Origin of the sequence: Nocardia spongicola, assembly GCF_047200775.1 — a bacterium.
Taxonomy (GTDB): domain Bacteria; phylum Actinomycetota; class Actinomycetes; order Mycobacteriales; family Mycobacteriaceae; genus Nocardia.
Map to the genome: position 1 here is coordinate 230,686 of NZ_JBJZOO010000002.1, position 55,900 is coordinate 286,585.

Genomic DNA, 55,900 nt, shown 5'->3' on the forward strand with positions numbered 1-55,900 from the left:
GGTCGAATGTGCGCGCGGACCGTTTCGCCGGGTCGGCTTCGGTGTACACGGTGGCTTGGGCGATAGCGGTGTCGTCGGTGATGCGGATCGCATCGATGCTGTCGACCACCGGAATGTTCTTACGCTCGGCTGACAGCTGGTGCACGCTCGCGAATTGGTCGTCGGGGATCCCTTGATAGAAGTCGTGCAAAGGACCACAGGTGGTTTCGCGCAGTCCGGCCAGATCACCGGTTTCCAATGCGGCGGTGTAGTCGGTGATGGCGGTTCGCACCTGTGCCTCGGGGGAGTTGTCATCGGTGCGTGTGACGAGCACCACCACTATCGTGATCAGAAAGACCAGCAGCGTGGCGGCCGCGCCGACGGCAAGCAGCCATCGTTTGGGGCCGGTGGGAGCGGTAGCTGCCGCCGCGTCGCCGGGCTGTGGGGGGATGTGCTGTGGTTGCGCGATCGGCCGGGGTCGGGGTGGTCGACGTGGTCCGGCCAGTGACTGCGCGGGCACGGTGTGCTTGGTATCCGCGGGCGAGGCAGCCGTAGCGGCCTCATGCGGCCTGCCGGGAGCTGGGTGCGGCGGACGGTTCTGCTTGGCTTGGGGAGCGCGCTGCCGTGCCGCGGCCGGACCTTGCGGGCCGGACCGCTGCGGTCCCGGCGCAGCACGCGGCGTGTTCGGCGGTTTGGTGATCGGCGGCGGGCCCGGCGGTGGCGTGACCACATGATTGCTGCCCGCCCGGCGGTCCGAGGGAGGTTGTGTCGGCAGCGCGACGGTCTGCGCTTCCTGATTCTGGGGTTCTTCCGGCGGGCGCTGCTTGCGTATCTCCACGGTCGCGGCGTCCTGGCCCGGATCGTTCCGCGAGATCGCAGCCGTTTCGGCCTCGGCGCCGGCAGTATCGCCCGGTGAACGCGGCACTGCCTGGGGCGGTGTTGTTCGGGGTGGTGCGGTGTGCGGCGGTATCGGCTGAGGCGGAGTTGTCGGCTTGGGCTTCGAGTCGCGTGCGGGTGTCCCGGAGTTTCCGACCGCGGCAGCCGATCCAGGGGCAGGGGGGCGTGGCGTGCCTTCGGAGGTTTTCGCGGTTGGTCCTTGCGGTGTCGTCGGTTCTCCCGCGGCGGATCCGGGGCCGGGGGCTTTCGGATTACTCGAAGGCCCGGTCGTCGGTTCGGGGGTGGCCGCGGGGGCGTTCTTCTTCGGTGTGGGGGCCGATGAGCCCGTGGGTGCCGAGCCTGCTGTCGGAGCGCTCGCACCAGCGTCGGATTTGTCCGCCTGGTGTGGCGCCGTTCCGGTCGGTCTCCGCGCGTCACCCGAGCGCTGCGCGGTGTGGGCGATCGGCTGGGTAGGGGGCGCCGCTGGCCGCGGCGCGTTTTTCTCGGCGGCGGATGTGCCTTCGGCGGTGGTGTCGGGACCTGTCGCACCATCCGGTTCGGCGGTATCCCGCACCGGATTCTTCTCGTCCTTCTGGTCGGACACGCACACCCCTCACTCAGCGGAACTGTTGAACTCAACGGCCAGCCTATCGAGCAAATCGACCCGCGGTGCACAATGAACCGCATGACCTCGTTCGGTGACCTGCTCGGTCCGCAACCGGTATTGCTACCGGAAATCTCCGACGCCGAGGATGCCCTCGGCGACCTGACCGACCCGGTGCGGGTCGCAGCCGATCATCCAGCCGCCTCGATCGCCTGGGCTCAGCTCGCCGAGGAGGCGCTTTCCCGCGGCGCGACTCAGGACGAGCCGATCAACCACGACGTCGTCGCCGCGTACGCGTTCGCCCGCACCGGCTATCACCGTGGCCTCGACCTGTTGCGCCGGAACGGATGGAAGGGCTTCGGCCCGGTGCCGTGGAGCCACGAGCCCAACCGGGGATTCCTGCGCAGTGTCGGCGCGCTGGCCCGCGCGGCCGAGCTGATCGGTGAGAGCGACGAGTACGCGCGCTGCTTGGACCTGCTGGAAGACTGCGATCCCCGGGCAGCCGCCGAACTCGGCCTCGGCTGACTGACCGAGTAGTTGATCGACCCGAGTTCCCGCGTCGGCACCGCCCGCGCGAGTGGTATGGCCAGGCTACGTACTTCTTGGGAACGGCTGCGCCGGTCGGCATTGCCGATTCTCCAGTGCGCGGTCGCTGCCGCGCTGGCCTGGTTTCTCGCTCATCGTGTGATAGGCCACGAGCTGCCGTTCTTCGCGCCGACCGCTGCCGTGGTTTCGATCGGTATATCCTTCGGCGCCCGGCTGCGGCGCTCGGTCGAATTGGTTGTCGGCGTCGCGGTCGGTATCGGGATCGGCGACGTGTTCATCTCCCACGCCGGTACCGGGGTATGGCAGATCGCGCTGGTGGTCGCGGTCGCCATGGCCGCGGCGGTATTCCTCGACGGCGGTTCGATCATCGCCATGCAGGCGGCGGGTTCCGCGGTGTTGGTCGCTACCTTGCTGCCGCCTTCGGCGGGGGGCGGTTTCTCCAGGGTGATCGACGCCTTGGTCGGTGGTCTGGTCGGTGTGGTCGTGGTCGCCGCGATCCCGTTGCATCCGGTGCGCAGAGCCAAGACACAGGCCGCGGATATCCTCGCGGTGATGGGGACAGCGATCACCGATGCCGCCGCGGGGTTGCTCGAGCAGGATGCCGATAAGCTGCATCGTGCGCTCACCGCGGTTCGCGCCACGCAGTCGCAGATCGATTCATTGCGCGCCACCCTGGAAGGCGGCAGGGAGATCAGCCGGATCTCACCGTTGTACTGGAACTCCCGTTCGCGTCTCGAACGCATCAGAGCGACGGCCGATCCGCTGGACAACGCCGTCCGCAACACCAGGGTGCTGTTGCGCCGCTCGCTGACCCTGGTCCGCGACGACGAGATACTCCATCCCGGATTGATCGATGAGGTGGAACGACTCGGCCAAGCCGTCGACGTAGTGCGCCGGATGATGCTCGCCGATCCTGATGAGCAGCCGGACCAGGCCGAGGCAGCCAGGGTGCTTCGCTCGGTCGCCAAACGAGCGTGCCCGGAACTGGTCGAGGGGGCCGGGCTTTCGGCCCATGTCGTATTCGCGCAGGTGCGCTCGACGCTGGTCGATCTGATGCAGGTGTGCGGTATGCAGCGCATTTCGGCGATGGCTTTGCTGCCACCGACGGTCGAGAATCCTTATGTCCGACCCGAGGTCTGAGCCGTCCGGCAATGCCGTTCCGCGGATCGCGTGCCGATCGCCGATCTTGCCGGGCGGTGTCCGAGGGACTCAGGTCCAGAACCGGGTCAGGTAGTTGCCGTAGCGCGACCAATCCGATGGAACGCCGGACAATTCGAACAGTCCGTATACCGCGTCGAAGAACATCTGATTGATGGCCGGCGTGAATATCAGCGCGAACAGGATCAGCATGCCGAACGGCTTGAACTGCTCGAGTGAGCGCCTGGTGGCGTAACTCAACGACGGCTCGATGATCCCGTAGCCGTCCAGTCCCGGTATCGGGAGCAGATTCAGCAATGTCGCAGTGATCTGCAGGAAGGCAAGGAAGCTCACGCCGAACCAGAACGCGGGATGCGCCTCGGCGCTGCCGAGGGTCCGGACGATGATCAGGAGCAACACCGCGCACAGCGCGTTCACCGCAGGCCCGGCGCCGCTGATGATGCGCTGCGTGCGCGGCCCGACATGGTGGGTATGCACGTAGACGGCGCCGCCGGGCAGACCGATACCACCCAAAGCGATGAACACCATCGGCAAGACGATCGATAACAGCGGATGGCTGTACTTCAGCGGGTTCAGCGTCAGATAGCCGCGCAACTCGACCTCATGGTCGCCGGCCCGCCACGCGGTGTAGGCGTGCGCGAACTCGTGCAGGCACAGCGTGACGACCCAGCCGAACACGACGAAGACGAAGACACCTGCCTTCGCCATGGCCGAGTCCAGTGGAGCGGTCCAGGCCATGGCACCGCCTGCCGCTGTGAGGGCGATCATGAGCAGGAACACCGGGCTCGGCCGGATGGCACGCCGTCGGTGGCCTGCCGGGAACAGCGCACTCATCGCACCAGCAACCAGGGTTCGTGGTAGCGGTAGAAGCTGGAGCGCGGCACGGGGCGCTCGGCTTGGACCCCGTCCCTGGTCACCAGGGCCGCGGGGGTACCGAGCTGTACTGCTCGTCCCTCCAGCCAGCGATGTTTGCGGATGCCCTTCCGTACGGTCGCCCGCACCCCAGGCAGTTCGAGAGACGGTGAGACGAGCATGGCCGTCACCTTTCCGGAGAACAGCCTTGCTTCGTCGACATAGGCCTCGCCCTGTAGTTTCTCCGCGCCGAGACCGGTGATCACCGCGCGGCCGACGAGTACTTTGCCGAGGTCGTCCCGGATCAGCGGGGTTTCGGCGGCACGTCCTTCGATGGCTCGTTTGGCGGCGCTGTTGCCGGTGCCGGTCTGGTAGGCGCGTGCGGCGTAGGTTTTCTCGATCGGGACATAGCCGATCTCCACATGCAGCCGTTCGGTGCGCATCAGATGGGTGAGCACCGCGGCCAATGCCGCGTCATCGCCGAGCACGATCAATCGCGGCAGGCTGTCGGCGGCCAGCACAGGAAGTAGTTCGTCGATATCGGCGGGGTCGGGAATGGCGGTCGTCTGGGTGGTCGGCAGTGCCGCGAGAGCGATAGGTACTGGTGCACCGTCGCAGCGGAGAACGTGGGTACTCAAGCTGCCGTACACCCTCCTCGGTTCGAGCCGCTACCGCCGGCCCCTCGCCACCTCGGGGCGACCCGCCGTGGTTCGCCCCGGCACGCCGCGTTCCTGCCCGGCGTGCCGTGCAACCATAGCCCTGTCCGGGCGGTGGCCACACGGTTGTCGAGCCTACGACGAGATCCGATGCGATGCCGCCTCGGGCGGATCGGCTAGACTGTGCTTCCGGCCACTGCCTCAGTACGGCAGGTAGCTGCAACACGTCACTGTTGCCTGTCGAATCGTAGGAGACACGACCATGCCGGCAATCGTCCTGATCGGCGCTCAATGGGGCGACGAGGGAAAGGGCAAAGCAACTGATCTGCTCGGCGGCCGGGTGCAATGGGTGGTTCGCTATCAGGGCGGGAACAACGCGGGACATACCGTGGTGCTGCCCAATGGCGACAACTTCGCGCTGCATCTGATTCCGTCCGGCATTCTCACTCCAGGGGTGACGAACGTTATCGGCAACGGTGTCGTCATCGACCCCGGTGTGCTGCTCACCGAGCTGGCAGGTCTGGAAGAGCGGGGCGTCGACACCTCGGGCCTGCTGCTGTCGGCCGACGCGCATCTGATCATGCCGTACCACGTGGCCATCGATAAGGTCACCGAACGCTTCCTCGGGAGCAAGAAGATCGGCACCACCGGCCGGGGCATCGGTCCGTGCTATCAGGACAAGGTCGCTCGCGTCGGTGTGCGTGTGGCGGATGTGCTCGATGAGAAGATCCTCACCCAGAAGGTCGAGGCCGCGCTGGAGTTCAAGAATCAGGTGCTGGTCAAGATCTACAACCGCCGTGCGCTGGATCCGCAGCAGGTGGTCGATGAGGTCCTCACCCAGGCCGAGAGCTTCGCGCACCGCATCGCCGACACCAGGTTGCGATTGAATCTGGCGCTGGAACGTGGTGAGACGGTGCTGCTGGAGGGCTCACAGGGCACCCTGCTGGATGTGGATCACGGCACCTATCCGTACGTCACCTCGTCGAACCCGACCTCGGGTGGCGCGGCGGTCGGTGCTGGGATCGGGCCGACCAAGATCAACACGGTGCTCGGCATCCTCAAGTGCTACACCACCAGAGTCGGTTCCGGTCCGTTCCCGACCGAACTGTTCGACGAGTCCGGCGCCTATCTGGCCAAGACCGGCGGCGAGGTGGGCGTCACCACCGGTCGCGCCAGGCGCTGCGGCTGGTTCGACGCGGTGATCGCCCGCTACGCCACCAGGGTCAACGGCATCACCGACTACTTCCTCACCAAGCTGGACGTACTCTCCGGTTTGGATACGGTGCCGATCTGCGTGGCCTACGAGATCGATGGAAAGCGGATCGAGCAGATGCCGACCACGCAGACCGAGTTCCACCATGTGAAGCCGATCTACGAACACCTGCCCGGATGGTGGGAGGACATCTCCGGCGCGCGGACCTACGAAGAATTGCCTGCCAATGCTCGGGCATATGTGGAGCGGCTGGAAGAGCTCTCCGGTGCCCGTATCTCTTGTATCGGCGTCGGCCCCGGCCGGGATGAGACGATCGTCCGGCACGATGTTCTCGCCTAGTACGGTGCGAGTTTCCGCTCGCACAGCGGAGACGCGGCGTGGATCAAGGGCATTCGCGCTATGACCGGGCTCGTTCGGCTTCGGGGCCACCGCGCCGCATCTCGCGGCTCTTTTCGGCGCGCGTTCCGTGGCCGAGCGGTTGGCCGACCTGGCTGCTCAGGTGGCCGGGAAGCTGGTGCGGGTGCATCCAGAGCGGAGATGAGTCCAGAGCGTAGATAGGGTGGCTATGCGATCGAATGTCTTGCTGTGCGTGGTATCGGTCGGTATGGCTCTGGTTGCCGGGTGTTCGGAAGGGCAGCAGGCACCGGTCACCGGTTCGGTGCGGCTTTCGGCGACGATGGTGCCGCCGGAATCGGAAACCACATCGGAACGCGGTGCCAGGATCAGGCGGCAGCTTATCGAGCTCGGCTGCTCGTCGAACTCGTGTATCCAGACCTATTTCGGTTGCGCTGATGGGTATATCACAGGGAAAGCCTGCGATTTCTACCGCGAGCACCCGATCGATTGAGCTGCACCCGCTGCCCGCTGCCCGCTGCCCGCTGCCCGCTGCCCGCTGCCCGCCGGGCGCAGGCGGTGGTGTCGTGGAGCGTGGGTCAGAACAGCGTGGGCTCGCCGAAGCCAGGTGTGCGCTCGATGGTCAAAAGCCGCTGCTTGGTGTTGATTCCGCCGGGGGCGGAGAATCCGTGCAGTGCGTGATCGGCCGCGAGCACCCGGTGGCACGGGATGATGAGCGGAATCGGATTGCGGCCGAGCGCTTGTCCGACTGCCTGGGCGGCGCCCGGCGCGCGCACGCGGTCGGCGACTTGACCGTAGCTGAGGGTATGACCGGGATCGATAGCACGGGTCACGGTGTAGACCGCGCGATGGAATGCCGGAATGCCACCGGTATCCACAGGTATCCAGCGGAGATCGTCGAGCTCTCCCGCGAGATGGGCACGGATGGCTGTGATGGCCTCGGTGAGCACACCGGGGAGTGGTCTTTCGTGCAGCTCGTCATCCGGATACCCGGTGCCGCGGATGAGGTGCGCGCGCGTCGTATCCGGATCGGCCTCCGGAAGCTGGAAACGGATCACCGCTTCTTCCCGCCAGGCGATCGCGCAATGGCCGATCGCGGTGTCGAACAGTGCCGCAGCGGTCCGGGTCGGCACTAGGGGATGGCCATCTGCTCTCGGTGCCGGGGTAGGACCCGTGGCATCGGTGACCGAACAAGCAGCCGTGGTGGCGTCACGCATAGTGCAAGTGTGCACGGTGCGACCGACCTGTTCGACTGTGGCCAGTCCAGTTAAGTCAAACTGGCCTTTAATGCAGCTGTGCTGTGCTGATCAGATGCTCGATCGCATGACTGATCGGGTGTGTGATCGCATGCCACGCTGACTAGGAGCGCCGCGCTCTGGTGCGTACCGCGGTGCCTGTCTGCCGATGGCATACCGAGCGTCGGCGCCGGCCCGGTTCGTGTGGGGGCAGGAGGTTCCGCACTTACCGGTATGGCCGGTTTCCTACGGGGCGCATTCGGATCCGGAACGGTGGCGCGAGCATGGATCGCGGCGAGATCGGAGTACTGGCGTCGGCGGTCGTAGTACGAGTAGGACGGGTCGGGGAGCAGGGCCCCCGGATGGAAGCGTTCGATCCGGAAGGCGCTCGCGGGGCGGTTCGCCATCGTGCGATAGACCGGATAGCCGGAAAGGGCGAGCAGGAACAGCGTGGTGAGGGCGGTCATGCTGTCAGCGTGCGCGTTACTGGCCTTGCCGAGAAATATCCAATCAGCGGATACTGGCCTTTATGGCGATGAGAGTGATCGGCGCGGGCAGCCTGGCCCGTGATTTGGGCCAGTGGCGCCAGCGCGGCGGCGAACCGGATTCCGCGGTCCGGCGGTCCGCTCGGCCGGTATATCAGGCACTGGCCGAAGGCGTCCGGTTGCTGATCCACGATGGCCGGGCGCCGTTGGGCGTCGCCTTGCCGAGTGAACGTGATCTCGCCGCCGTACTCGGTGTCAGCCGCACCACCATCACATCCGCATATGCGCTGTTACGGGAACACGGTTACCTGATCAGTCGTCAGGGTTCACGCAGCACCGTGGCACTACCGCGCGATGTGCAGCACGACGGCAGCAAACCGGCTAGGAGCATTCTGGCCGTTATGCCCCTGCCCGAGCTGCCCACCGTGGATATGACCTACGCCGCCATGGATGCTCCTCCCGAGATGAGCGAGGCGTATTCCACCGCACTGGAAGGGATTCCGGCCTACCTCGGTACGCATGGTATGGACCCGGTCGGCGTGCTCGCACTGCGTCGAGCGATCGCGCACCGCTACACCGAGCGTGGTCTGCCGACAGATCCGGACCAGATCCTGGTGACCCTCGGCGCCCAGCACGGCCTGCGCCTGCTGTTGAATGTGCTCACCGCGCCCGCCTCCCGGGTACTCATAGAGCACCCAACCTACCCCAATGCCATCGAGGCGATTCGTGATGTCGGTGCCCGTCCGGTACCGGTGCCATTGCGTCCGGAAGATCAGGCATGCGGCTGGGACCTCGAAGGTATCCGCAGCGCTGCCAGGCAAACCGCAGCGTCCCTGGCTTATCTGGTGCCGGATTACAACAACCCGACCGGCCTGCTGCTCGACGCCGAGGGCCGGGCCGAGCTGGCCGCCATCGCGAGGGAGACCAGGATGACCGTGGTGGTCGACGAATCCATGGCGGATCTCGGGCTAGACGCGGAAGATCCGCCGCCTCCGGTCGCGGCCTTTGCCAAGGGCGCCGAGATCGTTTCGATCGGCTCGGCCTCGAAATCGTTCTGGGGTGGTCTTCGTGTCGGTTGGATTCGCACCAACCAGGCGCTGATCACCAAGCTGCTCGGTATTCGCTCCACAGTCGATCTCGGCACTCCGGTGATGGACCAGCTGGCCACCGTGTACCTGCTCGAGCATGCCGACCTCATTCTCGAGCCTCGCCGCGAGCGATTGCGTTCGCAGCGGTCCGCGCTACTGGGTGCGCTCGCCGAGGAACTGCCGGAGTGGTGCATCACTCCTGGAGTAGGCGGTATGTCGGTATGGGCGCAGCTTCCTGCTCCGGTTTCCACCGCTTTGGCCGCCACCGCCCCGAATCACGGCGTACTTCTCGCCGCAGGACCGAGATTCGGTGTGCAGGGCGCGTTCGAGCGTTTCCTGCGGTTGCCGTTCTCGCATCGGGAACCCGAATTGCGGTTGGCGGTGAAGGCCATCGCCTCTGCCTATGCGACGCTGACGCCGCGTGCTGTCGCACCGCTGACGCCACTGACCTGTTACTGAACAGCTCGCTGCGGCGGCGTGCCCACGCGGAGTAATGCGGAGGCCTGCGGCGGCACTTCTTCCCCTGCGCCGACGAGTGCGATCGACCGCCCACCCCTCGAGGTCGGTCTCTTCGGGTGCTCGGCGGTGCACGGAAGTGACATACCGTCGAGGCCTCCACCTCGAGCGGCGGTCGATTCGCGGACCGGATGTTCGCCGGTCGATGTGGGCTGTGCGTGCAGCCGCCTGCTCGCGGACAGTATGGCAGGCGAACCACGGAAGTGTCGAACCGGTTGGTTTGTTACTCCGGGGATTACCACATCGATCGTGGATCGCCACGGCGGTGCTCAGGACCGCCGATCGAGTGTTCAGTCGGCCCAGACCGATTCGATGGGGGTGGCGGTGGTCGGCGGTGCGGCGGGAATCTCGTTGGGCGTACGGGAGAATCGCGGCGCCGGAGCATGCTGGGTGATGTCCTCCAGCTCGATCAGCGAACCGCGGGCCACGATATGTTCGTCGTGCGTCGCCTCCGTGAAGGTGAGCACCGGTGAGACACAGGCATCGGTACCTGCGAAGATTTGCGTCCACTCCTCGCGCGTCTTGGCCCGGAAGCGCTCGGTGAACAGCTTCCGCAGGGTGTCCTGCCCCGCTGGGTCGAGCTGATAAGGCAGACCTTCCGGATCGATCTCCAGGCCTGCGAGCAGTTGCGCGTAGAACTGCGGCTCGATCGCGCCGACCGCCATGTACTTACCGTCGGCGGTTTCATAGGTGTCGTAGAACGCCATCCCGGTATCGAGCAGGTTCACGCCACGCTCCTCGGACCAAGCGCCATAGCCGCGCATACCCCAGATCATGTGCGAAAGGGCAAGGGCGCCATCGACCATGGCCGCGTCGACCACCTGGCCTTCGCCGGAGCTCTGTCGTTCGATCAACGCGGCGAGAATGCCGAACACAAGGAACATCGAGCCACCGCCGAAATCGCCGACCATATTCAGCGGCGGGACCGGACGCTCGCCCTTGCGGCCGATGGCATGCAGTACACCGGTGCGCGAGATGTAGTTGATGTCGTGCCCGGCGCGGTCGGCCAGCGGCCCCTCTTGTCCCCACCCGGTCATCCGGCCGTAGACCAGGCGCGGATTGCGGGCGAGCGCGTCGTCCGGTCCGAGGCCCATCCGTTCGGTGACACCGGGACGGAAGCCCTCGATCAGAACATCCGCCCGCTCGATCAGCCGCAGTACCTTCGCGATATCAGCCGGGTCCTTGAGGTCGGCCTCGACGATGGTCCTGCCCCGCAGCTGCGGCCTGCTGAACCCGCCGGGCAACTGCCCTGCGCGCTGTACCCGCACCACGTCGGCGCCCAGATCGGCGAGCAGTAGCGCGGCGTGCGGACCGGGGCCGATACCGGCCAGCTCGATGACCTTGATGCCCGCGAGCGGGCCCTGTGCGGCGGTGGATGGAGTGCTCACGCCTTACCTCGGTTCGTCGTTGATCCCACGCACCGGCGGTCGGTGCGACCCCAGACACAATCGGGGTGTATTGACAGTATGACAATAACGCGAGATGGGGTCGGTAGTTGTGCCTGAAACAGTCTCGGCTACGCCGACCAGCAGGTACTGTGCCAGGCGACACACTTGTGTGCAGGGGGTTGTTTCCAAGATGCGCTTTATCGTTCAGAATGGCCCGATGAGAGCAGATCGACCACGGTCGAAGAAGGGGGGTGAATCATGGCGTTTCCGGTCGATCTGACTTGCGCCCTGACAGGGGCTACGCGAGGGCAGCTTTCCTCATGGCGGAGACCGCGCAATCCGTTGCTTGTGCCCGAGTTGGGCTCCAAGCCTCGAGTGCTGTATTCGTTCCGTGACGTTGTGGCATTGCGGACGGTGGTCTACCTGCGGTCTCAGGTGCCGTTGCAACGGGTCCGAAAAGCGTTCCTGGAGCTCGCTGATATGGATCTGACCGAACATCCGTCCCGCTATCAGCTTGTATCGGATGGTGATTCGATCTTCCTGATCGACGAGCAAGGCGAAGCCACCGACCTCGTGAAGCGGCCACGGCAGCGGGTGATCGCCCAATTGGTGGAGGTGTTCGCGCCGTTCCAGAACTTCCACGGTGACCCAGTGGTCGATTTCCTGCATCCGCGACAGCGTCTGGATGTTCGTGAAGCCCGCCTGGGTGGCTGGCCTACCATCAGCGGCACTCGTGTCCCCTACGATACGATCGCGAGACTGCAACGCGGAGAGAACGGGATATCCGCGCAGGAGGTGCAGCGCTTCTATTCGGCAGTGTCCCCCGAGGCCGCGCTTGACGCCATCAGCTTTGATGAGCAGGTGAGGTCCGCGTGAGATTCTATCTCGATGCCAACGAGACAGACGCGATATTGCCCGTGCTGAGGCTGGTCTTTCCGAATCAGGTATTCCGGACTGCTGCCGAAGAAGAACTCATGGACGAGTTGGATATCCCGCTTTTCACCGAACTGAAAAGACGAGCATTCGATGCGATAATCACTCGCGACAAGAATCAGTTGGCCGACTTGGACGAGAAGAATGCGCTCCGGAACAGTGGATTGCACTGGATCGGGCACAAAGATCCGAACACCGAGGGAATCAGCATCATTACCTCATTGACTGCCGGATACCTGAGCGCCTTTCCGCACATACTCGGACACCTCGACCGTGCAACGAATCCGACGGCATTCCATGTTAAGGCAGTTGAACGAGACCCTCGTCAAAGGGTGCGGATTCGGCCGATCTAACATCCAGTTCGACCATTTGGCTTCAGCATGTCGGTAAGGCGGCCAGCGCAGTCGTGGACCGGAGTCCGGTGGGTCAGGACAGCGCTTGGTCGAGGTCGGCGAGCAAGTCTTCGACGTCCTCCAGGCCTACCGAGAGGCGGACGACGCCGTCGCTGAGGCCGATGGTGGCGCGACCTTCGGGGCCCATGGCGCGGTGGGTGGTGGTGGCCGGGTGGGTGATCAGGGTTTTGGCGTCACCGAGATTGTTGGAGATATCGATGACGCGCAGCCGGTTCAAGGTTTCGAAAGCGCGTTGCTGTGCCGCGTTTCCGGCTGCCTTCAGTTCGAAGGTGACCACGGTGCCGCCCGCGCTCATCTGGCTGGTGGCCAGTTCGTGCTGCGGATGTGATTCCAGGAATGGATATCTCACCCAGTTGACCGCCGGGTGGTTTTCCAGGAAGCGGGCGATCCGCAGTGCGGAGTCTGCCGAATGGCGCACCCGCAGCGGCATGGTTTCCAGACCTTTGAGCAGGGTCCAGGCGTTGAACGGGCTCAATGCCGGGCCGGTATGGCGCATCAGTGTTTTCACCGGCCCGCCGATGTACTCCTCGGAGCCGAGGATGGCGCCACCGAGTACCCGGCCCTGCCCATCGATGTGCTTGGTCCCCGAGTACACCACTACGTCGGCGCCGAGTTCGAAGCCGCGCTGTAGTAATGGTGTGGCGAAGACGTTGTCCAGCACTACTTTCGCGCCTGCGGCATGGGCCAGTTCGCTCACCCGGCGGATGTCGACCAGGGTCTGCATCGGATTGGCGGGGGTTTCGAAGAACACCGCCGCGGTGGGCACCGACAGCGCCTGTTCCCACTGGTCGAGGTCGTCGCCGTCGACGAAGACCGTTTCCACGCCCCAGCGCGGCAGGATCTCCTCGCACACTACGAAGCAGGAACCGAACAGACTGCGCGCGGCCACGAGGCGGTCGCCTGCGCCGAGCAGCGCGCCCAAGGCGGTGAATACCGCCGACATACCGCTCGCGGTGGCGAAACATGCCTCGGCGCCGTCGATGAGCCGCATCCGTTCCTCGAACATGGCGACTGTGGGATTGCCGTAGCGGGAGTAGACGAAGTGTTCGACCTCGCCGGTGAACGCGGCCGCGGCGGCCTCTGCGCTCTGGTAGACGAAGCCGGAGCTCAGATACAGCGCCTCGGAGGTCTCCTCGAAACCGGAACGCCGCAGTCCACCCCGCACCCCGAGCGTCGCGGGGCCGACCCCTTCTGGCAGCGGTTTATCGAATGCGCCGCCGGTGATCACGACTGCCGCCATGGCAGGCCGTCGGCGCGCCAGCCGGAGCCGCCGCGATGGCCGAATGCGTCGAGCGGGCCTTCGAAACCCTCCAGCACGTTGTAGCAGGTGCGGTAACCCGCCGCGGTGGCTGCGCTCGCCGCCCCCATCGAACGTTGGCCGGAACGACACAGGAACAGTATCGGAGCATCCGGGTTGTGGTCACCGAGCGCTTGCTTCAAGTCCTCGACGAATGTCTCGTTGCGGGCGCCGGTGAAATCGACCCACTCGACCAGCAGGGTCGGTCGGTCGATCGAACTGGTGTCGGGTACGCCGACGAACGTCCATTCGGCTGTCGTCCGTACGTCGACCAGGACGGCTTCGGGGTTGTTCAGTAACAGCTCCCAGGTCTGCCGCGGGGTGATGTCACCGGCGTAACTCATGCGCTCCTCCTGCGAATCCGCACTTGCCGTGTCCCAGATGGCGGCACGGCCAGGTCGTCACCCGGAGCACCCCACCGCGGAGGAGGGTTGCCGACCAGCAGTGCCGGGGCTTGACGCTGGTTCTCATGACCTTCGGCTGAGAGTGCACCGACCCGGGCTGCCCTGTCAACCTGTGCTGTCCGGTGCGCTGGCGCTCAGGTGGTGTGCGTGAGCGCTCAGGTGCAGACCAGCCAGGTGCCATCGGATCGGATGAGACTCCATACCGTGGTCTGCTCGGTGCCGTTGGTCTCGGTTGTCACGGTCGTCTTCCCCGTGTCACCCTCCACCACGGTGCCATCGATCTTCGTGATCTGGACAGATTTTCCGCCGCCGAGCTGCCCGGCCAGCGGTACTCGGTCGGCGTCGAAGGTTTGGCATGCGGTGCCGGGCGGGGGCACTTTGCCGGTGCGGTTGGTGCCTTCGATGAAGTTGTGCACGGCCGCGGCGATGCGGTCGGCGTCTGTGACATTTTTCTCAGTAGGCGACAGGATCATGCCGAGCACGATCGCGATGAGCACGACCAGCGCGACTGCCGCGGCCGCGAGGAACGGCGCCACGGAGGGCTTGTCGGTTTGATCGATCCGGATGTTTTCGTCCTCGCCTGCGCTCGGCTGCTGCTCGGTCATTGTTCGATGATCCCTGGTGAGCGGCGGTATCGAATACCCGACCCCGGATCGTGGCGACGGTAGGGGCGCGCGGCGTATCGGACGGCTGCTCTCGGCCTGTGCGCGTGGATACGGCATGATCGTGTCGGCCGGTCGCGCGCAGCGCGATGGTCGATGGTGTGCACCGGATGCGCATACCGGGTCGGGGCGGTAGCTATTTCCCGGATAGAATCGGGAAAAGGAGGTCGGCACAGCAAACCGGCGGCTTATCGCCATATCGAATCCGATCGCCACGGTGAACGGAGCACCGTGCGGCCCCCGGCAGGCATCCGCCCATCCGGATGCGACAGCCAGTGTGTCAACTTAGCCTAAGCTAAGTGGGACGTCATTAATTGTTTTCGACCATTGAGGGTGCGCGTAAGAGATGACCGAACAGAGTGCAGCGACCCGCCCACTCCGCGTCGCGATCGTGGGTGCCGGACCGGCCGGGATCTATGCCGCCGACGCGTTGATGAAGTCCGATGCGGAAGTGAGTATCGACCTGTTCGAGCGCATGCCCGCGCCGTTCGGGCTGATTCGCTACGGTGTGGCCCCGGATCATCCCCGGATCAAGGGCATCATCACCGCTCTGCACAAGGTCCTCGATAAACCGCAGGTGCGGTTGCTCGGCAATATCGACTACGGCACCGATATCACCCTCGACGATCTGCGTGCCTTCTACGATGCGGTGATCTTCTCCACCGGTGCCAACGCGGATCGTGCGCTGGCCATCCCCGGGATCGACCTGGATGGCTCCTTCGGTGCCGCCGACTTCGTGTCCTGGTACGACGGGCACCCGGATGTGTCGCGCACGTGGCCGCTGGAGGCGGAGAAAGTCGCGGTGCTCGGCGTCGGCAATGTCGCCCTCGACGTGGCCAGGGTGCTGGCCAAGACCGGCGACGAACTGTTGCCGACGGAAATCCCGCCGAACGTGTACCAGGGGCTGCGGGCCAATAAGGCCGTCGAGGTGCACGTCTTCGGCCGCCGCGGGCCTGCCCAGGCCAAGTTCACCCCGTTGGAACTGCGCGAGCTGGATCATTCCCCGACCATCGAGGTCATCGTCGATCCTGAGGACATCGACTACGACGAAGGCTCGGAAGCGGCGCGCAGGCATTCCAAGCAGGTCGATATGGTCGCCAATACGCTGGAGCAGTGGGCCATCCGCGATGCCGGTGATCGGCCGCACAAGCTGTTCCTGCATTTCTTCGAGTCGCCTGCCGAGGTGCTCGGGGAGGACGGCAAGGTGGTCGGTCTGCGTACCGAGCGCACGCAGCTGGACGGCACCGGGAACGTCAAGGGCACCGGCGTCTTCACCGACTGGGATGTGCAGGCGGTATACCGCGCTGTCGGTTACCTGTCGCAGAATCTGACCAGCCTGCCCTTCGATGAGCAGGCGGGTACGGTGCCGAACGAGGCGGGCCGCGTACTCGTCGACGAGGATGCCGAGGGCGCCGGGCGCTACCTGTCCGCCACCTATGTCACCGGTTGGATCAAGCGTGGTCCGGTCGGCCTGATCGGCCACACCAAAGGCGATGCCAACGAGACCATCGCCTGCCTGCTCGACGACGCCCCCGGTTTCACCCCGGCCGCGCGGCCCGATCCGGAAGCCGTTGTCGAATTCCTGGAAGGCAAGGGAATTCCCTTCACCACCTGGGCCGGGTGGTATCGCCTCGATGCCCACGAACGCTCCCTCGGCGAGCCGGAAGGGCGGGAGCGGGTCAAGGTTGTCGAGCGCGAGGACATGCTGCGCGCCAGCGAGCCGCACAAGGTCTGAGCACATCACATCGAGCGGATCCGCTGCCGTGCTGCTCTGTCCGCTGTGGCAGCGGAAAGTTCGATAGTGAGGCATTCTGTACACGTGTTCGATGCCCACCTGCACATCTTCGACCCGCGATTCCCGCTGGTCGAGAACGAGGGATATCTGCCGCCACCGTTCACCATCGCCGACTATCGCAAGCGCATGGCGCGTTTCGACATCAGTGGTGGCGCTGTGGTCAGTGGATCGTTCCAGGGCACGGATCAGAGCTATCTCACCGCGGCCCTCGCCGAGCTCGGCGAGGGCTGGGTCGGCGTCACCCGCCTCGATCTGGACGCCACCGATGAGGAGATCCTCGCGCTGGACCGGATCGGGGTGCGCGCCCTTCGGTTCAATCTCAAGCGCGCTGCCACTGATATCACCGGTATGACCTTGCAAGCGTTGCGCGCTTACGAGCTGGCCGGTTGGCATGTCGAGGTCTATATCGACGGTACGATGCTCGCCTCATTGCAACCGGTCATCTCCAAGCTGCCCGCGCTCTCGATCGACCATCTCGGTATGTCCGAGGAGGGGTTGCCGTTCCTGCTCGATCTCGTCGATCGGGGCGCGCGGGTCAAGGCGACCGGTTTCGGCCGGGTCGCGATGAATGTTCCCTACACCTTGCGTCGTATCCACGCGGTGAACCCAGGGGCCCTCATGTTCGGCACCGATCTTCCCGGTGCCAGAGCGGGACGCCCATTCCAGGACTCGGATGTCGATCTGCTCTGTGATGTGGTCGGCACCGATATGCACGCGGTGCTGGAAGACAATGCGCGCGAGTTCTACCGGCTGCCGGCCCGGGTGCGTGCGGCCAGTGCCGACCAGGCTCCGACGCTGCCGTTGTATCTCCCGGCGCGACTCCGAGAAGAGCCGACTCTCCGGTTGCGTCGCGAGGAACTGCCCGGTGCCAGAGCCGGGGATACGATTCCCTTTCCGGCCATCGAGCGATAACGCCTCGGCGGTGCGGGCTCAGGTGAGGACGAGGCCGACGATCCAGACCCCGGTGGCCAGTAGCGCACCGGCGAGTTCGATGAGGATGGACAAACCCACTCCCCGCACCGCGTGCACGGTGGCCTGCCAGGCTCGTCGGCTGATCTGCAGGCGATAGAGTTCCGAAAGATATACGCCGAGAACGAAACCGACGAACAGACCGATCACCGGAACCACGAAGAAACCGATGATTCCGAGGACGGCGCCGAAAAAGATTGCGCGGCGGGAGACGCCCGCGTCTTGCATCCTGCGTCCGGGCCAGGCGTATTTGACCACTCCGGATACGACCAGCAGTGCCGTGCAGATCGCGAAAATCGTCCATGCGCTTGCGCCGCCGGTCAGGAATGCCCACCCGGCGATGGCACCGAATATCAAGAGCACCCCGGGCAGGATCGGGACGACGATCCCGATGAGGCCGATCAGGATGACGAAACCGACGAGTAGAGCGAACCATCCCTGGTGGGCAACCGAATCCACATGCGGCAGCGTATCGCCGGCCGGACGCGCGTGTCACCGAAGCGGCCCATCGGCCTCGGCCTCATGGATCGTTGCGCTGTTCGGGCCGCCTTCGATCGGCATCGCGCTGTTCGGTCGAGGAAGGTGCCGGTGGCCAGAACGGTAGAGCGTCGGGTGACGATATTTGACAGCACACTGTCAAATATGACAGTGTGCTGTCATGGAAAAGAAGATTGTGCACCTGGCTGTCTACGACACGCTCGCCGACTGGGAGGTCGGTGCGGCCACCGCGCACATCAACATGCCGAGCTGGCATCGCGAGCCGGGTATCTGGCAGGTTCGGACGGTCGGTCCGGACCTGGAGCCGATCACGACGATGGGCGGGATGCGCATCGTGCCGGATATGGCCCTCGCCGAACTCTCACCCGCCGACAGTGCGATGTTGCTCCTGCCCGGCGCCCAGACCTGGGAGGGGGAGCAATTGGTTCCGTTCGCACGCAAGGCACGGGAATTCCTCGACGCCGGTGTCCCGGTCGCCGCGATCTGCGGCGCGACCCTCGGCCTGGCAAAGGAAGGTCTGCTCGATATGTGCGGACACACCAGTAATGCCGCGGAATTTCTGCACTACAGCGGATATTCCGGCGGTGCGAACTATATCGACACACCCGCTGTCACCGACGGTGACGTGATTACAGCCAGTGCGAGCGCGCCCTTCGAATTCGCTCGCGAGGTGCTCGGCCGACTCGGTGTATACGAACCGCATGTGCTGGATGCCTGGTACCGGTTGTTCGCGCACGCCGACCCGACAGGATGGGCGGTGCTCGCGGAGTACGAGGCAGTACACGGCGCAGGTGCGGCGGCCGGCTCGGGAGGCGGCAGCGTAGCGTGACCCAGCAGGGGCCCGCAGGCCGGAACGGGCCATAACGTGAGTAGCGATACCGGCATCGGAAGGTGAGCCGTGGCCAGTACCCAAGTCTTATTCGCCACGGCGGCGATCACGTCGTTCCGCGTGAACGGACAGTTCCTCGCGGTGGCCGAGGAACTGGCGCGACCAGCGGGGCTGACCGCCGCCTGGTGGCAAGTACTCGGCGCGGTGCTGCACACGCCGTTGCCGGTCGCGGGGATCGCCAGGGAAATGGGTATTACCAGGCAGAGCGTGCAGCGCATCGCCGATCTACTTGTGGACAAGGGGCTTGCCGAATATCGGCCCAACCCTGCCCACCGGAGGGCGAAACTGGTCGCGGCCACCGAGGAGGGCTCGGCCGCGGTCCGGCGGATCAATCCGCAGCACGCGGTGATGGCCGAACGGCTCGCCGCCGAACTGGGCCCCGAGCAGCTCGAGCGGACGGTGCAGGTGCTCACCGAGCTCTCCGCCGCACTGGACGCGATCACCACGCACGACGACACCTAGAGTCTGTGTCGAAGTCGGTCGAGGGATGGCACCACTGGGAGGAACCGGCGCTGAGCGATGAACAAATCGCCGCCGAACTCACCAGTCAGCTCGGTCGTGCGGTCTTGTCATCCGATCCGGCGGAAGTCGACCTCGAGCCCGGACGGCCGCAACGTCAGATTCTCCTCGACGTCCAGTTCGCCACTACTCGTCAGCTCGAAGTCACGCACCAACGAGGCGATTATCAGCTTCGCCTCGTGCAACGCGAACGCCTGACCGATACATGAACGCGGACCAGTGCCGAACGGCCGGTACATCCATGGTTTGGGCCGGAACCCGTCCTCCAGCCACCGATCCGGCCGAAATTCCGCAGCGTCGGGGCCCCACACGCTGGTGTCGCGGTGTACCGCCAGCAGAAGTACGAATACCCATTCCCCCGCCGCGATATCGTAGCCACCGAGCGTGGTGTCTTGCCGCGCGGCCCGGAAAAATCCGGGTGCGGTGGGCCAGAGTCGCAGTGTTTCGGAGATCACCGCAGCAGTGACCTTCAGCTCGGCCACATCCTCGTATGCGATCCGTCCATCGTCTGTTGTCACCGCAGCGGCCTCGGCGCGAACTCGGGCCGCCAGCTCCGGATTTCGCGCTAGAAAGTGCGTAGCGAACGCGAGCAGATTGCCTGTGGTCTCGTGCCCCGCGACGAAGAGCGTGAGCACCTGATCGGCAATGTTGTCGTCCGGCAGTGCCGATCCGTTCGCGGGGTGCAACATACGGTCCAATAGGTCTGGGCACCGCTCGCCGGTCCGCCGCCGGGCTTCGATGACATCGCACACCGTTCGCTTCATGTATTCGATATCCGCGGCGTACTGGCGGGCACGCTTGCCGCCGAGCAGCTTGCCGAGCACCGGAATCGCCGACTCCTGCACGTACGCGAATACTCGGGTCAGCGCATCGGCGAACGGAGCACGGCCGGTCGTATCGTTTCTGGTGAACGCCCCGACCGAATATCCGAACCCCACCAGACCGATCGTCTCCAGGGCCGCGTCACCCATCATGGCCGCGGTGTCGGTCACGGTCCGGCCGTCGCCGAGCCATTGCGAGGTCAGATCCACCACGCTCAGCATCGCGTCGTGATAGTCCGCCATCGCCGCGGGTACGAACCCATCGATCAGTGCCTCGTGCCCGCGTTTCCACTCCAGAGACTCGTTCGCCGCGGTGAACAGCCCGTCCTCGGTTATCGCGCGCAGCTTTTGGTACGGGCGGCCGAAATGCCTTTGCCAGGTTTTCTCGTCGATGACCTCACGCATCAACTCCGCCGAGCCCGCGAACGTCAGATGCACCCCACCGACGAACGTGCGCCGGTACAACGGGCCGAGCTGCGAAAACTGCCATAGAGTCTTTTGATTCGGGCGTTTGCGGTCCATACCGAGCACATCACCCAGGATCGGAACCCGTTTGGGTGGATGCGGAATACTCTGTGCGACAGGTTTCGTCGTTGTCGTCATAGGGCTGCCTTTCGGGCGTTCGAATCGGCTTCTGCTATGGCCTGGCCTGAGTCGGCACAGGTCAGGGTCAGGGCTTTCCGGCCGAACGGCTTTCCGAGGGGGCTGGTAGGTCCGCGAACGGGGCCTTGGTGCGCCCGACCAGATCGGCGACGGAATCCAGCACCATGGTGGGGAGGTAGGGGTATGCCTCGAAGGCCGTGCGGCTGGTGATACCCGAAGTCACCAGGATGGTCCGCATACCGGCCTCCAGGCCGGAGATGACATCGGTATCCATCCGGTCGCCGATCATCACCGTCGACTGGGAGTGCGCGCCGATCCGGCGCAGCGCCGAGCGCATCATCAGCGGGTTCGGTTTGCCGATGTAGTACGGATCGCGGCCGGTGGCCCTGGTGATCAGGGCAGCGACCGATCCGGTCGCGGGCAGTGAGCCCTCGCGGGACGGGCCGGTCGGGTCCGGATTGGTGGCGATAAAACGTGCGCCCCGCTCGACCAGCCGGATCGCGGTGGTGATCGCCTCGAAGGAATAGGTCCGGGTTTCGCCGAGCACCACGTAGTCCGGGTCGCTGTCGGTCAGCACATAGCCGATGTCGTGCAGTGCGGTGGTGAGCCCGGATTCCCCCACCACGTACGCGGATCCGTGCGGACGCTGTTCATGCAGGAAGGTGGCGGTGGCCAGGGCGGAAGTCCAGATCGCGCCTTCGGGGATATCGAGCCCGATATGCCGCAGCCGGGCCTGCAGGTCTCGTGGTGTGCGGATCGAATTGTTCGTCAGCACCAGGAATGGTGTCCCATTGGCGCCGAGTTCGGCGAGGAACTCGTCGGCACCTGGTACGAGGTGGTTCTCGTGTACCAGGACACCGTCCATATCGGTCAGGTAGGACAGGATCGGTTCGTCATCCGCGCTCACCCGGACGATTATCCGCCTTCGGCTCCGGCCGGATCGCCGGGCGGCAGTCACTGAGCTACCAACGCTGGACTCGGCAGCCGAAGTCCATGTATGCCATCGCACGTATCGCCATGGAGGTTGACTACTGTCGAGGGCAGATGGTGGGGTGGCCGAGATAGGACACGAGGAGCGTGGCAGATGAGCGAACTGAAGCTCGGGTACAAGGCATCGGCGGAGCAGTTCGGCCCGCGTGAGCTCGTCGAGATCGCGGTGCTGGCCGAGGAACACGGTATGGACAGCGCTACGGTGAGCGACCACTTCCAGCCATGGCGGCACAAGGGAGGGCACGCGCCGTTCTCACTGGCTTGGCTGGCCGCGGTCGGCGAGCGCACCACACGCATCCAGCTCGGCACCTCGGTGCTCACCCCGACCTTCCGCTACAACCCGGCCGTGATCGCACAGGCGTTCGCCACCATGGGCTGCTTGTACCCGAATCGGGTCATGCTCGGTATCGGTACCGGGGAGGCGCTCAACGAGATCGCGACCGGGTATACCGGCGAGTGGCCGGAGTTCAAGGAGCGGTTCGCGCGGCTGCGGGAGTCGGTCGAGCTGATGCGGGCACTGTGGACCGGCGATCGGGTCGACTTCGACGGGCAGTACTACCGGACGGTCGGCGCGTCCATCTACGACGTCCCCAAGGGCGGTATCCCGATCTACATCGCCGCGGGTGGCCCGCTGGTGGCCCGCTACGCCGGACGCGCGGGCGATGGCTTCATCTGCACCTCGGGCAAGGGAATGGATCTCTACACCGAGAAACTGATGCCCGCGCTCGCCGAGGGCGCGGGGAAGGCCGATCGGACCGTCGAGCACATCGACCGGATGATCGAGATCAAGATCTCCTACGACACCGACCCCGAGCTGGCGCTGGAGAACACTCGGTTCTGGGCTCCGCTGTCGCTGACCGCGGAGCAGAAGCACAGCATCACCGATCCGATCGAGATGGAAGCCGCTGCCGATGCCCTGCCGATCGAGCAGATCGCCAAGCGCTGGGTGGTGGCCAGTGACCCCGATCAGGCCGTCGAACAGATCAAGCCCTACCTCGACGCCGGACTCAACCACCTGGTCTTCCACGCACCCGGCCATGATCAGCGCCGTTTCCTCGACCTCTTCCAGCGCGACCTGGCTCCGCGCCTGCGCGCCCTGGCCTGAATCCATTCATCCGCACCGCGCACCGAGTGAACCCGGCTCGGTGCGCGGGCCGTACCGGTATGCCACACGCCGGGCGGTCAGGCGCGGCGGAGAGCGAAGATGCGCAGGTCGCGGGTGGTGCGTTCGCGATAGATGGCATACACGCGGGCGATATCGACGAAACGGGCGAAGATGGCGTCTTTATCGGGAGCCGCGACCGGGGTTGCGGTCACGGTGATGCGTTCACCGGCGATGGCGACGATGCCCGTGGGGTTCGCCAGTAGATTGGCCGTCCACGCGGGATGGCCCGCTCGGCCGAAATTACTGCCGATCACGTAGAGCGTATCGCCGTCGTGCACGTAGAGCAGCGGCTGCTTACGTGGCGTACCGGTTTTGTGGCCGATGGTGGTGAGCAGGAGGACCGGCTCACCGGTCGGGCCGAGCAGGGTGTATCTGGCATCGGTGCGTTCCAGGATCGCCCGGTCCAGCGGAGTGAGCGCACGAACGAGCCGAGACCCTGGCACTGTCGCTGCGAATCTGTTCAACGCGCGAGATAGCAGCGTCGCGCGTGACCCCCATTGCCGATCGGGAAAATTCTCAGCCATGCCCGGACTATAGTGCTGACCTGGGCTGGAGGATATGCTCTCGACCAGGTGTCCGGCCGTGCGGTCGAGTCCGATCCGGCGATGTTCACTAAGCTCACGGGCATGATCGACCATGCTCCTCCCGTCGTGTACATCGCCGCGCCGGAAGGCGACACCGGTAAATCCACGGTAGCCCTCGGAGTGTTGCAGATATTGTGCGCGACCACCGCGCGGGTCGGGGTCTTCCGGCCGATCATGCGCTCGGCCGCCGAGCCCGACTACATCCTGGAACTGCTGCTAGAGCACAGCACCGCCGATATCGACTACACCCAGGCGGTCGGCACAACCTACGAACAGGTGCATGCCGACCCGGACGCGGCGATCAGCGAGATCGTTATGCGTTTCCATGAGGTCGCGAAGATGTGCGATGTGGTGGTCGTGGTCGGCAGCGACTACACCGATGTGGCCAGCCCAAGTGAACTGCGTTTCAACGCGCGTATCGCGGTGAACCTCGGTGCCCCGGTGTTGCTGGTGCTGCGTGGTGCCGAGCGCACTCCGGCGGAGGTGCGCCAGCTGGCCGAGCTGTGCGCGGGCGAGCTGGCCCAAGAGCATGCGCAACTGGTCGCCGTCATCGCCAACCGTTGTGATCCGGCACAGCTGGAGCAGGTGTGCGTGGCTTTGCGCGGCTTCGATGTCCCCTGCTGGGCGTTGCCGGAGGTTCCGCTGCTTGTCGCGCCGACGATGGCGGAGTTGTGTACGGCCATCGACGGTGAGATATACAGTGGCGACCCGGAATTGTTGCGCCGCGAGGCATTGCAGATCATGGTCGGTGGGATGACAGCCGAGCACGTTCTGGAACGGCTGGACGAAGGCGTGGTGGTCGTCGTACCAGGTGATCGGTCCGATGTGCTGCTGAGTGTGGTGAATGCCCATGAGGCGGAGGGTTTTCCTTCGCTGTCGGGTGTCATCATGAACGGCGGTCTGCGACCGCATCCCGCGATAGCGCGGCTGATGGCAGGTCTCAAGCCGAAACTGCCCATCCTCACCACCGAACTCGACAGCTACGAAACCGCGGGCGCCGCTCATCGCACTCGGGGACGTGTGGTCGCGGGCAGCCTCCGCAAAGTCGATACCGCGCTCGCGCTGATGGAAGAACATGTCGACGCCGCGGAGCTGTTGCGGCGCATCGAAGTTCCGCTCGCCTCGGTGGTCACCCCGCAGATGTTCGAATACCAGCTCATCGAGCACGCCCGAGCCGATCGTCAACGCATTGTGCTGCCGGAAGGCGACGACGACCGCATCCTGCGCGCGGCGGGCCGGGTACTGCAACGTAAGATCGCCGACCTGGTCATTCTCGGTGTGGAGAGTGTTGTGCGCGCTCGCGCCGCCGAACTCGGTGTGGACATCTCCGCCGCCGAGGTACTGGACCCGAACAACTCCGGCTATTTGGAGGAATTCGCCGCCGAGTACGCCGAACTGCGCAAACACAAGGGGATGACGCTCTCCCGAGCACGCGAGACAGTCTCCGATATCTCCTATTTCGGCACCATGATGGTGTACAAGGGGATCGCCGACGGTATGGTCTCCGGCGCCGCGCACACCACCGCCCATACGATCCGGCCGTCCTTGGAGATCATCAAGACGGTGCCCGGCGTATCCACCGTGTCCAGTGTGTTCCTCATGTGCTTGGCCGACCGGGTGCTGGCGTATGGGGATTGTGCTGTCGTACCGGATCCGACCTCCGAGCAGCTGGCCGATATCGCGATTTCCTCCGCGGCGACTGCAGCCCGTTTCGGCATCGAGCCCAGGGTCGCGATGTTGTCCTACTCGACCGGGGAGTCGGGCAGCGGCGCGCATGTGGACAAGGTCCGCATCGCGACCAAGCTGGCGCGTGAGCGCGCACCCGAACTGCCGGTAGAAGGCCCGATCCAGTACGACGCCGCGATCGAACCGACCGTCGCCGATACCAAACTGCCGGATTCCGAGGTCGCCGGGCGCGCGACAGTGTTCGTGTTCCCCGATCTGAACACCGGCAACAACACCTATAAGGCGGTGCAGCGCAGTGCGGGCGCGATCGCGATCGGACCGGTGTTGCAGGGGTTGCGCAAGCCGGTCAACGACCTGTCCCGTGGTGCGCTGGTTGCCGACATCGTCAATACCGTGGCGATCACCGCCATCCAGGCACAGCAGGGCTGACGCGGGTGTTCCGCAGGATATCGGAGGTGCGATGAGCAAGGCGGCCGAGGATTTGGTGCTGGTGATCAACTCCGGCTCGTCCTCTATCAAGTATCAGCTCATGGACCCGGAATCGGGCATGGTGGCGGTATCGGGGGCGGTGGAGCGGATCGGCGAGGACGAGGGGGGGATCGAGCAGCACGCCGATGGCGAGACCGTCCGGCAGCGCAGCACGATCGCCGACCATCAGGCGGGTCTGCGCCTGGTTTTCGACACACTCACCGCGGCCGGATACGACGTGGTGCGTGGTGGGGTGTGCGCGGTCGGGCACCGGGTGGTGCACGGCGGCGAGGTGTTCTATCGTCCCACCCTGATCGATGACACCGTGATCGCCGCGATCCGTGAGCTCGCTTCACTCGCGCCGCTGCACAATCCGGCCAATCTGGCGGGTATCGAGAGTGTGTGTGAGCTGCTGCCCGGGGTGCCTCAGGTCGCCGTGTTCGATACGGCGTTCTTCCACAGCCTGCCCGCTGCCGCGAAGACCTATGCGATCGACGCCAAAATCGCCGCTGCCTACGGCATTCGGAAGTACGGCTTTCACGGTACATCGCACGAGTACGTGTCCGGCCGGACCGCCGAGCTGCTCGGGCGCGCTCCGGCCGAGCTGAATCAGATCATTTTCCACCTGGGCAACGGCGCGTCGGCCGCCGCGGTGCGTGGCGGGCGGCCGATCGACACCACGATGGGGCTCACTCCACTGGAAGGGCTGGTGATGGGCAGTAGGCCAGGTGATCTCGATCCTGGGATCGTGCCGCATCTGGTCCGGACCGCGCAGCTGGACATCGACCAGATCGATAACCTGCTCAACCGGGATTCCGGCCTCAAGGGCCTGGCAGGCGTGAACGATTTCCGCGAGTTACAGCGGCTCATCGCGGGCGGGGACCAGGCCGCCGAGCTCGCCTACGACGTGTACGTCCACCGGGTGCGGCGTTATCTGGGGGCATATCTGATCGAGCTCGGCGCGGTCGACGCGATCGTCTTCACCGCGGGGGTCGGTGAGAACAATCCACAGCTGCGCGCCGATGTCCTGGCCGGACTCACTCGTTTCGGCATCGATATCGATCCGGCGGCCAATACCGCGAAAGATCGTTCCGCACGGCGTATTTCCCCAGCCGACGCGCCGGTCGCGGTGCTGGTGGTGCCGACAGACGAGGAGCTGGCCATCGCCCGCGCCGCCAGGCAGGTGGTAGCCGAGCGCCCCTAGATCCAGGTCTTCGCGCGAATCGCGTTGGCCAGGTCGACCAGCGCGTAGCGGTGTTCACGACTGGGTGCGCCACGGGCGAGGGTCCGCAGGGCCGCTTCGGTCGCGGCCCGCAGATCGCGTTCCATGAAGGGGACGTCGAACAGAGTTGTATCGGGGCGTTCCGGTGTGTTGCCGGCCTGCAGCCAGGCCAGGGCCGTGCCGAGGACGAGTGCCCGTAGCCGCGGTGCGCGACTTTCCCCGGTCGGCAGGCTCAGTACCCGTGCTGCCGCGTCGTGCAGAGTAGCCTCGTCGAGTTCGGCCACCGGCGTTACGCTCAGCATGAGCAGGACAGTGGTCATGCCGGCGGTGGTGTAATGCCGTGCGGTCGCGGGTACGGCGTCGAGCGTCCGCACGGCCTCGTCCGCTTTTCCGGCGTCCGTTAGTTGTCTCGCCAGCCCGAAGGCGGCACTCACCATGGTGTGGTCGGTGCGCCAAACGGTCCGGTAGGCGCGCTCGGCGTAGGTGCGCCAGCGTTCGGGATCCGGTGGATCCCGGTGCAGGCCGATGAGTTCGGCGGTGCCCGCGAGCGCGAGCCATACAGCGAGCTCACCGGGGAGCATGCGGCAGACCTCCTCGAAGCTCGCCACAGCGCGCTCGTAGTCGTGGTCGAGTAATTCCGCCAGACCGCGATACCAGCCGACCCGCCATTCCGTTTCGGGTAAGTGCGCAAGCAGAGCCAAGGCGGTGGCCGGTTCGTTGAGGTCGATCCGCACCCGCGCTTCGGCAAGCGTGAGCTCCCGTTCCAATGACGGCGGGGCATTGCCTGGATCGGCCTCGGCTTGTTTGCGTGTATGCCGCAGTGCTTCGAGTGCCTGAGCGGAGTCGGTGGCCAGCGCGGTCGCGAGCAGGGGCGTGGCCGGTTCTGCGGGGTCGGGCAGTGGAATCGGTAGTCCAGCGATCACATCGTGGGCCGCCGGTCCGTTGCCGCGCGGATGTCTATCACCGTAGGTATCGAGCCGGCTGATCAGCTCTTCGGTGCCGAAGCTCGCGCGTGGTGACGTGAACACCGTAGACAGCTGGGGGTGCTCGGTACCGGTCTCCAATGCGAGTATCGCGCGCAGCGTTCCCGCCAGCTGGGTGGACATCATGTGGACGGTGGGAAAGCGACGTTCCGGGACGAGGTCGGTGGCGCACTGTAGGAGGCGGTGGAAGCACTCGTAACGTGCCAGTACCGGTTCATCATCCGGATCGGGGAGGCCGTCTCGATAGTGGCCGCGCTCCGTGGGCAGGTTCAGTGTGAGCACGGCCAGCGTGCGGCCGACGGTGTAGATATCCGAGGCCACAGTTGGTCCGGTGCGCGCGATTTCCGGGGCCTGGAAACCCTGGGTGCCGTAGAGGTTTCCGTACGCTTCGATGGTGGTGACCGCGCCGAGATCGATCAGCTCGATCGCATCCTCGGTGACCATGATGTTGTCCGGCTTGAGGTCGTTGTACGCGAGTCCGATCGAGTGCAGGTAGTCCAGCGCGGGCAGGATCTCCAGCAGATAGGCGATCGCCTCGGTGACCGGCATGCGCTGCCCGGGTTGATAGGTACCGAGAATATCGCGCAACGACCGGCCGCCCACGTACTCCATGACGATGTAGCCGACCGGCGTTCCCGTACTGTCGGGGTGCTCGACGAAATTGTAGATCTCCACGATGCTGGGATGCGCTACCTCGGCCAGGAATCGGCGCTCGGCCACGGCCACGGCCTGTGCTTGCGCGTCACCGGTGTGCAGCAGGCCCTTCAGCACCACCCAGCGATCGCTGACATTGCGGTCGATCGCCAGGTAGATCCAGCCGAGTCCGCCATGGGCGAGGCAGCCCTTGACCTCGTACTGTCCTGCCACCAGCTCGCCTGCGTGGAGCGTCGGCCGAAAATCGAAGGGCGCGGCGCAGCTCGCGCATTCCCCGACTGTGGTCGCGGGTCTGGTTGCCGTCGCCCGGCCGACCGGTGCGCCGCAGCGCAGGCAGAACCTCCTGCTCTCGGATACCACCGGAGTGCTGCGTACGGTTGCCCGCGGATCAGTGGCAGGCACCGGGGGAATCGGCACCAAGCCCGCGCCGAGCTTGCGTACCGTCGGAGCTGTTCGCGTGGTTCGAGCACCTCGTCCTGAGGTGCTCGCCGGTGCTTGCGCGCTCGGTCCGGAATCCGTTCTCGCCGTGTCGTTCCTGCCCGCTACCGTGGCTCCCATCGTCGCGGTCCACGCCGAGTTCTCCGGCGCGTCGGCCGTCTGCTGGGTGACCGGACCCGATTCGTTTTCTGTTTCTGTGCCGGTACGTACGGTGTGGCCGGTGGGAGGAAGGTCGGCGCGCTCATGGCCGGAAGGAGATGATGGATGTCCGCCCGGCCGGGTGAGCCAACCGGTGTTGATCTCGGCCGAACCAGGCTGTCCCGAAGCGGTTTCGCCTGGTTCGGGTGTCGAGGCCGACGGTAGGCTCACTGCCGGTCAATCCCGATAGGTGGCCGCGGGTGGTACGGGTACCGGGCCGAGTACGGAGAGATATTCCTGGTACAACCGGCGCCAGGTGCCATCGGTGCGGATGCGTTCCAGTGTGCCGTTGACGAAGCGGACGAGATCGTCTTTCCCTTTGGGGATACCGATGCCGTACGGTTCCCGGCTGATGCTGTCGCCGACCACCTCGGTGTACGGGTCCTGGGCGGCCAGCCCGGCGAGAATGACATCGTCGGTGCTGACCGCGTCGACTTGGCGTTGTTGCAGGACGACAAGACAGTCGGCCCAGGTCGGTACGGTGAGGATGGCCGCGGTGGGCTGGTAGCGGCGGAGATTGTCCAGCGATGTGGTACCGCGAACCACACACACTCGCCGTCCCGCCAGATCGGCCAGACCGTTGATACCGGAGTCCTTCACCGCGAGCACACGCTGCTCGGCCTGGAGATAGACGCTGGAGAAGGCGACCTTCTCCCGCCGCTCGCAGTTGATCGTCATAGTCTTCGCGACCAGGTCGACGGTGTGGTTCTGCAGGGCGGCCGCCCGTTCGGCCGAGCCGAGATTGCGGAACTCGATCAAGTCAGGGCTGCCGAGCAGATCGCGGGCGATCTCTCTGGCGATATCGGCGTCGAAGCCGATGATGGTGCCGGAGATCGGGTCACGGAAGCTGAAAAGGTTGCTGCCCGCGTCCAGTCCGACCAGCAATCTGCCCCGCGCCCGGATCGCATCGATGGTCGGCCCGTGTGCGGCGGCACCTGCGCCGGTAGGTCGCAGACTGGCGGTCGGATCACCGCATTCCGTTGTGTTCTGCGGCGGTACCGGCGAATCTGTCTGCAGAGAAACAGCTTTGGCTGGTAGTGGGGGCTCGGTGTAATCGGGAGTGATGTTCGGCGTCGGTGCTGGGAAATCGGTCGCGCAGGCACTGGCCAGTGTCAGCACGATGAGCACGGTCATCAGAATGCCGCGCGCGGATCTCATCGATACTCCCGAAGCCGGGGCCAGATGCCCAGTCCGACATAGCCTGCCGCCAGGATACCGAGCACCATGGCTCCGGCGCTGAGAAAGTTCAAGACACCGGAAGCGTAGGCGATTCTGTCACGCAGTGTGTTCCGTGTCTGGGCGAGGCCATGTTCCAGTGCACGATTCAGCTCTTCCACATACGCGCTGGCATCGGTGGCGCCGGGCCCGATCGCCACCTCGGCCGCGCGGTTGAAATCCCCGGTATCCAGCGCCTCGTTCATTCGCTGGTGCGCCGCTCGCCAACCGGCCAACGCTGCGACGGCACCACGCACTTCGGCTGCCGTCGGCGCGGAATCCGGGTAGTGGCCGATCACATCGGCCAACCGTTCGATATGCGCGTCGTAGGTGCGGTCGTAGTCTCCAGCCGTATCTCTGCGCACCAGTTTCAATGTCTCCGCCGCGCGCGCCTGCTGGGCCAGGATCCGGCTTTGGATCAGCTGCGTCGCGGGTGTCATACCGTTGTCGCGGGCGTCGATCATCGCCGCCGCCGATACCGATCCCGCGATCACCGTCCAGGCCAACAGGATCAGCATCGCCACCGATGCGAGCAAAAGCCCGGGATTGATCATCCGCCGCCAACGTCGTGCCAGGTCTCGCTGTGCCAACCCCAGCGCGCCGAGGGTAAGGATCAGCAGGCCGATGGCGAGCCAGGGTGGGCGCACATGGTCGCGTTGGGCATCGGTCACCGCCGCGAAACGGTGATTTTGCAATTCCTCGGCCATCGGTAACAGTGTTGTCTGCATCTGATGAGATGCCTCGCTCAAATACGCCGCTCCGACCGGATATCCGTTGCGATTGTTCGTTCGCGCGGTCTCGACCAGGCCCGCGTACACCGGAAGCCCGGTGGCTATGCCGGTGCGCAGCCGGGTATCCGGATCGGTCGCCGCGTTCGGTCCGATGGTGTGATTCGATTGCGTCACCAATTCCGCTGCTGCCTCCCCTAATGCCTGGGTATAGCGATTGCGCACCGTCCGCGGCTCCAGTCCACCGGAAATGAAGGCAGTGCTCGCGGCGGCGTCGGCGATGGATAGTGCGGCGTAGAGCTGGTGTGCGGAATGCGCGTCCGGTTCGGTGTTGTAGAGCAGGATGTCCAGGCTTTGCTGGCGCTCGCCGACTGTCGCCGAGGTCAGTGCGCCCGCGGTCAGACACAGGCCGATCAGCAGCAGCCCGAGGGTGATCAGCCGTCCCGGTGAGGAATAGACGAAGGAACGCAGATTCTCCGGGTCGAGACGTTCGCGCACGATCGCGACGCGCAGCCCACCGGAACTGTCTCGGCCTGCCGGTTCGGGTTCGGACGACGGCCGAGTCCCGGCCGTTGTCGGCTCGGAACCAGCCATGTCCACCTCTCCGTCCGCACCACGTGTGCGGATTGCTCGACAGCCGGTCCGGAAGTCTGATCGCTCCGCGCGTATGGATGCGGAGTTTATTGTGGTTGTACGTGTTGTGGCGGGTGAAATACTCCCGCTTGGGAGTAGAGCAGGCAGGACGCCCCGTCACGGCAGGACGAGAATGGATGCGAAATGCGTGGTGACGGCGATGGTTGGGCCCATGGCCCGGATGGATTGCGGCATTGGGGCCGATTCGGCGCCGCCGGGTTGTTGTTGCGCGCTCCGCTCACGGGCGGTGGCTGCGCGGTGCTGCTACAGCATCGTGCCCTGTGGAGTCATCAGGGCGGGACTTGGGCATTGCCCGGTGGCGCCCGCGACAGCCATGAGACGCCCGTGCACACGGCAGTCAGGGAGGCGTGGGAGGAGGCGGGTATCGATCCTGCCGAGGTGCGGGTGCGTGGCGAACGGATGACCGCGTCCGCGTTGAGCGGCTGGACCTACATCACCGTGATCGCCGATGTCGATACCATCCTGCCGACCACGGGTAATCAGGAGAGCACCGAGCTGGCCTGGGTTCCGGAGCACGAGGTCGACGCCCGCCCGCTACATCCCGGTTTCGCGGCTTCCTGGCCTGCCTTGCGCGCCGCGCCGGCCCGAGCGCTGCTCGCCGAGGAAGACCATGCGGTGACCGCCGCGCTACCGCGCACACTCGACCTCGATGATCTCGGTTTTCTGTGGCTGCATTCGGATCCGGATGGGCCAGGCGATTACGTCAGGATCATCGATGAGCAGGACACCAAGGCTGTCGAGCCGCTGCCGGACACCGTTCTGTCGTTCAGCAGAGGACAGCTGCTTTCCTGATCTCGCCTAGGTGTGCGTGAGCAGCGCTGTTTTCAGTTCCCGTGCGGCGGCTTCCGGATCAGACGCCTCGGTGATGGCGCGTACGACGACAATCCGCGTCGCCCCGGCTTCGAGCAGACTCGGTACGTTGTCCGCATCGATCCCGCCGATCGCGAACCAGGGCCGGGTCGGGTGAGCGTCCGCGGTCGAGCGGACGAGCTCGAGGCCTGCCGCCTGTCTGCCCGGTTTGGTCGGGGTCGCCCATACCGGTCCGGTGCAGAAGTAATCGATGTGCTCATCGATCGCGGCGAGTCCGGCTTGGGCGCGATTGTGGGTGGATCGTCCGATCACCACATCGGGGCCGAGGATCTGGCGCGCGTACCAGGGTGGCAGGTCGGCCTGTCCGAGATGCAGCACGTCGGCACGCGCGGCCAGTGCGATATCCGCGCGATCGTTCACAGCGACCAGTGCGTTGTGCCTGCGTGCGGCAGCCTTCAACTCGGCCAACGCACCGAGTTCGGCTTTGGCCTCCAACGGGCCGAATTTCGCCTCGCCGGGCGACCCTTTGTCTCTGAGCTGGATGATATCCACTCCGCCCGCGAACGCGGCCTCGGCGAATCTGGCCAGATCGCCTTTCTCCCGGCGTGCGTCGGTGCAGAGATACAGCCGTGCGGAAGCCAGACGTTCTCGCGGTGCGGCTGGTCGATTCGGATGGGAGGGTTGCACGCTCTCGACCGTAGCCGCGCTACCGTGGGATGCGAAATAGGAGGTAGGTGAATCAGATGCGGACTCTTGGCGTCGTCGGCGGCGGCGTCATCGGGCTTGCCGTGGCCTGGCGGGCCGCGGTGGACGGTTGGTCGGTGACCTTGCTGGATCCGGCGGTCGCGACCGGTGCCTCCTGGGTTGCCGGCGGCATGCTCGCCCCGCTGTCGGAAGGCTGGCCAGGAGAAGAGCGGGTGCTCGAATTCGGCGCCGCCGCGCTGGCCCGCTGGCCCGGATTCGCCGCTCGGCTGGAAGCCGCGACCGGTGCCGGAGTCTTCGTCGCCGACGAGACGATGACCGTCGCGCTGGACGCCGCCGATGCCGCAGATCTGCGCACCGTGGCCGACTGGGTCGGCGCGGGCGGCCATGAACTGCGCATTCTGGACCGTGCCGGAGTTCGTGCGCTGGAACCGTCTTTGGCCCGTACGGTGCGTGCCGCGCTGCTCGCGCCTACTGAACCCGCGATCGACAACCGCCTGCTGGTGACCGCGCTGCGGCGGGCAGCCGAAGCAGCGGGGGTGGTTGTGCGGGCCGAAGATGTGGCATCCCTGGCCGAACTCCCGTACGACCAGATCGTGCTCGCGGCGGGGGCCGCATCGGCCCGGCTGTGGCCCGAACTGCCGGTTCGCCCGGTCAAGGGGGAGATCCTCCGGTTACGGCAGCGGTCGGGTGCGCCACCAGCGCCGCGCCGAGTCGTTCGGGCCAGGGTGCACGGCAGGCCGGTGTATCTGGTGCCACGCCCCGACGGGATCGTGGTCGGGGCCACTCAGTACGAGGCGGGTTTCGACACCGCGGTCACGGTCGCTGGAGTGCGTGACCTGATCGCCGACGCGGAGGCGGTGTTCCCCGGTATCGGGGAATACGAGCTCCTCGAAGCGAGCGCGGGTTCCCGGCCGGGTAGCCCGGACAATCTGCCGCTGATCGGCCGGCTCAGCGAGCGGATCATCGTAGCCGCCGGACACGGCCGCAACGGCATGCTGACAGTGCCCCTCACGGTGGACGCGGTAGCGGGCCTGCTCGCGGATACACCGCTGCCAGAAGCTGAAGTCGCTGATCCGCAGCGCTTTTCGATAACTGTAGGAGGAACCCGATGACACGGTCGTCCGTCCCCATCGGCGTCACGGTGAACGGCGATGAGCACGAATTCGCCGAACCGCTCACTGTGCGCGAATTGCTTGGGCGTCTCGGTCTGCCGTGCCAGGGGGTCGCGCTCGCGGTGGACGGCGCGGTGTTCGCCAAGTCCCGTTGGGACGAGCCGGTCGGCCGGGGCTGGCAGATCGAGGTGCTCACGGCGGTTCAGGGTGGCTGAGGCATTGCCGGAATCCAAGGACATACCCGCCGATACACCACTGCGGATCGCCGATCGCGAGTTCGGTTCCCGCTTGATCATGGGTACCGGTGGCGCGGAGAACCTCGCCGTGCTGGAGGAAGCGCTACTTGCCTCCGGCACCGAGTTGACCACTGTCGCCATGCGGCGCGTCGATGCCGCGGGCGGTACCGGGGTGCTCGATCTGCTGAAGCGGTTGCGTATCACGCCATTGCCGAATACGGCGGGCTGTCGCACCGCGGCCGAAGCTGTGCTCACCGCGCGGCTGGCTCGTGAGGCGCTGGACACGCATTGGGTGAAGCTGGAGGTGGTCGCCGATGAGCGCACCCTGTTGCCCGACCCGATCGAATTGCTTACCGCCGCAGAACAACTCGTCGACGACGGATTCGTCGTACTGCCCTACACCAATGACGATCCGATTCTGGCCCGCCATCTGGGCGAGGCGGGCTGCGCGGCGGTGATGCCATTGGGCGCGCCGATCGGAACCGGCCTCGGCATCGGTAATCCGCACAATATCGAGATGATCGTCGCCGAGGCGAAGGTCCCGGTGATCCTTGACGCGGGTATCGGCACCGCGAGCGATGCCGCGCTCGCCATGGAACTCGGCTGCTCCGCCGTACTGCTGGCGACCGCGGTGACCAGGGCGCATCGCCCTGAACTCATGGCAGCCGCGATGGCGGACGCGGTGCGCGCCGGATATGCGGCGCGTCGGGCCGGGCGTATCCCGAAACGGTTCTGGGCGCAGGCGTCCTCCCCGGGGCGGTAACCCGCGGTGCTCACGGTGCATTCGCATCGGCCGCGCCGTCAGGGTCGGCACGTCCTGTGCTGAGCGTCGAGCGCAGTGAAATGGTGGCTCGGTCGTGTTTTGCCGCCGCCACTTCACTGCGCTCGATCGCGTACCGGATGGGTGCAGTGAAAAGAGGCGGCTCACATCTTTACCCCGGTTATACGGTGCGCCATGTGTAGCGTGAGCGCGCGAGTTCATATGCGGTGTGGAGCAGTTCGCGGGTTGTCCGGTCGGTCCGCTGATCCGGATTCAGTACCGCGAGCCGGCCGACAGGTCCGTAGACGGGGTGCGGGATCACCGCATCGACACGCTGCGCGTCCTGTTGCCGGACCTGTCGAGTGGGAAGCGATCCGACGATGTCGTGGCCGCGTTGGCGGCCAGGGCCGCTGGGATCGCTACGCGCTCCCTGGCGCTGCTGCCGCACTCAGTGCTGTGCTCATGGTTGTGGCGCAGGAGGTGTGAATGACCTTCGTGTGGCCGGGCTCCGTGTACTTGTGGGGCGTGCGCCGCGATAGTGAGCCCGGTGCTCGGATTGCTCTGATAATGCTGGAGCCGCGAGTTATAGGTGTGGTGCCGATATGGGTCGGGGCGACGGTCGCGTAATCCTGGAAGGGATGCGCGGCCGCCGCCTGTTCAGTGTCGCTCTAACGGCTGTTGCCGGCCCGAGTCGCACCGTATCCGGTGCAGGCGATGGCTATACGTAGGTGAAGCCGAGGCCGAGGATGCCGTTGCCTATCCTGGTGACAATGACATTCACGGCGCCCGCGGGGTGCGGGGGAGTGACCGCGGTGATACTGCTGTCGGAGTTGACCACGAACGCCGCTGAGGTAGTACCGAATCTCACCTGGGTGGCCCCCGTGTAGCCGGAGCCGGAGATCGTCACGACGGTCCCGCCTGTTGTCGGACCGCTGTTCGGGACGACCGAAGCGACGGACGGTGGCGCGAGGGAGCCATAGGGGAGAGGGTTACTGGTTCCGCCCGGGGTGGTGACGGTGACTGCGAACGCACCGGCCGGAAGGAAGGGGGTGGTGGCGGTGATCTGGGAGTCGGAGTCGACGGTGAACGAGGTCGCCGGGTTGCCGCCGAAATCCACTGCGGTGGCCCCGGTGAAGCCGGTGCCGATGAGCACCACCACATTGTTACCGAAACTAGGACCCACATCCGGGTTGAGCGCGAGCAAAGTCGGTGCTACGGGTGGTGCGATGTAGGTGTAGGCGATCGGGGCGCTGGTTCCGGCTGGAGTCGTGACGGTGACTCCGATGGTGTTCGCCGCTCCGGGTGGTGCGGTGGCGGTGATCTGGGTGTCGGAGTCGACGGTGAACGAGGTCGCCGGGTTGACGCCGAAGGTGACAGCGGTGGCGCCGGTGAGGTTGGTGCCGGTGAGTACGACGAGGTTGCCGCCGGTGGTTGGGCCGGAAGTGGGTGCGATGGCGGTCAGGGTCGGCAGGGTAGGTGGTGGTGGGGCGCCGTAGGTGTAGGGGACGCCGTTGCTGACTCCGCCGGAGTTGACCACGGTGACTTGGACGGTGCCGGATCCCGGTGGAGCCAGTGCGGTGATCTGGCTGGGGTTGTCCTGCGTGAAGGTGGTTGCGGTGCCGCCGAAGTAGACGGTGGTCGGGCCGACGAATCCGGTGCCGGTGATGACGACGTAGTTCCCGCCCGAGGGTGGTCCGGAGGTGGGGAAGACGGCGGTGATGGTAGGCATGAGATGCCCCTGTTCGTGCGGGTGTTATGGGTGTTGTTCACCGGGGGGTGCCCCGAACGTGTGTTGTTGGCCCGGCTTTTCCATTAACACCTTGGTAATCGTTGTCGGGCAAGGGGTTCGATGGTCTGGTTTCGTCTGTTTTCAGATTGTTGCCGAAGGGGTGGATCACACCTGCTATCCGCCGCGTAGCAGGTGTGTGATGTATTGCGGTCGAATTCTTTTCAGGAAATATCGGTCAGTGAAAGGTTTCGGCGGGTATGCCGCTGTACGGGTAGGTGAATAAGACCGGGGTGCGGCTCTTCCGGTTCCGGCATCGTGGGGTGAGCAGAGGTGAACTCCGCACCCGAGGTAACGGCGTGCTCAGATAGCCGCCCATGAGCGGATCGCGGTGATTATCTCGTCGGGTGCGTCTTCCTGAATGTAATGGCCTGCGCCGATGAGCGGCACGGTGCGATGGCGTGAAAACAGCTGTTCCCACCGGCGACGTTCGGCGGCGCGGAAGGCGACATCCTTGGTGCCCCACACGATCAGCGCGGGCCGGTCGGTTACCGCGGGTAGTGTGCGTTCGATATCGGCGAGCAGGTCGCGACTGGCCAGGATTTCCCTGGGGAACACGTATACCGGTTCGCGGGAGGAGGGAGTGGGGAAGGGGCCGCGGTATGCGTTCATCACGGTGTCGTCCAGTTTCGTGCGGCGGACTCCGGCCGGGATGATGCGTTCGACGAAGAAATTGTGTTGCCGGATCAGCCGTCCACCCACCGGCCCGCCGAGAAAACGGGCGAACGCTTGGGTGCCGAGATCGGATTTGGGCCAGGCCCAGGTATTTCCGATGACGAAGGCGCTGAACCGGTCCGGATGACGGGTGGCCGTGGCGAATCCGATCGGACCGCCCCAGTCCTGCACCATCAGGGTGATCTCGCGCAGATCGAGCCGCTGGATCAGCTGACCGATGAGGTCGGCGTGCTCGGCGGGGGTGAAGCGGTAGCCGGGCGCCGCGGTGGACAAACCGAATCCGGGATAGTCGACCGCGAGGCACCGATAGCGGTCACGCAGGCCGATGACGAGATTGCGATAGAGGAACGACCAGGTGGGGTTGCCGTGCAACATCAGAAGTGGCGGCCCGGCACCTTCATCGATGTAGTGGACCGTGGAGCCGTCGAGCTCGAGGTAGTGGTCGGTGAAGGGGTAGAGCTGTTCGGGTACCCAGGACGGACGCCGGGCGTGCGGTGTGGTCGGCTCGTGTGTGGGCATGCCGGTGATCCTCCTCATAGGTGGGTCTGTTCCGAGCTGAAGCCGGTGGTCCTTGGTTGCCTGCGTCGTGCAGCGTTCGGCACCGTCGCGATGCGGGTATCATGGGGCGCCTGATACCTGACCGGTAGTGCGGTTATCGATGATTTCCACAGTGCGTGCCACTGAAACCGATTGTTCGCCGTGCGCAGGTACCGAGGTGTTCGTTCCTGTTCCGGGGTAGTCGCCATGGTGAACCCGCAGCCGACTCTCATCCTCGAGGATGATCCGACTCGCCACTATTTACCGACGCGCGTCGCTCCGTTTTACGGAATGCTGGTCGGCATGATCGAGCTGAGCGGCCTGACCAAGCGCTACGGGCAGACCCTCGCGGTGCAGGATCTCACCTTCGCGGTCCGACCGGGACAGGTGACGGGGTTCCTTGGACCGAACGGGGCGGGTAAGTCCACCACCATGCGGATGATTCTCGGATTGGACAGGCCCACCGCGGGCACTGCGCTGATCCAGGGCAAGCCGTATCACGAGCTGGACCATCCGCTGCGTAAAGTCGGCGCGTTGCTGGATGCCAAGTGGGTGCATCCGAACCGGTCGGCGCGCGCCCATCTGGAGTGGCTGGCCGCCTCCAACGACATCGCCAAATCCCGGGTGCAGGAGGTGCTGCAGCTGGTGGGTCTGACCGAGGTGGCGAACAAGGCCGCGGGTGGTTTCTCGCTCGGTATGTCGCAGCGGCTCGGCTTGGCCGCCGCGCTGCTCGGCGACCCGGAGGTGCTGCTGTTCGACGAGCCGGTCAACGGTCTCGATCCGGAGGGCATCCTGTGGGTTCGCCGGTTCATGCAGCGATTGGCCGCCGAGGGGCGCACAGTGCTGGTCTCCAGCCATCTGCTCTCGGAGATGGCGCAGACCGCCGAGCATTTGGTTGTGATCGGCCGTGGCAAGCTCATCTCGGATTCGACCACGCAGGAATTCATTGAGCGTGCCTCGGAGCAGAAGGTTCGGGTGCGCAGTCCTCAGCTCGACCAATTGCGCAGCTTGCTCACCTCGAACGGGATGACCGTGCGCGAGGACGGCGCGAACCCCGACCGCCCCGCGCTCATCGTGGCGGACGTGCCGAGCGAGACGATCGGCACCCTGGCAGGTGAGCACGGCATCACCCTGTTCGAGCTGGCCGGGCAGCACGCCTCCTTGGAGGAGGCGTTCATGCGGATGACCGGCGGCGCCGTGCAGTACCGCGGTGACGGTGTCGATCCGGCGAGTGCTCCGGGCGCGGCGGCACCGGGCACCGAGACCTATACAGCGATGGGAGGTGCGCTCTGATGGGCGTGCTTGCAGCGGAACGAATCAAGCTCACCTCGACCAAGTCGACGTGGTGGTGCTCGGCGATCATCATCGCCCTCGGGCTCGGCCTTGCCGCATTGGTCACCTGGACGATCAACTTGTCTTCCAGCGGGGACGACGCGATCTCGCTGACCCCCGCGATGGCGGTGAGCGGAGTCAGTGGCTTCGGCGTCATGGTGCTGATGATCATGGCGACCTTGACGGTGACCAACGAATACCGTTTCGGGATCATCCGGACAACCTTCCAGGCCACCCCGCACCGGGACCGAGTCATCCTCGCCAAGGCCGGGGTGGTCGGGGTAGTCGGTGCACTGCTGACCGTGGCGCTGACCTTTGCCGCTTATCTGGTGGCCAAAGTGCTCAGCAGTCCGGAGACCGGTGCGGACTTGACTCTGTCCGGCGCGGACAACTGGCGCGCGATCTACAGCGTCCCGATCTACGCGTTCCTGTGTGTCCTGTTCGCGATCGGCATCGGTGTGCTGGTGCGGCAGTCCGCCGCCGCGATCTCGCTGATCGTGCTGTGGCCACTGCTCATCGAGAATTTGTTCATGCTGTTCGGCAATTTCGGCCGCGATGCCATCCCGTTCCTGCCGTTCATGAACGCGAATCACTTCCTCGGTGCCGATTCGCCGGTCGACAACTGGCACTGGGGGCCGTGGGGAAGTTTGCTGTACTTCGCCGGCTTCGTCGCGCTCGTCTTCGGTGCGGCCATGGTCCTGGTGAACCGGCGCGACGCATAACTCACAGCTACCCGAGTCGGAGGCTACCGGCCACTCGGGTATACGGGGCGCCGACCTTGTCGGGAGGTCCGGCGCCGCGTGTCATACCGGCCCCTCTCCGGCGGCCGGTATGGCAAGTGGCTCGGTGCGAGTTCTTCGCGCCGAGCCACTTGCTTTATTCGCCTATGGATTCGCGTGCGCCAGGCTCGGGCGAACGCGACACTAGCTGAACCACCAGGCCAAGGCGCCGCCTGCGGCGAGGACCGCGCAGACCGCCAGCGCGATGGATAGCGGCCGGGCTGTTTTCCAGGTGGTGTACGCGCCGCCGACCAGGAACCCGGACAGGGCGAGCAGGATGATCACAGTGATGTCGCTGGACACCGTGCTCATCTTGCTTCATGCGGCCGAACCGCCGCAGAGCGGGTGGTCGTGACCGGTACTGTTGTTCCTCGCCCTGCCACGATTACGGCTTTGTGGGTCCAGAAGGCTACGTGGCGGTGGTCGGGTGCGTTGACCTGGTGACCGCCAATTCGGTCAGGAGTCGCCATGATCATCTTTTCTCAAATGGCCGACGAACCTCCGAGCAACCCGAGAACCCCACGACGTAGCTGCTCCCGACATCCGCCGACCCGGCACTACTTCGTAGACGGGTATGTCAGCCCCGCACCCAGCCGCTTGTAGTGCTGGACGAACCTCTCAGATGATCGATCGAGCTCATCATTGATGTTCTCGAGCAGCGAATTCTTCGCGGTCTCGCCACCGTCGTAGGTGGTTTCGTACAGGTAGGAGTCCGGCCCGGTCGACTTCGCCACTAGGTAGGCCAGCTGGGACCGGAATACGATCTCGAACTCCACCAGACCGGAAGGGCTTCACTCGGGTGAGGATAGTAGAAAGCCCGCCGAAGTAAGGAAGCTTACGCTCTAGCCTTGGCGGGCATCGTTACCGCGAACTTCACCAGAAGCTCACTACAGATGGAACTGATCGACGGTGCGTCGATGCAGCGTCCCAGTCGACGCCGTTTCGTTTCCACGTGCCACCACTTACGTGAGACCGCCGCCAGGTCGGCTAAGACCTGACACCGAAGCTGAAGACGTGCCGGTGCCGGCCCTTATGCAATTAACAAGCACGCATGCTTGCTTTATTTTGATCCGGATGTGATGCTGGTCGCAGAACGCGGACTTCACGGGTGCGGCATGCGGCTCATCCCGACGGTCCGCCGGACTGGAGGCATCCCCACTGATGAGTATGCTGGCCGCCGACCCGGCTGTGCTGCGGATCGGCAACTGTTCCGGCTTCTATGGTGACCGGCTCAGCGCGATGCGCGAGATGCTCGACGGCGGGCAGCTCGATGTGCTCACCGGCGACTATCTCGCCGAGCTGACCATGCTCATCCTCGGTCGCGACCGGATGAAGGACCCGAGCCTCGGCTACGCGAAAACCTTCGTCAAACAGATCGAGGACTGTCTCGGGCTCGCGCTGGAGCGCAAGGTACGCATCGTCGCGAACGCGGGCGGGCTCAACCCGGCCGGTCTGGCGGAGCGACTGCGTAAGGTGGCCGCCGATCTCGGGCTGGACGCGAAGATCGCGCATGTGGAGGGGGACGATCTCCTTCCGCGTGCCGGTGAGCTCGGCTTCGGTACTCCGCTGGCCGCCAATGCCTACCTCGGCGCATGGGGGATCGCCGAATGCTTGAACGCGGGCGCGGACATCGTGGTCACCGGCCGGGTCACCGACGCATCGGTGATCGTCGGTCCCGCGGCCGCGCACTTCGGTTGGAGCCGGACCGATTACGACCAGCTGGCCGGCGCCGTGGTGGCCGGACATGTCATCGAATGCGGCACCCAGGCCACCGGCGGTAACTACGCCTTCTTCACCGAACTAGCCGATCTGGGCAGGCCGGGTTTCCCGATCGCGGAAATCCGCGCCGACGGCAGCAGCGTCATCACCAAGCACTCCGGTACCGGTGGCGCTGTCACGGTCGACACCGTCGAGGCCCAGCTGATGTACGAGATCCAAGGTGCTCGCTACGCAGGCCCCGACGTGACCGCTCGGCTCGATACGATCCAGCTCGGTGCCGACGGCCAGGACCGGGTGCTGATCAGCGGCGTCACCGGTGAGGCGCCCCCGCCACAGCTCAAGGTCTCCCTGAACACCCTCGGTGGTTTCCGCAACGAGATGGCGTTCATCCTCACCGGCTTGGACATCGAGGCGAAAGCCGAACTGGCGCAGCGCCAGCTGGAGTCCTGGCTGCCGACCAGACCCGCCGAGCTGACCTGGACACTGGCCCGCTTGGACCGGCCGGATGCCGAGACCGAGGAACAGGCCAGCGCTGTGCTGCGCTGTGTGGTCCGTGACCAGGACCCGAACAAGGTCGGGCGCGCTTTCGCCAATGTCGCGGTGGAACTGGCCCTGGCCAGCTATCCGGGCTGCAGCTTCACCGCCCCGCCAGGCAACGGATCGCCCTATGGTGTCTTCACGGCGGGGTTCGTCGATGCCGCGCAGGTCACACATACGGCGGTGCTGCCGGAGGGGACCAGGGTCGAGATCGCGCCTGCCGCGGACACCGCCGAACTCGCCGAACTCGCCGTGCCCGCCGCGCCGCAACCGCTGCCGGCGGGAGAGACCCGCCGCGTGCCACTGGGGACCATCGCCCTGGCCCGCAGCGGTGATAAGGGCGGCAATGCGAATGTCGGGGTATGGGTGCGCACCGACGAGCAATGGCGCTGGTTGGTGCACACACTCACGGTGGAACGAATCAAAGAGTTGCTTCCCGAGACGGCTGCGCTGACGGTCACCAGGCACGTCCTGCCCAATCTGCGGGCACTGAACTTCGTCATCGAAGGCTTGCTCGGTCAGGGCGTGGCCTATCAGGCCCGCTTCGATCCACAGGCCAAGGGCCTCGGCGAATGGCTGCGGTCCCGGCACATCGATATTCCAGTGGAGCTGTTGTCATGACCAGACTTTGGGAAACCCAGGAGCGCCGCGAATTGCGTTCTACGGTACGCGCGTTCGTAGAACGCGATGTTCTGCCGTACCTGGACGAATGGGAACGCACCGCGGATATTCCGCGCGAGCTGCACAAGAAGGCGGGCTCGCTCGGGTTGCTCGGTGTGCAGTTCCCGGAATCCGCTGGCGGCGGCGGCGGTGACGGTGTGGACGCGATGATCGTCTGCGAGGAGATGCACCAGGCTGGCGCCTCGGGCGGCTTGTTCTCCTCGCTGTTCATCTGCGGTATCGCCTTGCCGCACATCATCGCCTCCGGCAATACCGCGCAGATCGAGCGCTGGGCGAAACCCACCCTGGCGGGTGAGCGCATCGGCTCGCTGGCGATCACCGAGCCGGGCGGCGGCTCCGATGTCGGGCACATCACCACCACCGCACGCCGCGACGGCGACCACTACATCGTCAACGGCGCCAAGACCTACATCACTTCCGGTGTCCGCGCCGACTTCGTGGTCACCGCGGTGCGCACCGGTGGACCTGGCTCCGCGGGCGTTTCCTTGCTCATCATCGATAAGGACACCCCCGGCTTCACGGTCAGCCGCAAACTCGACAAGATGGGCTGGCTGGCCTCCGATACCGCCGAACTGTCCTATGTGGACGTCCGGGTGCCGGTGGAAAACCTGGTCGGTGCGGAGAACTCCGGCTTCTACCAGATCGCGAGCGCGTTCGTGAGCGAGCGCATCGCCCTCGCGGTGCAGGCGTACGCCAGCGCGCAGCGCTGCCTCGACCTGACCCTGGAGTGGGTGCGCAATCGCGAGACCTTCGGCCGCCCGCTGATCAGCAGGCAAGCCGTGCAGAACACGGTCACCGAGATGGCGCGGCGTATCGATGTCGCCAGGGTCTACACCCGCGATATCGCGCAGCGGGCCGCTGAAGGCGAGACCGATCTGATCGCCGAAGTGTGCTTCGCCAAGAACACCGCGGTCGAGGCGGGCGAATGGGTGGCACACCAGGCTGTTCAGCTGTTCGGCGGCCTCGGCTATATGCGCGAGTGCGAGATCGAACGACAGTACCGGGATATGCGGATCATCGGCATCGGCGGCGGTACGACAGAAATCCTGACCGGACTGGCAGCGAAGCGATTGGGGTATCAGGCATGACCGTTCTACGCAGCACACTGGATACCACCACGCCCGAATACGAGGCCGCGGCGGAAGCCATGACCACCAAGCTCGTCGAGGTCGAGGCCGAGTTCGCCAAGGCGGTCGCAGGCGGTGGACCGGATAAGCTGGCCAGGCACCGCAAGCGCGGCAAACTGACCGCCCGCGAGCGCATCGAACTGCTCATCGACGAGGACTCGCCGTTCCTGGAGCTGTGCCCGCTGGCGGGCTGGGGCAGCGAATTCCATGTCGGTGGAAGCACGGTCGCAGGCATCGGCGTGGTCGAAGGCGTCGAATGCATGATCATCACGCCGGACCCGACCGTGCGTGGCGGCACCTCCAACCCGTGGACACTGCGTAAGACGCTGCGTGTCAACGATATTGTGCGGGAAAACCGGCTGCCGGTGATCTCCCTGATCGAATCCGGTGGCGCGGATCTGCCCACGCAGAAAGAGGTCTTCGTCCCCGGCGGGCGGTTGTTCCGCGACCTCACCCAGGCGTCCGCCGCAGGCATTCCGACGATCGCGCTGGTATTCGGCAATTCCACCGCGGGTGGCGCCTACGTGCCCGGTATGTCGGATCACGTGGTGATGATCAAGGAACGCTCCAAGGTGTTCCTCGGCGGACCGCCACTGGTCAAGATGGCCACCGGCGAGGAATCCGATGACGAATCGCTCGGTGGCGCCGATATGCACGCGCGGGTCTCCGGCCTCGCGGATTACTACGCATTGGACGAACAAGACGCGATCCGCATCGGGCGCTCCATCGTCAAGCGCCTGAACTGGCATAAGCAGGGGCCTGCTCCGCGCGCCGAGGTGATCGAGCCACTGTATGACCCGGAGGATCTGCTCGGCATCGTGCCATCGGATCTGAAGATCCCCTTCGATCCGCGCGAGGTGATCGCGCGCATCGTGGACGGTTCGGACTTCGACGAGTTCAAGCCGCGTTACGGCAGCAGCCTGGTCACCGGCTGGGCCGAACTGCACGGTTATCCGGTCGGCATCCTGGCGAACGCGCGCGGTGTGCTGTTCTCCGAGGAGTCACAGAAGGCCACCCAATTCATCCAGCTGGCCAATAAATCCAACACCCCGCTGCTGTTCCTGCACAACACCACCGGATATATGGTCGGCAAGGAGTACGAGCAGAAGGGCATCATCAAACACGGCGCGATGATGATCAACGCGGTCTCCAACTCGAAGGTGCCACATATCTCGGTGCTGATGGGCGCTTCGTACGGCGCGGGCCACTACGGTATGTGCGGCCGGGCCTACGACCCGCGCTTCGTCTTCGCTTGGCCGAGCGCGAAATCCGCTGTTATGGGCGGTGCGCAGCTGGCGGGTGTCATCTCGATCGTCGGCCGGGCCGCCGCCGAGGCGAAGGGCCTGCCGTTCGACGAGGAAGCCGATGCCGGGATGCGTGCCATGGTCGAGGCCCAGATCGAGGCCGAGTCACTGGCGATGTTCATGTCCGGGCGACTCTACGACGACGGCGTCATCGATCCGCGCGATACCCGCACGGTATTGGGAATGTCCCTTTCGGCCATTCACAATGCCCCGATCAAGGGCGCCGAAGGCTTCGGCGTCTTCCGAATGTGAGGCCGAACATGACCGTATCGCGCAGTGATTCGATGAGTGGTGCCGGCCGGGCGGCGCAGCCGATTACGAACGTCCTTGTCGCCAACCGCGGTGAAATAGCCCGCCGGGTCTTCGCTACCTGCCGCCGGATGGGCTTGGGCACCGTCGCGGTGTATTCGGACGCGGATGCCGCGGCGCCGCATGTGGCGGAGGCCGACGCCGCTGTGCGCCTGCCTGGCAACACACCGGCGGAAACCTATCTGCGTGGTGAGCTGATCATCGAGGCCGCGCTGGCCACCGGTGCCGATGCCGTTCACCCCGGTTACGGATTCCTTTCGGAGAACGCAGAATTCGCCAAAGCGGTGCTCGGCGCCGGGTTGGTCTGGATCGGCCCGCCGGTCGAGGCGATCGAGCAGATGGGCTCGAAGGTCGCCGCGAAGAAGATGATGGACGGCGCGGGCGTGCCGGTACTCGCCGAGCTGGACCCGGCCGAGGTCACCGAGGCGCATCTGCCGGTACTGATCAAGGCATCCGCCGGCGGCGGTGGCCGCGGTATGCGGGTAGTGCGCGATCTCGCGGACCTGGCGCCGCAGCTCGACGCGGCCCGGCGAGAAGCGGAATCCGCCTTCGGTGATCCGACCGTGTTCTGCGAACGCTATCTGGAGACCGGCAGGCATATCGAGGTCCAGGTCATGGCCGATACGCACGGTGCGATCTGGTCGGTAGGTGAACGCGAGTGCTCCATCCAGCGCCGCCACCAGAAGGTGATCGAAGAGGCACCCTCACCGCTGGTCGAGCGCACCGAGGGGATGCGGGCGCGACTGTTCGAGGCGGCGCGGCTCGCGGCCGACGCGATCGGCTACACCGGCGCCGGCACCGTGGAATTCCTCGCCGACGAACAAGGCGAGTTCTTCTTCCTGGAGATGAACACCCGGCTGCAGGTGGAACATCCGGTCACCGAATGCACCACCGGGCTGGATCTGGTCGGCCTGCAGCTGGATATCGCCGCGGGTGGCGCATTGCCCGCCGAGCCGCCCGCGATGCGCGGACATTCCATCGAGGTCCGGCTCTACGCGGAAGACCCGGCACACGATTGGCAACCGCAGAGCGGAACGGTGCATCGGATCGGTATTCCCTCGGTAGCAGCCGAATTCGATCTGCTCGACCGGCCCGCCGTACGTTTGGACACCGGTGTGGTCGACGGTTCGGTGGTCGGTGTGCACTACGACCCGATGCTGGCCAAGGTCATCTCCTACGCCGAAACGCGGGATGCGGCCGCACGGTTACTGGCCTCGGCCCTGCACCGGGCGAAGATCCACGGTCTGGTCACGAACCGGGACCTATTGGTACGGGTACTGCGCCATCCCGCTTTCCTCGCCGGTGACACCGATACCGCGTTCTTCAACACACACGGCCTGGACGTCCTCGCCGCACCTTTGGTCTGCGAGTCAGATGAGGCGCTGTCGATCGTGGCCGCGGCACTCGCCGACGCCGCGGCGAACCGTGCGGGCGCGCGGGTGGGCGGCGGATTGCCCAGCGGATGGCGGAACCTGCCGTCGCAATCGCAGCGCAAGTCCTACGAAAGCCGTAGCACCGGAACCCATGAGGTGGGCTACCGGTTCGGTCGAACGGGTATCGCGGTTGACGGCCACGATGGGCTGGAACTGCTGGACTGCGCGCCGAATCGGGTGGTGTTGTCGGTGCCGGGGGAGCGGGGCCCGGTGCGCAGGCAGTTCGATGTCGCCCGCTATGGCGACCAGGTCTATGTCGACTCCGCCCTCGGCCCGGTGGCGGTGCGCAGGTTGCCACGGTTCAGCGATCCGGCCGATCAGGTGGCCACCGGCTCGTTGCTGGCCCCCATGCCTGGCAGCGTGATCCGGCTCGGCGCCGAGGCGGGCAGCCATGTCGAACAGGGTCAGCCGATTCTGTGGCTGGAGGCGATGAAGATGGAGCACGTCATCGCCGCGCCGACCGCTGGTGTGCTCAGTGCCATCAATGTCACTGCAGGCCAGCAGGTAGACGTCGGCGCCGTGCTCGCGGTCGTAGAACCCGCCACGGAAGAGGAAGCCACGGAGGCCTGATGAGACATGATCGCGTAGCGACAGCTCCCACAACACACAGGAGAACTAACTGATGAGCAGCTTCATCGAAACCGAAGAGCAGAAGGCGTTACGGTCCGCCGTCGCCGCGCTGGCCGCGAAGTACAGCTACCGCGACTACACGCTGCCCAAGGCACGTAAGGGTGAACCGCTCACCGAACTGTGGGATGAAGCCGCCGAACTCGGGTTCCTCGGGGTGAACATTCCCGAGGAGTACGGCGGCGGCGGTGCGGGCATGTACGAGCTGTCGCTGGTGCAGGAGGAGCTGTCCGCGCAGGGGTCGGGCCTGCTGCTCATGGTGGTCTCCCCGGCCATCTGCGGCACCATCATCACCAAGTACGGTACCGATGAGCAGAAGCAGGAATGGCTGCCCGGAATCGCCGACGGTTCGCGCAAGATGGCTTTCGGCATCACCGAGCCGGACGCGGGTTCCAATTCCCACCAGATCACCACCACCGCGCGTCGCGATGGTGACGACTGGATTCTCAATGGCCGCAAGCACTTCATCTCCGGTGTGGATCAGGCCGATGCCGTGCTGATCGTGGCCCGTACCGAGGATCACAAGACCGGCAAGCTCAAGCCCGCTTTGTTCATCGTGCCGACCGACGCCGAAGGCTTCACCAAGACGGCGCAGGAGATGGAGATCGTCGAGCCGGACCACCAGTTCAATCTGTTCCTCGATGACGTGCGGTTGCCCTCGACCGCCCTGGTCGGCAAGGAAGACGCGGCATTGATGCAGCTGTTCGCCGGGCTGAACCCGGAACGCATCATGGGCGCGGCCATGGCCATCGGCTCGGGCCGCTATACCATCGCTCGTGCCGTGGAATACGCCAAGGAGCGCGCGGTGTGGAAGACGCCGATCGGCGCGCACCAGGGTATTTCGCATCCGCTCGCCCAGGTGAAGATCGAACTGGACCTGGCGAAGCTGATGATGCGCAACGCCGCAAGCCTCTACGACGCCGGCGATGAGATGGGCGCCGCGGAAGCAGCCAATATGGCGAAATACGCGGCAGCTGAGGCCAGCATCAAGGCGCTGGACCAGGCCATCCAGACCCACGGCGGCTCTGGCCTGACCACAGATGTCGGGCTGGGCACCATGCTCGCCGCCGTGCGGATCGGCCGTATCGCGCCGGTCAGCCGGGAAATGATCCTGAACTTCGTCTCCCAGTACTCGCTGGGTCTGCCGAAGTCGTACTGAGAGGACGCGCATGACCGAGACGGGGCCGTTCGTCCGCTATGAGGTGAGCGGCGGTATCGCGACACTCACCCTCGACTCGCCGCATAACCGCAACGCGCTATCGGCCAAGCTGGTCACCGAGCTGCTGGCCGGGCTCGATGCCGCCGCGGCCGACGAGAAGGTTCGTGCCATTGTGCTCGCGCACACCGGCACCACCTTCTGCGCGGGCGCGGATCTCAGTGAGGCGAGCGATGCCGATCCCGCCGTGGTCGCCGATGAGCGCACCAGGGTCATGATCGGCGTGCTGCGCAGGTTGGTGGAAACGCCGAAGCCGGTGATCGCGCAGATCGACGGCAATGTGCGGGCAGGCGGTATGGGCATCGTGGCAGGCTGCGATATCGTCGTGGCCGGTCCAGGCAGCAGCTTCGCGCTCACCGAGGTGCGTATCGGGTTGGCGCCGTTCATGATCTCGCTGACCTTGCTGCCCCGGCTCGATCCGCGCGCGGCCAGCCGGTATTACCTGACCGGCGAGAAGTTCGGCGCCACGGTGGCACAGGAGATCGGCCTGGTCACCGTGACCGCCGATGATCCGGCAGCGGAGGTGGCGCGGCTGTGCGGCGAGGTCCGTAAAGGGTCGCCGCAGGGTCTCGCCGAGGCCAAGCGGTTGGTCAACGCGGGCATCCTCGCCGAGTTCGATGCCTCCGCCGAAGAGCTCGCGCAGCGTTCGGCGAGCTTCTTCGGCACCCCCGAGGTGCAGGAGGGCATGCTGGCCTTTTTGCAGCGTCGCTCGCCGAGCTGGGCAGAATAGCCGCCATGGTGACACCCCACGAACCCAAGCAGGACCGCAGCCGGGCCACTCGGCAGCGCCTGCTCGAAGCGACGATCGACTGTCTGGCCGATATGGGCTGGTCGGCTGCGACGGTCGCGGTTGTCGCCGAGCGCGCTGGGGTGTCCCGTGGTGCGGCCCAGCACCACTTCCCGACCAGGGAGGATCTGATCACCGCCGCACTGGAGTACATGTTCGACACCCGTAGCGGACAAGCCATCCAGGAGGCGGCGACGCTGGCGGAGCTGAGCGACGGCCCAGCGCGCACCGAAGCGGTGGTTGCGGGGCTGGTGGAGTCCTACACCAGCCCGTTGTTCAAAGCGGCCTTACAGGTGTGGACGCATGCCGCCGCCGACCCGGTGATGCGTGAACGCATCGTCCCGCTCGAGGGTCGTCTCGGACGTGCCTCGCATCGCCGCGCGGTCGAAGCCCTCGGCGTGGACGACTCCGATCCGGTCGCCCATCATCTGGTCCAGGCGACTCTCGATCTGGCCCGTGGTCTCGGTTTGGCCGATCTGCTCACCGATGATTCGGCTCGGCGTAAGCAGATCGTGCAGCAGTGGGCGGCGACTTTGCACGCCGCCCTGCACGCGCCGCGCTGAGTGGGTGTGTGCGCAGTCGATCCGTCGGCTCGACGGATCGGCGCTTTATAGAAGACCGCTGCTCGAGTTCAGTTAGATTGTGTGCCAACGGATTCTGCAGGTGTCGGTCGCGAGTACTGCGGTCGGCGAGGAGGGGCGGATCGCTCGAGGTGCGGCTGTGGACATAGTCATTCGCCCGGCATGTGCGGCCGATGTCGGAGACATCGCTGGTGTGCTCGCGACAGCATTCGAAGACGACCCCTATGTCGGGTGGTTACTGCCGGACGCTCGATCGCGGGTGGTGCGGGCCACCCGGATGTTCACCGCGCTGACCCGCCATCATCTGCTGCATGGTCACGTTGATGTAGCTGTCGATACTTCCGGGGTCGTTCGCGGTGCGGCATTGTGGGCTCCACCTGGGCAATGGCGCCACACTCTGCGGGCAAGAGCGGCTATGTTGCCGGGGCTGTTACGCGCGTTCGGGCCTCGTATTATTCGGTTGGGAATAGGTGATCATCAGAAGCAGCGTGCCCATCCGAGCGGGCTGCATTGGTATCTGGATGTGATCGGAACCGCTTCTGCCGTACGGGGACTCGGTTACGGGCGCGCATTGGTGCAGTCCAGGCTCGCCTACTGCGACAAGGACGGCGTGCCCGTTCATCTGCAAACCAGTAAAGAGAGCAATCTCGCCTTCTACGGACGATTCGGGTTCGATGTGACCGATGAGATCACACTCCGTCCCGGTGGCCCGCAGGTGTGGTCGATGTGGCGGCTCCCGCAGGACGGCTGAGCATGAGGCCGGCTCGGCGTTCCTGGGCTGGATATCTCCAGTGCGTGAGTTGTCCTGCCGAATCCAGCATTGCGTCGCACGTGCGCCATCTCAGGTGATGTCGTGCACGTTGTGCTGTCTCAACTCGGGTGCGTGGCGCGAGACAGCAGCGAAGTCGTTGTCGTCGTGCAGAACGGTCAGTCCGTGATGCGCCGCGGTAGCGGCGATGATCAAGTCGATAGGTGATGCGCTGCGGTGCTCGCCCGCACGTGACATTCGATACTGCGTAGCCGCGACCCAGCGATCGGTGTGCTTCGGCACCGTGGCATCGGGATACAGATCTGAATACATTTCGGCGATCTCGTCGTACTCGGCTCGATTTCGGGCGCTGAAAAGAAACTCGGTCCGCTGGGGATAGCACGAGCCGATGGCTGCCGCGTCGATGGCGTCGAACCACCCCTGTTGCAGTTTCTCGTCGGACAGCAGCCGAACCAGCGCCGAAGTGTCGAGTAGGTAGATCACCGGGCTTTTTCCGCCTCGTGCCTGCGGGTGGCGTCCTCGACCGCATCCCAGTGCCTGGCCCGGTCGAAATGCTCGGTGATGCGTGCGGCGCGTTCCTGTTTCTCGGCGTAGAACTGCAGCGCGAGATTGACCGCTTCCTTCTTCGTCTTGGCTTTGGAGAGCATCATGGTGCGTTGCAGCGCGTCATCGTCGAGATCGATCTGGGTGACGGTCATGATAAGCCCCTGCATGTTGGTAATGGATAAAATATTGTACATCACCAACATTTCGTTGTCGCGGTCGACCGACAGCATCATCGGCACCAGGGCAGGGCTCATGCTGGCCTTGGAATGCGTGCCAACGGATTCGGTAGGGTCCGGTCGCGGATACCGCGGTCGGTACGGAGGGTGGAGCGTTCGAGATATGGCTGTAGACATGGTGATTCGCTCGGCATGCGCGGCCTACCTCGGGGGCCGGTGATCAAGCTGTGATACCGAATACCCCGGTGGGATCGGAGGTGATCACGGTGGTGGTCGCGGTGCCGGTGATCGGCGCCGACACCACCTGACCGGTGCCCAGCGTGATGAACAGGGTGCCACCGGAGACGGTGATATCTATAGGGTTTGTCAGACCGGTTACCAGGGGAGTTGGTGTGCCGCCGGTTTGCGGCACTGAATACAGCAGGCTGGTGGGGAAGACGCCATCGGTGAAGAACAGCAGGCCGCCGCCGTAGGTGTAGGGCAGTGGATTACTCATGCCGTGCAGGAGGGCGGTGACGTCGACGGTGCCGGTGCCTGGTGGGGCGATGGCGTTGATCTGGTGTCGGAGACGATGGTGAAGGTGGTTGCCGTCGTGCCGAACATCACGGACAACGGACCGACGCCTGCGAATCCACTGCCGACGATCTCCACTGTGTTGCCGCCGGCAGGCGGACCGAAACTCGGAGTGAGCGATGTGAGTACCGGTGCCATCAGTGGCCTCCGAACAGTGAGAATAGCTACTCCGCAACAAATTTCGATGTTGTCGCGAAAACTTTGTCTCCAGTAACCCATCAGCGGTAGCGGTTTCGCAATGAACACCTGGTAGCAGTTCTGCAACGAATCCCTGATTCGATGTCCGCAGTGCCGCGATCTTATCGGAGGCGGCAGCCCTCTCTTTCTCTACACCAACCCCGAGGCCATGATATGGACTAAATTTCAGACGGATGGTGGTGGCTTTCCCGGCGTCGCCCCAATAGCTACAACTAATATTTCGTTCCTGGTGGGAAGCCGAGCGGATTTGTCGGTTGTCTGGATACATCCTTGCCGGAGTCGGTTTCCGCCAGAAGCTGGTAGGTCAGGGCGTCGACAGCGGCTTGTAGGTTTTCTTCGGGCAGGTCGCTGAGTTCGGTTGCCGAGCGTAGGAAGGGTTCGAACAAGCGCCAGCCGAGTTGCAGGGCGGTCGCGTGCGCGGCCGCCAGACGTGCCTCGTCGTCGGGGCGGTGGCGGCGGGCATGTTCGACCGCATGGGCGACCAGGGGGAACCGCTGCTGCAGCTGTGCGATCGGATATCCGTCGAGGATTGTGCGGGCGATTACTTTCCAGTGCCGTTCCGCGTGCTTCTCGAAGGCTCCTCGGCTTGCACCGGTATGGATCAGGGTCTCGGCCTCGGCGCCGAGGTAATCGAGCACGGCCCCGATCAGCTGCTCTTTGACTCCCAGGTGCCGGAAGATCAGGCCCTGGTTCACTCCGGAGCGGATCGCGATATCGCGGATCGACGTCGCGGCGGGTCCGCGCTCTGCGAACAGATCTGCGGCATGTTCGAGCACCGCGGAGACCACCTGGTCACGGCCTACCGGTTTACCTCGATCGCTGTCGGTGTCCACGGTCCCAGCCTTTCTGTAGTCGTTCGACTATATTGGACCACCGGAGTGGCTGTAGTCGATCGACTGCAGTGAATGTAGACAGGACATACAGGCTTTTGCGCAAGACCAGGAACAGATCGTCGGACACGAACGCCGCTCGGCGGACGAAATCAGTACGTGTCGCAGCGGTGGCGGTGGCGGTGGCGGCCGCGCTCGATATTGCGTCCGGCACCGCCACCGCGGCACCACAGTCTCTCGACACCACCGATACCGCTATCGCACGCGCCTACGTTGATGCGCTGGCCAGCCATGACGCGACGGACGTGCCGTTCGCGCCGGACGCGACCCGGGTCGAGAACGGAGTGCCGACCGGGTTCTCGGGACCGCAACTCACCCGCAGCCTCGAACACGGCCCGGAATCTTGGCTCATTCAACGCACCTACGACTTGGACATGACCCAAACCGGCGATGTGGTGACAGCGCACTACCTGATCGATATCGGTATCGGAGATACCCCGTGGATAACGCTGAACGCCACCGAAAACTTCACCATCCGTGACGGTCTCATCCAGTCCATGGTTGCCACCCTCGTACCGGCGCATTAGCTGGTACCGCACCCGAGCCCACCCGATCCACTGCAGGCAGACCTGTCGCGTGGTGGTTGATAGTGCTGTGCCCGAGCCGGATTCGTCGATGGCAGGCATGGAGAGCGGTTCACTCATATCGAAGATATGTCCTACTCCCAACGCGATCCGCACCGCCGCGTGGAGGATGCGGCGGTGCGGATGCGGTGTCCAGCGGAATCAGGGGTGCGCTGGACACCGGCGGGCGAGGTGGTCCGGACGCGGAGGGGACGGACCACCTCACCTGGTCTCAGTGCGTAGTGGTCAGGTCGTACAGTGTGACGCCGTCCACCTCCTCGGCGGTGAAGTTCTCCCGCACCCATTGCGCGATCAGAGTGCTGCTAGAGGCGTCCGATACACCGGGTCCGCCGCGACCGCCGTCGATGAAATAGTGGATCTTCCCTTCGGCCACATACTGTTCGAACTGCTCCGGAGTCGGCGACGGGTCGCTGCCGTTGAAGCCGCCGATCGGCATCACGGGGAGTTCGGTGGCCAGCTGAAAGCCCGCGGCGTTGTTCGCGCCGACAGCCGCGGCCACCCAGGTGTAGTCGTCGCTGTTCTGTTCGAGCAGGGAGATAACCTGCGCGCTCGGCTCTCTGGACCCGAGCAGGCCGCCGGGTCCGTTGCCGGGCCCGGAACCCCCTGCCCCTGGCTGACCGGGCATACCTTGTACCGTTCCCGATCCCTGTGGGACTTGCTCATCACGACCAGGCGCTTGACCGTCGGGCTGGTCACCTTGCGGCCCGGTGTCCGGTAGCAGGCCGCCCGGCATGGGGCCTCGCGGCCCCGCACCCGGCATCTGGCCATCGGGTTTTGGCAACCGACTGCCGGGCGGCATGCCGTGTGGTCCATGGCCCGGCCCGAATCCTGGTGACTGAGTACCAGCTCCGGCTCCACCCTGCGGCTGTCCGGCTCCGTCCGGTGGCTGTCCAGCTCCACCGCTGCGGCGCATTCCCATCCCGTCATCGTGCGGGCGAGGGCCCATATCGTTCATCCCCTCGCCCCGGGGCGGTCGATTCCCGTGTGTAGCGACATTCGGCCCGGCTGAGGGGATGCCACCGGAATGTGGGGTGGCTATGGTGTCGGCGGCGTATGCTACCGGCCCTGCGAGACCGGTGAATGCTACAGCCAGCGCGGAGACAACGGCCAGTTTCCTCGGCGCGGGAAAGGCGACGGCCAATGTGGCGATGACACCGATGACCAGCACGGTCCAGCGCAGCCACGGTTGCCAATCGGGACTGCGGGACAACAGTATCCACGCGGTCGCCGTGGTGAGCCCCACCGTGAGCGCTGAGATCAGCCGCACCCACAGCCGATGGCGCTCCCGCCACAGCAGCACCGTGCCCGCGCCGACCAGTGCGGCGATCGCCGGGGCCAAGGCCACCGTGTAGTACTCGTGGAAGATGCCTGCC

General features: G+C 65.2%; 56 protein-coding genes and 1 riboswitch (2 of these 57 running past the window's edge). Of the genes, 29 read left to right on the plus strand and 27 right to left on the minus strand.

What is annotated here, in order from left to right; all coding sequences use genetic code 11:
• Window positions 1-1,459, minus strand: the 5' portion of a protein-coding gene (locus ACL02S_RS06100; RefSeq protein WP_412801307.1) for an Rv0361 family membrane protein. Its footprint begins 53 nt before the window's first position; 1,459 of the gene's 1,512 nt are visible here — the first part of the coding sequence; it begins with the start codon at window positions 1,457-1,459; its stop codon lies beyond the left edge, outside the window.
• A 72-nt stretch (window positions 1,460-1,531) separates the two neighbouring features.
• Between ACL02S_RS06100 and ACL02S_RS06105 the strand changes: the two genes are divergently transcribed.
• Both ACL02S_RS06105 and ACL02S_RS06110 read left to right on the plus strand, forming a co-directional pair.
• Window positions 1,532-1,984 (plus strand): DUF3151 domain-containing protein, encoded by a 453-nt coding sequence (locus tag ACL02S_RS06105; RefSeq protein WP_412801308.1) that lies wholly within the window; start codon window positions 1,532-1,534, stop codon window positions 1,982-1,984.
• A gap of 57 nt (window positions 1,985-2,041) precedes the next feature.
• Entirely contained in the window at window positions 2,042-3,145 is a 1,104-nt protein-coding gene (locus ACL02S_RS06110; RefSeq protein WP_412801627.1) for an FUSC family protein, read from the plus strand.
• 69 nt (window positions 3,146-3,214) lie between these two features.
• Here ACL02S_RS06110 and ACL02S_RS06115 read toward each other — a convergent pair whose 3' ends face one another.
• Complete coding sequence (locus tag ACL02S_RS06115) at window positions 3,215-3,997, minus strand: site-2 protease family protein (RefSeq protein ID WP_412801309.1); 783 nt, start codon at window positions 3,995-3,997, stop codon at window positions 3,215-3,217.
• Entirely contained in the window at window positions 3,994-4,653 is a 660-nt protein-coding gene (locus ACL02S_RS06120) for a hypothetical protein (RefSeq protein WP_412801310.1), read from the minus strand. Before ACL02S_RS06120 ends, ACL02S_RS06115 begins: the two co-directional genes overlap by 4 nt.
• A 280-nt stretch (window positions 4,654-4,933) precedes the next feature.
• Here ACL02S_RS06120 and ACL02S_RS06125 point away from each other — a divergent pair, with 280 nt between their 5' ends.
• Window positions 4,934-6,223 carry an adenylosuccinate synthase gene (locus ACL02S_RS06125; protein WP_412801311.1) on the plus strand — a complete coding sequence of 430 codons (1,290 nt, stop codon included), beginning with the start codon at window positions 4,934-4,936 and terminating at the stop codon, window positions 6,221-6,223.
• A gap of 220 nt (window positions 6,224-6,443) precedes the next feature.
• Entirely contained in the window at window positions 6,444-6,731 is a 288-nt protein-coding gene (locus tag ACL02S_RS06130) for a hypothetical protein (RefSeq protein WP_412801312.1), read from the plus strand.
• A gap of 85 nt (window positions 6,732-6,816) precedes the next feature.
• Here ACL02S_RS06130 and ACL02S_RS06135 read toward each other — a convergent pair whose 3' ends face one another.
• The gene (locus ACL02S_RS06135) at window positions 6,817-7,455 is read right to left on the minus strand and encodes a methylated-DNA--[protein]-cysteine S-methyltransferase (protein WP_412801313.1); all 639 of its coding nucleotides are present in this window, start codon (window positions 7,453-7,455) and stop codon (window positions 6,817-6,819) included.
• 547 nt (window positions 7,456-8,002) lie between these two features.
• Here ACL02S_RS06135 and yczR point away from each other — a divergent pair.
• Entirely contained in the window at window positions 8,003-9,505 is a 1,503-nt protein-coding gene (gene yczR / locus ACL02S_RS06140) for a MocR-like transcription factor YczR (RefSeq protein ID WP_412801314.1), read from the plus strand.
• A gap of 347 nt (window positions 9,506-9,852) precedes the next feature.
• Here the strand turns inward: yczR and ACL02S_RS06145 are convergent, their stop codons facing one another.
• Window positions 9,853-10,950: a CaiB/BaiF CoA transferase family protein gene (locus ACL02S_RS06145; protein ID WP_412801315.1), complete on the minus strand. Its 1,098-nt coding sequence runs from the start codon at window positions 10,948-10,950 to the stop codon at window positions 9,853-9,855.
• 480 nt (window positions 10,951-11,430) lie between these two features.
• On the opposite strand from ACL02S_RS06145, the gene ACL02S_RS06150 reads away from it, so the two are divergent.
• Both ACL02S_RS06150 and ACL02S_RS06155 read left to right on the plus strand, forming a co-directional pair.
• Window positions 11,431-11,826, plus strand: coding sequence for a DUF433 domain-containing protein (locus ACL02S_RS06150; protein ID WP_412801316.1), 396 nt, complete (start codon window positions 11,431-11,433; stop codon window positions 11,824-11,826).
• A complete protein-coding gene (locus ACL02S_RS06155; protein WP_412801317.1) occupies window positions 11,823-12,236 on the plus strand; it encodes a hypothetical protein in 414 nt (137 codons plus the stop codon). The genes ACL02S_RS06150 and ACL02S_RS06155 overlap by 4 nt, the downstream gene beginning before the upstream one ends.
• A gap of 73 nt (window positions 12,237-12,309) precedes the next feature.
• Here the strand turns inward: ACL02S_RS06155 and ACL02S_RS06160 are convergent, their stop codons facing one another.
• The 3 genes from ACL02S_RS06160 to ACL02S_RS06170 form a co-directional block, all read right to left on the minus strand.
• Entirely contained in the window at window positions 12,310-13,536 is a 1,227-nt protein-coding gene (locus ACL02S_RS06160) for an O-succinylhomoserine sulfhydrylase (RefSeq protein WP_412801318.1), read from the minus strand.
• Window positions 13,521-13,937 carry a rhodanese-like domain-containing protein gene (locus ACL02S_RS06165; protein ID WP_412801319.1) on the minus strand — a complete coding sequence of 139 codons (417 nt, stop codon included), beginning with the start codon at window positions 13,935-13,937 and terminating at the stop codon, window positions 13,521-13,523. The genes ACL02S_RS06160 and ACL02S_RS06165 overlap by 16 nt, the downstream gene beginning before the upstream one ends.
• 14 nt (window positions 13,938-13,951) lie before the next feature.
• Window positions 13,952-14,068: riboswitch (SAM riboswitch) on the minus strand.
• Between the two features lie 84 nt (window positions 14,069-14,152).
• Window positions 14,153-14,602, minus strand: a complete 450-nt coding sequence (locus ACL02S_RS06170; protein ID WP_412801320.1) for an Rv0361 family membrane protein — start codon at window positions 14,600-14,602, stop codon at window positions 14,153-14,155.
• A 403-nt stretch (window positions 14,603-15,005) separates the two neighbouring features.
• Here ACL02S_RS06170 and ACL02S_RS06175 point away from each other — a divergent pair, with 403 nt between their 5' ends.
• Window positions 15,006-16,394 carry an FAD-dependent oxidoreductase gene (locus ACL02S_RS06175; protein ID WP_412801321.1) on the plus strand — a complete coding sequence of 463 codons (1,389 nt, stop codon included), beginning with the start codon at window positions 15,006-15,008 and terminating at the stop codon, window positions 16,392-16,394.
• Window positions 16,395-16,478: 84 nt separating this feature from the next.
• Entirely contained in the window at window positions 16,479-17,366 is an 888-nt protein-coding gene (locus tag ACL02S_RS06180) for an amidohydrolase family protein (RefSeq protein WP_412801322.1), read from the plus strand.
• Between the two features lie 18 nt (window positions 17,367-17,384).
• On the opposite strand, the gene ACL02S_RS06185 is transcribed toward ACL02S_RS06180, so the two are convergent.
• On the minus strand, window positions 17,385-17,882 hold the full coding sequence (locus ACL02S_RS06185; protein ID WP_412801323.1) for a DUF456 domain-containing protein: 498 nt from the start codon (window positions 17,880-17,882) through the stop codon (window positions 17,385-17,387).
• A 199-nt stretch (window positions 17,883-18,081) separates the two neighbouring features.
• Here ACL02S_RS06185 and ACL02S_RS06190 point away from each other — a divergent pair, with 199 nt between their 5' ends.
• The gene (locus ACL02S_RS06190) at window positions 18,082-18,750 is read left to right on the plus strand and encodes a type 1 glutamine amidotransferase family protein (protein WP_412801324.1); all 669 of its coding nucleotides are present in this window, start codon (window positions 18,082-18,084) and stop codon (window positions 18,748-18,750) included.
• Window positions 18,751-18,819: 69 nt separating this feature from the next.
• Window positions 18,820-19,272, plus strand: coding sequence for a MarR family winged helix-turn-helix transcriptional regulator (locus ACL02S_RS06195; protein WP_412801325.1), 453 nt, complete (start codon window positions 18,820-18,822; stop codon window positions 19,270-19,272).
• Between the two features lie 107 nt (window positions 19,273-19,379).
• Here ACL02S_RS06195 and ACL02S_RS06200 read toward each other — a convergent pair whose 3' ends face one another.
• A complete protein-coding gene (locus ACL02S_RS06200) occupies window positions 19,380-20,753 on the minus strand; it encodes a cytochrome P450 (protein ID WP_412801326.1) in 1,374 nt (457 codons plus the stop codon).
• Window positions 20,754-20,820: 67 nt separating this feature from the next.
• A complete protein-coding gene (locus ACL02S_RS06205; protein WP_412801628.1) occupies window positions 20,821-21,618 on the minus strand; it encodes an HAD-IIA family hydrolase in 798 nt (265 codons plus the stop codon).
• A gap of 219 nt (window positions 21,619-21,837) precedes the next feature.
• On the opposite strand from ACL02S_RS06205, the gene fgd reads away from it, so the two are divergent.
• Window positions 21,838-22,848: a glucose-6-phosphate dehydrogenase (coenzyme-F420) gene (fgd, locus tag ACL02S_RS06210; protein WP_412801327.1), complete on the plus strand. Its 1,011-nt coding sequence runs from the start codon at window positions 21,838-21,840 to the stop codon at window positions 22,846-22,848.
• A gap of 77 nt (window positions 22,849-22,925) precedes the next feature.
• Here the strand turns inward: fgd and ACL02S_RS06215 are convergent, their stop codons facing one another.
• Entirely contained in the window at window positions 22,926-23,432 is a 507-nt protein-coding gene (locus ACL02S_RS06215) for a nitroreductase/quinone reductase family protein (protein WP_412801328.1), read from the minus strand.
• A 102-nt stretch (window positions 23,433-23,534) separates the two neighbouring features.
• On the opposite strand from ACL02S_RS06215, the gene pta reads away from it, so the two are divergent.
• On the plus strand, window positions 23,535-25,607 hold the full coding sequence (gene pta / locus ACL02S_RS06220; protein WP_412801629.1) for a phosphate acetyltransferase: 2,073 nt from the start codon (window positions 23,535-23,537) through the stop codon (window positions 25,605-25,607).
• 31 nt (window positions 25,608-25,638) lie between these two features.
• The gene (locus ACL02S_RS06225; protein ID WP_412801329.1) at window positions 25,639-26,850 is read left to right on the plus strand and encodes an acetate kinase; all 1,212 of its coding nucleotides are present in this window, start codon (window positions 25,639-25,641) and stop codon (window positions 26,848-26,850) included.
• Here the strand turns inward: ACL02S_RS06225 and ACL02S_RS06230 are convergent.
• From ACL02S_RS06230 to ACL02S_RS06240, 3 genes are read right to left on the minus strand one after another with little or no spacing between them, the layout of a single operon-like run.
• Entirely contained in the window at window positions 26,847-29,312 is a 2,466-nt protein-coding gene (locus ACL02S_RS06230; protein ID WP_412801330.1) for a serine/threonine-protein kinase, read from the minus strand. The genes ACL02S_RS06225 and ACL02S_RS06230 overlap by 4 nt on opposite strands.
• Before the next feature lie 6 nt (window positions 29,313-29,318).
• A complete protein-coding gene (locus ACL02S_RS06235) occupies window positions 29,319-30,299 on the minus strand; it encodes a glutamate ABC transporter substrate-binding protein (protein ID WP_412801331.1) in 981 nt (326 codons plus the stop codon).
• A complete protein-coding gene (locus ACL02S_RS06240; protein ID WP_412801332.1) occupies window positions 30,296-31,678 on the minus strand; it encodes a GlnX family signal transduction membrane protein in 1,383 nt (460 codons plus the stop codon). Before ACL02S_RS06240 ends, ACL02S_RS06235 begins: the two co-directional genes overlap by 4 nt.
• Window positions 31,679-31,861: 183 nt before the next feature.
• On the opposite strand from ACL02S_RS06240, the gene ACL02S_RS06245 reads away from it, so the two are divergent.
• On the plus strand, window positions 31,862-32,530 hold the full coding sequence (locus ACL02S_RS06245) for an NUDIX hydrolase (RefSeq protein ID WP_412801333.1): 669 nt from the start codon (window positions 31,862-31,864) through the stop codon (window positions 32,528-32,530).
• Between the two features lie 6 nt (window positions 32,531-32,536).
• Here ACL02S_RS06245 and thiE read toward each other — a convergent pair whose 3' ends face one another.
• Window positions 32,537-33,235: a thiamine phosphate synthase gene (gene thiE, locus ACL02S_RS06250; RefSeq protein WP_412801334.1), complete on the minus strand. Its 699-nt coding sequence runs from the start codon at window positions 33,233-33,235 to the stop codon at window positions 32,537-32,539.
• Between the two features lie 56 nt (window positions 33,236-33,291).
• On the opposite strand from thiE, the gene thiO reads away from it, so the two are divergent.
• The 3 genes from thiO to ACL02S_RS06265 are packed head-to-tail and all read left to right on the plus strand — an operon-like array spanning window position 33,292 to window position 35,364.
• Window positions 33,292-34,365, plus strand: a complete 1,074-nt coding sequence (gene thiO / locus ACL02S_RS06255; RefSeq protein WP_412801335.1) for a glycine oxidase ThiO — start codon at window positions 33,292-33,294, stop codon at window positions 34,363-34,365.
• Entirely contained in the window at window positions 34,362-34,580 is a 219-nt protein-coding gene (thiS, locus tag ACL02S_RS06260; protein WP_412801336.1) for a sulfur carrier protein ThiS, read from the plus strand. Before thiO ends, thiS begins: the two co-directional genes overlap by 4 nt.
• A gap of 22 nt (window positions 34,581-34,602) precedes the next feature.
• Entirely contained in the window at window positions 34,603-35,364 is a 762-nt protein-coding gene (locus ACL02S_RS06265; protein ID WP_412801630.1) for a thiazole synthase, read from the plus strand.
• 178 nt (window positions 35,365-35,542) lie between these two features.
• On the opposite strand, the gene ACL02S_RS06270 is transcribed toward ACL02S_RS06265, so the two are convergent.
• From ACL02S_RS06270 to ACL02S_RS06280, 3 genes are all read right to left on the minus strand, one after another.
• On the minus strand, window positions 35,543-35,809 hold the full coding sequence (locus ACL02S_RS06270; RefSeq protein ID WP_412801337.1) for a DUF6194 family protein: 267 nt from the start codon (window positions 35,807-35,809) through the stop codon (window positions 35,543-35,545).
• A gap of 270 nt (window positions 35,810-36,079) precedes the next feature.
• Window positions 36,080-37,090, minus strand: coding sequence for an IPT/TIG domain-containing protein (locus ACL02S_RS06275; RefSeq protein WP_412801338.1), 1,011 nt, complete (start codon window positions 37,088-37,090; stop codon window positions 36,080-36,082).
• 360 nt (window positions 37,091-37,450) lie between these two features.
• Window positions 37,451-38,341 carry an alpha/beta fold hydrolase gene (locus tag ACL02S_RS06280; RefSeq protein WP_412801339.1) on the minus strand — a complete coding sequence of 297 codons (891 nt, stop codon included), beginning with the start codon at window positions 38,339-38,341 and terminating at the stop codon, window positions 37,451-37,453.
• A 321-nt stretch (window positions 38,342-38,662) separates the two neighbouring features.
• On the opposite strand from ACL02S_RS06280, the gene ACL02S_RS06285 reads away from it, so the two are divergent.
• Both ACL02S_RS06285 and ACL02S_RS06290 read left to right on the plus strand, forming a co-directional pair.
• The gene (locus tag ACL02S_RS06285; protein ID WP_412801631.1) at window positions 38,663-39,652 is read left to right on the plus strand and encodes an ABC transporter ATP-binding protein; all 990 of its coding nucleotides are present in this window, start codon (window positions 38,663-38,665) and stop codon (window positions 39,650-39,652) included.
• On the plus strand, window positions 39,652-40,413 hold the full coding sequence (locus ACL02S_RS06290; RefSeq protein WP_412801340.1) for an ABC-2 transporter permease: 762 nt from the start codon (window positions 39,652-39,654) through the stop codon (window positions 40,411-40,413). Before ACL02S_RS06285 ends, ACL02S_RS06290 begins: the two co-directional genes overlap by 1 nt.
• Before the next feature lie 201 nt (window positions 40,414-40,614).
• Here ACL02S_RS06290 and ACL02S_RS06295 read toward each other — a convergent pair whose 3' ends face one another.
• On the minus strand, window positions 40,615-40,782 hold the full coding sequence (locus ACL02S_RS06295; protein ID WP_412801341.1) for a CG2302 family histidine operon protein: 168 nt from the start codon (window positions 40,780-40,782) through the stop codon (window positions 40,615-40,617).
• Between the two features lie 245 nt (window positions 40,783-41,027).
• Entirely contained in the window at window positions 41,028-41,246 is a 219-nt protein-coding gene (locus ACL02S_RS06300; protein ID WP_412801342.1) for an Abi family protein, read from the minus strand.
• Between the two features lie 385 nt (window positions 41,247-41,631).
• Here ACL02S_RS06300 and ACL02S_RS06305 point away from each other — a divergent pair, with 385 nt between their 5' ends.
• The 8 genes from ACL02S_RS06305 (at window position 41,632) to ACL02S_RS06340 (ending at window position 51,542) form a co-directional block, all read left to right on the plus strand.
• Window positions 41,632-43,347 carry an acyclic terpene utilization AtuA family protein gene (locus ACL02S_RS06305; RefSeq protein WP_412801343.1) on the plus strand — a complete coding sequence of 572 codons (1,716 nt, stop codon included), beginning with the start codon at window positions 41,632-41,634 and terminating at the stop codon, window positions 43,345-43,347.
• Window positions 43,344-44,495, plus strand: coding sequence for an acyl-CoA dehydrogenase family protein (locus ACL02S_RS06310; protein ID WP_412801344.1), 1,152 nt, complete (start codon window positions 43,344-43,346; stop codon window positions 44,493-44,495). The genes ACL02S_RS06305 and ACL02S_RS06310 overlap by 4 nt, the downstream gene beginning before the upstream one ends.
• The gene (locus ACL02S_RS06315; RefSeq protein ID WP_412801345.1) at window positions 44,492-46,090 is read left to right on the plus strand and encodes an acyl-CoA carboxylase subunit beta; all 1,599 of its coding nucleotides are present in this window, start codon (window positions 44,492-44,494) and stop codon (window positions 46,088-46,090) included. Before ACL02S_RS06310 ends, ACL02S_RS06315 begins: the two co-directional genes overlap by 4 nt.
• A gap of 32 nt (window positions 46,091-46,122) precedes the next feature.
• On the plus strand, window positions 46,123-48,150 hold the full coding sequence (locus ACL02S_RS06320; RefSeq protein WP_412801346.1) for an acetyl/propionyl/methylcrotonyl-CoA carboxylase subunit alpha: 2,028 nt from the start codon (window positions 46,123-46,125) through the stop codon (window positions 48,148-48,150).
• Window positions 48,151-48,202: 52 nt separating this feature from the next.
• Window positions 48,203-49,366, plus strand: coding sequence for an acyl-CoA dehydrogenase family protein (locus ACL02S_RS06325; RefSeq protein ID WP_412801347.1), 1,164 nt, complete (start codon window positions 48,203-48,205; stop codon window positions 49,364-49,366).
• Between the two features lie 10 nt (window positions 49,367-49,376).
• Complete coding sequence (locus ACL02S_RS06330) at window positions 49,377-50,153, plus strand: enoyl-CoA hydratase family protein (RefSeq protein WP_412801348.1); 777 nt, start codon at window positions 49,377-49,379, stop codon at window positions 50,151-50,153.
• A gap of 5 nt (window positions 50,154-50,158) precedes the next feature.
• The gene (locus tag ACL02S_RS06335) at window positions 50,159-50,773 is read left to right on the plus strand and encodes a TetR/AcrR family transcriptional regulator (RefSeq protein ID WP_412801349.1); all 615 of its coding nucleotides are present in this window, start codon (window positions 50,159-50,161) and stop codon (window positions 50,771-50,773) included.
• A gap of 157 nt (window positions 50,774-50,930) precedes the next feature.
• Window positions 50,931-51,542, plus strand: coding sequence for a GNAT family N-acetyltransferase (locus tag ACL02S_RS06340; protein WP_412801350.1), 612 nt, complete (start codon window positions 50,931-50,933; stop codon window positions 51,540-51,542).
• A gap of 90 nt (window positions 51,543-51,632) precedes the next feature.
• On the opposite strand, the gene ACL02S_RS06345 is transcribed toward ACL02S_RS06340, so the two are convergent.
• The 5 genes from ACL02S_RS06345 to ACL02S_RS06365 all read right to left on the minus strand — a co-directional run bounded on the left by ACL02S_RS06345 (window position 51,633) and on the right by ACL02S_RS06365 (window position 53,886).
• Window positions 51,633-52,043, minus strand: a complete 411-nt coding sequence (locus ACL02S_RS06345; RefSeq protein WP_412801351.1) for a PIN domain-containing protein — start codon at window positions 52,041-52,043, stop codon at window positions 51,633-51,635.
• Window positions 52,040-52,360, minus strand: coding sequence for a type II toxin-antitoxin system VapB family antitoxin (locus tag ACL02S_RS06350; RefSeq protein ID WP_412801352.1), 321 nt, complete (start codon window positions 52,358-52,360; stop codon window positions 52,040-52,042). The genes ACL02S_RS06345 and ACL02S_RS06350 overlap by 4 nt, the downstream gene beginning before the upstream one ends.
• A 142-nt stretch (window positions 52,361-52,502) precedes the next feature.
• Entirely contained in the window at window positions 52,503-52,778 is a 276-nt protein-coding gene (locus ACL02S_RS06355) for a hypothetical protein (RefSeq protein ID WP_412801353.1), read from the minus strand.
• Entirely contained in the window at window positions 52,775-52,993 is a 219-nt protein-coding gene (locus tag ACL02S_RS06360; RefSeq protein WP_412801354.1) for an IPT/TIG domain-containing protein, read from the minus strand. The genes ACL02S_RS06355 and ACL02S_RS06360 overlap by 4 nt, the downstream gene beginning before the upstream one ends.
• Window positions 52,994-53,265: 272 nt before the next feature.
• Window positions 53,266-53,886: a TetR/AcrR family transcriptional regulator gene (locus tag ACL02S_RS06365; protein ID WP_412801355.1), complete on the minus strand. Its 621-nt coding sequence runs from the start codon at window positions 53,884-53,886 to the stop codon at window positions 53,266-53,268.
• Between the two features lie 167 nt (window positions 53,887-54,053).
• On the opposite strand from ACL02S_RS06365, the gene ACL02S_RS06370 reads away from it, so the two are divergent.
• Window positions 54,054-54,470, plus strand: coding sequence for a nuclear transport factor 2 family protein (locus tag ACL02S_RS06370; protein WP_412801356.1), 417 nt, complete (start codon window positions 54,054-54,056; stop codon window positions 54,468-54,470).
• Between the two features lie 268 nt (window positions 54,471-54,738).
• Here the strand turns inward: ACL02S_RS06370 and ACL02S_RS06375 are convergent, their stop codons facing one another.
• Window positions 54,739-55,900: the 3' portion of a glycosyltransferase family 39 protein gene (locus ACL02S_RS06375; protein WP_412801357.1), read on the minus strand. The gene runs 1,082 nt beyond the window's last position; only the last 1,162 of its 2,244 coding nucleotides appear in the window; its start codon lies off the right edge, out of view — the gene reads right to left on this strand; it ends in the stop codon at window positions 54,739-54,741.

Coding starts and splice junctions, on each gene's coding strand:
- ACL02S_RS06360 (WP_412801354.1), bottom strand. CDS start 52,993: ATGGCACCGGTACTCACATCGCTCACTCCGAGTTTCGGTCCGCCTGCC.
- ACL02S_RS06115 (WP_412801309.1), bottom strand. CDS start 3,997: ATGAGTGCGCTGTTCCCGGCAGGCCACCGACGGCGTGCCATCCGGCCG.
- ACL02S_RS06175 (WP_412801321.1), top strand. CDS start 15,006: ATGACCGAACAGAGTGCAGCGACCCGCCCACTCCGCGTCGCGATCGTG.
- ACL02S_RS06295 (WP_412801341.1), bottom strand. CDS start 40,782: ATGAGCACGGTGTCCAGCGACATCACTGTGATCATCCTGCTCGCCCTG.
- ACL02S_RS06305 (WP_412801343.1), top strand. CDS start 41,632: ATGAGTATGCTGGCCGCCGACCCGGCTGTGCTGCGGATCGGCAACTGT.
- ACL02S_RS06315 (WP_412801345.1), top strand. CDS start 44,492: ATGACCGTTCTACGCAGCACACTGGATACCACCACGCCCGAATACGAG.
- thiO (WP_412801335.1), top strand. CDS start 33,292: ATGCGGACTCTTGGCGTCGTCGGCGGCGGCGTCATCGGGCTTGCCGTG.
- ACL02S_RS06350 (WP_412801352.1), bottom strand. CDS start 52,360: ATGAGCCCTGCCCTGGTGCCGATGATGCTGTCGGTCGACCGCGACAAC.
- ACL02S_RS06160 (WP_412801318.1), bottom strand. CDS start 13,536: ATGGCGGCAGTCGTGATCACCGGCGGCGCATTCGATAAACCGCTGCCA.
- thiS (WP_412801336.1), top strand. CDS start 34,362: ATGACACGGTCGTCCGTCCCCATCGGCGTCACGGTGAACGGCGATGAG.
- yczR (WP_412801314.1), top strand. CDS start 8,003: ATGGCGATGAGAGTGATCGGCGCGGGCAGCCTGGCCCGTGATTTGGGC.
- ACL02S_RS06190 (WP_412801324.1), top strand. CDS start 18,082: ATGGAAAAGAAGATTGTGCACCTGGCTGTCTACGACACGCTCGCCGAC.
- ACL02S_RS06330 (WP_412801348.1), top strand. CDS start 49,377: ATGACCGAGACGGGGCCGTTCGTCCGCTATGAGGTGAGCGGCGGTATC.
- ACL02S_RS06200 (WP_412801326.1), bottom strand. CDS start 20,753: ATGACGACAACGACGAAACCTGTCGCACAGAGTATTCCGCATCCACCC.
- ACL02S_RS06125 (WP_412801311.1), top strand. CDS start 4,934: ATGCCGGCAATCGTCCTGATCGGCGCTCAATGGGGCGACGAGGGAAAG.
- ACL02S_RS06105 (WP_412801308.1), top strand. CDS start 1,532: ATGAACCGCATGACCTCGTTCGGTGACCTGCTCGGTCCGCAACCGGTA.
- ACL02S_RS06285 (WP_412801631.1), top strand. CDS start 38,663: ATGATCGAGCTGAGCGGCCTGACCAAGCGCTACGGGCAGACCCTCGCG.
- ACL02S_RS06335 (WP_412801349.1), top strand. CDS start 50,159: ATGGTGACACCCCACGAACCCAAGCAGGACCGCAGCCGGGCCACTCGG.
- ACL02S_RS06320 (WP_412801346.1), top strand. CDS start 46,123: ATGAGTGGTGCCGGCCGGGCGGCGCAGCCGATTACGAACGTCCTTGTC.
- ACL02S_RS06215 (WP_412801328.1), bottom strand. CDS start 23,432: ATGGCTGAGAATTTTCCCGATCGGCAATGGGGGTCACGCGCGACGCTG.
- fgd (WP_412801327.1), top strand. CDS start 21,838: ATGAGCGAACTGAAGCTCGGGTACAAGGCATCGGCGGAGCAGTTCGGC.
- ACL02S_RS06355 (WP_412801353.1), bottom strand. CDS start 52,778: ATGAGTAATCCACTGCCCTACACCTACGGCGGCGGCCTGCTGTTCTTC.
- ACL02S_RS06240 (WP_412801332.1), bottom strand. CDS start 31,678: ATGGCTGGTTCCGAGCCGACAACGGCCGGGACTCGGCCGTCGTCCGAA.
- ACL02S_RS06110 (WP_412801627.1), top strand. CDS start 2,042: ATGGCCAGGCTACGTACTTCTTGGGAACGGCTGCGCCGGTCGGCATTG.
- ACL02S_RS06205 (WP_412801628.1), bottom strand. CDS start 21,618: ATGGACGGTGTCCTGGTACACGAGAACCACCTCGTACCAGGTGCCGAC.
- pta (WP_412801629.1), top strand. CDS start 23,535: ATGATCGACCATGCTCCTCCCGTCGTGTACATCGCCGCGCCGGAAGGC.
- ACL02S_RS06225 (WP_412801329.1), top strand. CDS start 25,639: ATGAGCAAGGCGGCCGAGGATTTGGTGCTGGTGATCAACTCCGGCTCG.
- ACL02S_RS06325 (WP_412801347.1), top strand. CDS start 48,203: ATGAGCAGCTTCATCGAAACCGAAGAGCAGAAGGCGTTACGGTCCGCC.
- ACL02S_RS06275 (WP_412801338.1), bottom strand. CDS start 37,090: ATGCCTACCATCACCGCCGTCTTCCCCACCTCCGGACCACCCTCGGGC.
- ACL02S_RS06135 (WP_412801313.1), bottom strand. CDS start 7,455: ATGCGTGACGCCACCACGGCTGCTTGTTCGGTCACCGATGCCACGGGT.
- ACL02S_RS06170 (WP_412801320.1), bottom strand. CDS start 14,602: ATGACCGAGCAGCAGCCGAGCGCAGGCGAGGACGAAAACATCCGGATC.
- ACL02S_RS06235 (WP_412801331.1), bottom strand. CDS start 30,299: ATGAGATCCGCGCGCGGCATTCTGATGACCGTGCTCATCGTGCTGACA.
- ACL02S_RS06245 (WP_412801333.1), top strand. CDS start 31,862: ATGCGTGGTGACGGCGATGGTTGGGCCCATGGCCCGGATGGATTGCGG.
- ACL02S_RS06310 (WP_412801344.1), top strand. CDS start 43,344: ATGACCAGACTTTGGGAAACCCAGGAGCGCCGCGAATTGCGTTCTACG.
- ACL02S_RS06150 (WP_412801316.1), top strand. CDS start 11,431: ATGGATCTGACCGAACATCCGTCCCGCTATCAGCTTGTATCGGATGGT.
- ACL02S_RS06165 (WP_412801319.1), bottom strand. CDS start 13,937: ATGAGTTACGCCGGTGACATCACCCCGCGGCAGACCTGGGAGCTGTTA.
- ACL02S_RS06280 (WP_412801339.1), bottom strand. CDS start 38,341: ATGCCCACACACGAGCCGACCACACCGCACGCCCGGCGTCCGTCCTGG.
- ACL02S_RS06290 (WP_412801340.1), top strand. CDS start 39,652: ATGGGCGTGCTTGCAGCGGAACGAATCAAGCTCACCTCGACCAAGTCG.